Source organism: uncultured Cytophaga sp. (assembly GCF_937863595.1).
Classification (GTDB): Bacteria; Bacteroidota; Bacteroidia; order Cytophagales; family Cytophagaceae; genus Cytophaga.
Genome location: NZ_CALMGQ010000116.1, coordinates 1 through 41396, shown reverse-complemented (window position 1 = coordinate 41396; position 41396 = coordinate 1). Strand labels below are relative to the sequence as shown.

The window sequence follows — 41396 nt, the reverse complement described above, 5'->3', positions numbered from 1 at the left end:
TTCTTAAATTATCCCATAATGAAAAATTAAATAATTTAAGTATTCGTGGCTATCAGATGGCTGTACTTCCTATGGAAATAAGCCTATTGAAGAATCTGCAAAATTTGAATATGTACAACTTTGGAAATATTTCTGAAGCTGTTGGGTATTTGTCGAGCATGACTAATTTGACAAATTTAACATTGCCCTATTATGAGGCAACTTCCTTACCAAGTTCAATCGGAGCATTAGTAAATCTAAAAGTTTTGAAAATGGAGAATTGCCATCTTCAAACATTACCGTCAACTATTTCTCAACTTACATCTTTAGAAGAACTTTATTTAATTAAGTATTTCACCTCAGAGTCATTTATACTTCCAGAGGAGATTGGTATGCTTAAAAATTTGAAAATTATTAATCTTTCTGGGTGTAAAATTAAAATACTGCCAAATAGTTTTAGTGATTTAAATCAATTATTGAATCTTAATTTATCTGAAAATGATTTAACGGAGATTCCTGAACAGATAGGAAATCTGGTGAATTTGAAAAACATTAATCTTTCCAGAGGTAAAATTAAAATAATGTCTAGTAGTTTTAGGAATTTAAATCAATTAACCACTTTTGATTTGTCTCGGAATGAATTGACAGCTATTCCTGATGATATTTCATATTTTAAAATGTTGGAAGATCTTGATTTAGGCTCAAATAAAATTATCCATATACCAGTATGGATAAGTAATATGGATAATTTAATGAAATTGTATTTGGGGGGTAATGAAATTGAAAAGATTCCTGCAGAAGTATGGCAATTAAAATCACTTGAAGTATTGTTACTAAATGACAACAATATTTTTGAAATCGAAATTCCTCATTTTTATTATAAAGGTTTGAGAGAATTATCAATGTCTGATAATCTCAATTTGAAAATCTTGCCAGATTTCATTGGTCAACTACCCAATCTTACTTATGTCGGATTTGAATGTACCCAAATTGAAAACATACCAATTTCATTAATAGAAAATTCGAAAATAAAAAGTCTGAGATTAAGTTCTAATTTATTTTCCAATAAAGAAGAATTAGATATCATTCATAGAAATAACGTAATAATTGATAGTGAGTGTGAATCTTTGATCCGACTTACTGTTAACTATCATGATGTCTATGGTAAAATTTCAACAGGCATTAAAACTGTAGGTGATAGTATAATTCTTTATTACCATTACAATTATGACCAACCCGATAGAATGGAGGAGGAATACCAAGAAAATGTTTTTTTTAAATTAAAAAAGTCGGATATAAAATCAGGTATGACATATATACTGCCTTCTTCCTCAATACGTGTTTCTGTGTTACACTTAAGTGTTTGGGATATGATTTTACCCGAGTGGAAATTTAAATATGAAAATTTACAGGGAGAGATTACATTTATGACTATTGAAAAGAATAAAATTGAAACAGTTATTAATTTATATTGTCCAGATATAGATAATTCCATAAGAACGTTGATTGACAATAAAAAAATAATCTTTAAAAAGAAGAAGTAATAGTTGGGTTTATGTCTAGTCATATTATCCTTAATATCCGTATATTGCATGCTATTACAAACCTGATTTAAGGATAAAAACCTTACCCATGAGTAAACTAATTGAAATTGCGCTTCGCCCCGAAGACGCTGTTCTGGATGAACACATAAAACGAGCTATTAAAGCTCAAACTTCCTATCAATCCATCGATTCCTTTCATTTTAGAATTAAACGTCGTTCTATTGATGCACGTGGCCGTCAAGTATTGGTGCGTTTGGGTGTAGAGGTTTTTGATAAAGGAGAATTGCTGCCACCATTATTAGCACTGGATAAAGAAATATATAAACAAGCGAATGGGAAGCATCAAGTTGTGATCATTGGTGCCGGTCCTGCAGGGCTGTTTGCTGCGTTGCGCTTATTGGAATTTGGCATTAAACCTATTGTTATAGAGCGTGGTAAAGATGTACGTGCACGTAGAAGAGATTTAGCTGCAATTAATAAAGATCACATAGTAAATCCAGAATCCAATTATTGTTTTGGAGAAGGTGGTGCGGGTACCTATTCCGATGGAAAATTATATACCCGTTCTAAAAAACGTGGTGATATTCGAAAAGTATTAGAAGTGCTGGTTGCACATGGTGCTACCGAGGATATATTAGTAGATGCACATCCCCATATTGGTACTAACAAATTGCCTGTATTGGTTACAGATCTTAGAGAGACGATAAAAAGATACGGTGGCGAAGTTTTATTTGACACGCGCGTAGAAAAACTAATTATTCGCGATGGGGAATGCAAAGGTGTGGTTACAAATACCAACGAATCCATTGAAGGGATTGCAACCATACTTTGCACAGGACATTCGGCACGTGATATTTTTTATATGTTGCACGAACAAGGTATTCAAATAGACGCTAAGCCATTTGCCCTTGGTGTACGTATTGAACATCCTCAATCGCTTATAGATTCCAAACAATATCATTGTGCCGATCGGGGTGAATACCTCCCTGCGGCAGCGTATTCATTGGTGACACAAACACAATATCAGAAAGTAGAACGTGGCGTGTATTCGTTTTGTATGTGCCCAGGTGGATTTATCGTGCCAGCTGCTACGTCACCAGGAGAGTTGGTCGTAAATGGGATGTCGCCAAGTAGGAGAGACTCGAAGTTTGCAAACTCTGGAATGGTTGTAGCTGTTGAATTAGAAGACATAAAAGAGTTTGGAAAATATGGTGCATTTGCAGCGCTCGAATTCCAAAAAAGTGTGGAACAAAATGCTTGGGCAGTAGGTGGTAAAACACAAACTGCGCCTGCACAACGTGTAGCAGATTTTATTCAAAATAAATATTCTTCCATTCTTCCTGATTGTTCGTATCAACCAGGCTTGAAGAGCGCAAAGATGGATGATGTCTTGCCCGATATGATTGCACAACGTTTGCGACAAGGTTTAAAATCCTTTGAGTCTAAAATAAATGGTTATACAAGCAATGAAGGATTATTGATAGGAGTTGAAAGCAGAACATCTTCTCCGATATTTGTTCCCAGAGATAAAGAAACCTTACAGCATGTTACCTTGAAAGGTTTGTATCCGTGTGGAGAAGGTGCTGGTTATGCAGGAGGTATTATGTCTGCGGCAATGGACGGCGAAAGCTGCGCGTTGAGGATAGCGCAGGGATTGGGTTTAGCTGGAGAAAAAGCTTAAAGCCAAACGCTAAGGCATTAGGTGATTCTTAAAGTATAAAATGTAAGCTTGCCTATTTTTAATTGCGATTGTGATTTTTCATACTGAATATTTTATCCTTGGTTAGAAATAATAAACTTTATGTACGCCAAATTTACAGGACTCATTAAATTGTTAAATGAACTAAATTCAATGCCTGTTTTGTTAAAGATTTAAAGAAACATTAATCCGATATTGTTTCGTTTTGAAATTTCACTTTACACCCATTTATCTACACTTTACACCATTTACTATGAAAAAAACTGTCATACTTGGAGCAACACCTGAACCAACTCGTTACGCATATCTTGCTGCAGAACGCCTGCAACAACACGATCACGAGTTTATTCCCATAGGTAGAAAAAAAGGAGAGGTCTTAGGAAAAGCTATTATTAATGACCGTCCGATATTAGATAACGTTGATACGGTAACGCTTTATATTAATGCCCAAAATCAAATAGACGAATACAAATACATCCTTTCATTAAAACCTAAAAGAGTCATTTTCAATCCGGGTACAGAGAACCCAGAATTTGAAGAAATACTTCAAAAAAATGACATAGAAACAGTAGAAGGATGCACACTTGTAATGCTCTCAGTTGGAACATTTTAAGAAGCATTTTTTGTGGATAAATACTATTTTTTCGCTATCTAATGCGGGTAAAAAATTGTATTTTTACATTGTATCTACTTAAAGAAAATGAGCGAGATTGAAAACAACAAAGCTGACTACTCAGCGGATAATATTCAAGTTTTAGAAGGTTTAGAAGCTGTTCGTAAAAGACCTGCCATGTATATTGGCGATATTGGTATAAGAGGCTTGCATCACTTGGTTTGGGAAGTTGTAGATAACTCTATTGATGAAGCACTTGCTGGTCATTGTACCGATATTACGGTAGAGATTAATGAAGATAATTCTATTTCCGTAACAGATAATGGTCGTGGTATCCCAACAGGAGTGATTGCTAAATATGGTAAATCAGCGCTTGAAGTTGTATTGACCGTTTTGCATGCCGGTGGTAAATTTGATAAAGATACCTACAAAGTATCTGGTGGATTGCACGGTGTGGGTGTTTCTTGTGTGAATGCCTTATCTAAGGACATGAAAGTTACCGTTTACCGCGATGGTAAAGTACACCAGCAAGAATACAAAAAGGGGATTCCTCAATACGATGTGAAAGAAATTGGTACATCTGAGATTCATGGAACGAAAGTTCAATTTTTACCCGATGATTCTATTTTTACTAGTTCTGAATATAAATACGAAACCATCGCAAATCGTTTGCGTGAATTATCTTTCTTAAATAAAGGAATTAAAATTACCCTTCAAGATCATCGTGAAGTTGGTGAAGATGGAAAGTCTGCAATAGAATTATTTTATTCTGAAGGTGGTTTAAGAGAATTTGTTGAATATTTAGATTCAACAAGAGAAAATTTGATTCCGAAACCATTATATATGGAAACGGACAAGGGCCCAATACCTGTTGAAGTAGCGATGTTGTATAATACATCATACTCTGAAAACGTATTTTCTTATGTAAATAACATCAATACGGTTGAAGGTGGTACGCACGTTGCTGGTTTCAGAAGAGCATTGACTCGTACCTTGAAATCGTATGCTGACAAATCGGGTATGCTTGAGAAATTGAAAATGGAAGTAACCGGAGATGACTTTAGAGAAGGTCTGACAGCGGTAATTTCTGTTAAAGTTCAAGAACCTCAATTTGAAGGACAGACAAAAACAAAATTAGGGAACTCGGATGTAATGGGTGCAGTTGACCAAGCAGTTGGTGAAATGTTAAACATCTATCTAGAGGAAAATCCGAAAGAGGCAAAAATCATTGTTCAAAAAGTAATCTTAGCTGCTCAAGCGCGTAATGCTGCTCGTAAAGCAAGAGAAATGGTGCAGCGTAAAAGCGTTTTGTCTGGAACAGGTTTACCTGGTAAATTGGCCGATTGCTCTGAAAGCGATCCTGTTAAATGTGAAATCTATTTAGTCGAAGGGGATTCTGCTGGTGGTTCTGCAAAACAAGGTAGAGATCGTAAATACCATGCTATTTTACCTTTACGTGGTAAAATTTTAAATGTAGAAAAAGCACAAGAACATAGAATTTACGAAAACGAAGAGATTAAAAATATGATTACCGCCTTAGGTGTTTCTTTCGGAACAGAAGAAGGCGAAAAAGTATTAAATCTTACAAAACTTCGTTATCATAAAGTAATCATCATGACGGATGCGGACATCGATGGTTCACACATTCGCACCTTGATTTTGACATTCTTTTTCCGTTATATGCGTGCTCTTGTTGATGCCGGACACGTTTATATTGCTCAACCACCACTTTATTTGATTAAAAGAGGGAAAGAAGAGAAATATTGTTGGACGGAAGAACAGCGTGAACAAGCTGTCAAAGAACTTGCGAAAGATGGTAAGGAAGACTCTGTTGGTATTCAGCGCTATAAAGGTTTGGGTGAAATGAATCCAGAGCAATTGTGGTCAACAACAATGGATCCTGAAAAAAGAAGTTTAAAACAAGTAAGCGTTGAGTCTGCAGCAGAAGCGGATCACTTATTCTCTATGTTGATGGGAGATGAAGTTGCACCACGTAGAGAGTTTATTGAGAAAAATGCTCGTTATGCTAAAATTGATATTTAAAACAATAACATAAAAATAACGTAGAAGGGGATTGAGAAATCCCCTTTTTTTGTTTTATTTAGGAGTGTAATGTTATAGGTGGTATGATTATTAAAGATTCGTTGAATACAAAAGGAACACAAGTTTCTACAAATTATATAAGTCGCGATTTAAGTTGGATTAAATTCAATTATAGAGTCTTAGATCAAAGCAAAAATGATACTCGGAATATTTTTGACCGAATGAAATTTCTTGCGATTACATCCTCCAACTTAGATGAGTTTTTTCAAATACGTGTGGGTAGTTTGTATAACTATTTAGATTACGATAGAGAACGTACAGATTATTCTGGTTTACGTGAAAATGCATTCAAACGTGTCTTGTTTCAAGACTTGCAGGACTTCTGTAAAGAACAATTAACTGTATATAACGATTCTTTGAAGTCAGAATTTGAAAAAAGGAATTTTGATATTGTTTCAAAAGAAGGTGAGTTAACGAAAGCAGAGAATGATGTTGTGAAAACGTATTTCAAAAAAACGATTTTCCCAATGTTAACACCTATGACTTACGATAATCACCATTCATTTCCGATAATGATGAATAAGTTATTGGTTTTTGGTGTTGTAACCATCAATCGAACTATTATTGGGGAGCAACGAAGATTGACGTTGATTCAATTACCAACGAACATACCACGTTTTTTTGAGATCCGACGAGAGGATAAAATATTATTTATTCCCATACAAGAAATAGTACGTTGGAATATTTTTAAACTCTTTCGTAATGTAGAAATATTATCAACGAACTTATTTCGAATTACTCGAAATGGAGATTTTTCTGTAGAAGAGAGTGATGACGTGGATGAAGCATTCATTGATGAAATTAAAAAGAAAATTAAAACACGAAAAACTGCTCGTGTTGTTCGGATAGAAGTTGAAGAGAATTATTCAGCTTGGATGATGAAAATATTGCTAGAAAGATATCAAATTGACGACTGCAATATTTTTATAAATTCCAGTTTAATGGATTTTACGTGTTTGTGGCAAATTGTAAATCATCCTGAATTTAAAAGTTATTTACATAAACTTGCGCCTCCTGTTCAACCATTGGCTTTATTAAATCCGGCTGGAGGCGAATCGCTAAACTTGTTGAAATATTTGCAGAAGCATGATGTGTTGCTTCATCATCCGTTTAATGATTTTAAATATGTAGTAGAATTGTTAGAGCAGGCTGCTGAAGATCCTGGTGTATTAGCGATTAAAATAACCATTTATCGATTAGCTAAAAACTCGCGCATAACTACCGCTTTATTGAAAGCTGCTGAAAATGGAAAAAATGTTTCCGTATTGTTTGAGGTAACGGCTCGTTTTGATGAAGAAAATAATATTAAAGAAGCGCAACGTTTACAAAAGGCTGGTTGTTTTGTTATTTATGGCTTTAATAAATATAAAACACATACGAAGTTGATGTTGATTGTTCGGAAAAACTCGAATGATTCGATTACGCGTTATGTACATATGTCGAGCGGGAATTACAATGAGGATACGGCACGTTTATATACTGACATAAGCTTACTAAGTACGAATGAAATGTACGCTCAAGATATCAGTGAATTTTTCAATGTTATAACAGGGCATTCAGAGCCAGGCGATTATCAAAATATAATTACTGCACCCGGTGATATGCGCCGGAAATTGATTGAACTGATAGAAAACGAAGCTGTAAATGCTAGAGCAGGTAAACCGAGTGGAATTGTTATCAAAGTGAATTCATTACAAGATAAAGATGGTATTGATGCATTGTATGCCGCTTCACAAGCGGGCGTTCCCATAAAATTGATCGTGCGAGGGATGTGTTGTTTGAGGCCTGGAGTAGAAGGTTTAAGTGAAAACATTTCTGTTAAATCAATCGTTGGAGATTTGCTAGAACATAATCGCTTATATTATTTCCATAATGAAGGAAATCCTAAAGTGTATGGTGGAAGTGCAGATATGATGGTTCGAAGTTTTGATCGAAGAATTGAATCCTTGTTTTCAATTGAAGATGAATTATCTAAGCAAATTGCATTAGAAATATTAAATTTGAATTTATTGGATAATGTTAATTCATACAAATTAACTGCTGAAGATACCTATGTTAAAATCCATCTACAACAAGATGAAAATGTAGTAGATGTTCACAAAGATTTCTATCATTTAAATAAGAAAGAAGTAATGAAGGTGAAGTTATTTTAAATCAAATTGATGCAAATTATTTTATAAAACTCTATTTAAACCGTTTAAATAGAGTTTTTTTATTCTTTTTAAATGAATTATTTCTAGATTAAATATGTTTTTAAGGTGAAATGGTTAAATGTAGCCTATGAAAAAAATCAAAAATATTGTATTTCTACCTTTAATATTGATTTTAGCTTCTTTTAGTAAAAGAGCAGACAAACTCAATACTGCAACAAAATCAATTGTTAAAAAAACTGTTCAAGTTTCGGAGCAATTGAACATTATTGATCCTATTGTTTTGGCTTATGCATTAGAAGGTGTTAAGAATATTGAGGACTCGCTTCGAGTAAATTTTAAATACATTGCAATTGTAGATTTCTCTAAACCATCAACTGAACAACGTTTTTTCTTACTTGATTTAACAGACACATCTGTAGTTTGCACCGATTATGTATGCCACGGAAAATATTCAGGTGAAAATTATGCTACTAGCTTTTCAAATCAGATAGAATCGAACAAATCAAGTCTTGGATTTTATCGTTTGTCTGAGATGTATATGGGAGCACATGGACTTTCTATTCGCATGGATGGTTTGGATAATGGTTTTAATAATAATGCACGTAAAAGAGCAATCGTAATGCATACTGCAGATTATGCGAATGAATCTGTTATTAAAGAATTAGGTAGATTTGGCAGAAGCTTAGGCTGTCCCACACTACCCGAAAAAACATTTAACCAATTTGCGAGTCAACTTTCAAACAATGCAATTATTTTTCATTACTATCCCGATAAAAATTATTTAGATTCTTCCGTTTGGTTGCATAAATAAAGTTTCATAACTTATATAGATGTTAAAACCAGTACTAGTAATTTTATTATTGATAGGATTTTATTCCTGTTCCAGAAAAGTCCAACCATCAGCTTCACATAAGACAATAGACACAATTGCTAAAGAAAAATCGATTGTGCCTTTTTTGAAAAAAGATTTATTTGAACAAACCAATTTCTTTGTTGCAACTAGGATTGTAGATATAGATAAAAATAATGTCGGAAATAAATATTTCTCTGTTTTTGTATCTTCAAACGATAGTATTTTTAATCTATACAAAAAAAATGAGTATCAGCTCTTTTGGGGTGACGAAAAGAAGTTTCAACGGGCTTTAGATGTTTTAAAGGAATCTAAAAATGAAGGTCTGGATCCAGAAGATTACCATGTTAATCTTTTAACAAAAGAGTTTGAAAGTTACAAGTTAAAAGATTCTTTAGTAATTAACGATGCCGTATCCTTGGAATTGTTGATGTCTAAATCCATGTATACCTACATCAATCATTTGCATTTTGGTCGTGTTGATCCAATAACAATTTATCCTGAATGGAATTATAAAAGACCTTCTGAGGCAGCTGTGTCCGATTCAAATTTAGTAGATGTTTTTAATAATAATGTAACTAATATCGCGCCTGCTTTTAGACCAAAAATATTTTTTTACGAAAGTCTTAGGAAAGCATTAATCGAATCCGACTCCCTTGAAGTCTATGGATTTGGTGCTAAATCTATACCGTATATCGGCCGAAAACTTCAAAAGGGAGATACTTCATTTATAATCGTTGAAATAAAAAAACGTTTAAATGCAACTACTCAATATGATATCAATGCAATTGATAATGTTTTTAATGACGATTTAGTTTCTAATATTAAAATTTTTCAAGCACATGTTGGTTTAAAGCCTACTGGTATTATTGATAAAACTACTTTAAATAAAATAAATTATACCCCCAATGAAATTCGAAATACCATTCGTGCAAATATGGAACGCTGTAGATGGTTTAATGAAGATATTGATAGTGAAAAAGAGTTTGTTTTAATTAATATTCCAGATTATACCTTAAGCTATTTTAAGAATGGGAAAGTTGATTATTCAGAACGCATTATTGTAGGTAGAGTTATGAATCAAACGCCTGTTTTTGAATCTAAAATTGCTACAGTAGAATTTAATCCATATTGGACAGTACCTAAATCGATTGCTGTAAAAGAAATTTTACCATCCTTGAAAAAAGATCCTTCGTATCTTGAAAAACATAATATGGTTTTATATCAAGGTGCTGATATTGTAGAAACACCTGCATCTTTTGATTCGTATACGGAAAAGAATTTTCCATTTGTTATCAAAGAAAATCCAGGAGAGAAAAATTCATTGGGGCAAGTGAAATTTTTATTCCCAAATCCATATTCGATTTATATGCACGATACACCTGCAAAATATTTGTTTGATAATGACGTACGTTCTTTTAGTCATGGGTGCATCCGATTGCATGATCCGATAAAATTTGCAAATTATTTATTGTCTAAAGAAGGATTTAAGCCAAGTCAAATTCAAGATATTTTAAAGTCTGATAAAAACTATGCGATTGCTTTAAAAACTAAAATCCCAATCATGATAAGTTATTTTACCTGTTATATGAAAAAAGGTGATTCTAGATTGTATTTTTTTAGTGATATCTATGGAAGTGATAAAAAGATAATTAATGCATTGGACTAAAAATAGGCAAATAGACTAATAAACATCTATAAAAAAAATAGCATTAAATTAAAAAACACATAGGCCATCTAATTTCAATTGATGGCCTATGTGTTTTTTTAATTGCTTCTTTTAATATCTGGGCATGATGTATGTCGTAATAAATTCCGAATGTTTGATTCAAGCATTATTAAAATCATAACATCTGGTTTTTCATTTTCAACTATTGGCTCATTTAATTTATATTGCCAAGAATCAAATATTTTTGTTGTTTCTCTAAAATATTCAGAAGCTATTGGGTAAAATGCTCCACCAAAAGAATCTGAAATAATCAATAGCTTAGGTTTTGTACTATCACTAGGGTTCTTACTATGATTATGCATTTCGTATTCGAAACAATACGGAAAACCATCAATGCATGGATATTTTTGATTTGTATCTATGCTGTATTCAATACCTGCCTTTGGTACTAGACTATAGATAGTGTCTTGGAATTCTTCGTTATTTGAAAGCATTTCAACAATATTGCCCTTCTTTGTTGAGCTTTTAACGATATTATAGTCAGATAAGGGTTTGCTTTTTATGGTAGTAATATCTTTTTTTAAATGATTAATGAATTCTGAAACTGCATAATAAGCTCCAAGATTATTCCAATGGTTATCTAACTTTAAGTATAGTTGCGTTGTGTCTTTAATATCTTTAAATCTGTCAAATAAATTAATAGTATTTAAGTCAGTGTTTTTTTCTAGATAATTTATAAGTTGTTCTCCCCATGATTTTTCATATATACGAACAACGTTTTCAGGCATTTTGTCATAATAAATAGCTGCTTTATTAGGTGCAACCAATACGTAAAATTTACAATTCCTTTTTGCTAAGTATTTATTTCTATATTCTAACTCTTGTTTAATTTTAGAAAGTTCATCACTCGTTAATATGTTCTTACCTCGAAAAGAAGTTAATTCATCATCACCTAAAAAAATATAACCATCTTTTCCAAATACTATTTGATCAGGCATTGGTGACTTATGATACATTGACAATATAAATGTATTGTACATTTCGATTAGTCGAGCTCTTATAGAAAAATTATCATTAAAGTACAGATTGAATTTGCTTGGGTAAGCATCTAAATTTTCAATGTTTGGAATGGGAAATTCAGCCATTTTTCTATTTTCAGAACTCTTAATGTCTTTAACAATACCTAACTGAGTGTTAATTATTGGAAAGGATATAAGTGATATAAATACAACTACGAGTAAATAATATTGGTATTTATTTTGTAACATAATTAAAACCTGTAGTATATAAATGGATTGTAAGAACCTGCAATTAAATACATGGAACTCATGATTAATATGAATGCATAAAACAACACACTTACGGTATTGAATGAATAGGTAAAGGCAGTAGAAGAAGATAATTTCTGAATTGGATTTTTAAATAAATTGAAAAATCCAAGAGCACCAAGTATGCCAATGATTAATGTTAGTACCAACTCTCGATCCATGAAACTAAAGAATAAATTTGTTTCGTTTTGCGAAACGTTAAAATTAAATAAAGCTTTCCAATAGGATAGGGCATACGCTAATGTGTCTGCTCTGAATAATACCCAAGCAAACATTACGATTAAGAGTGTGTACAAATTTGCGATTGGTTGCCAAATACGTTCTAATATTTTATTGAATCCAAGTCGTTCTATGACCATAAATATGCCATAAAACAACCCCCATAAAATGAATGTCCAGCTAGCACCATGCCAGAATCCTGTTAAAAAGAATACGATTAATAAATTTGTATACGTTTTTCTTTCACTAATTCTATTTCCCCCTAAAGGAATGTATACATAATCTCTAAAGAATGAGGATAATGAAATGTGCCAACGTCTCCAAAAATCTGTTACGGATTTTGCTACGTATGGGAAATTGAAGTTTTCCATAAATTCAAATCCAAACATGCGCCCTAAGCCGATTGCCATATCCGAATACCCTGCAAAGTCGTAATAAATTTGTAATGTATAACATATTATCCCCAACCATGCAGTAGGTGCGTTTAGGTTGTCTACGTTGCCACCGAACAAGTCATCTGCTATACGCGCAAATGTATTTGCTAGTAAAACTTTTTTTCCTAAGCCAATCAAAAAACGTTGTGTTCCTGAAGCAAACTTTGACAAGGTGTGTACACGCTCAGTAAGTTGTCTCCATATGTCGCTATATCGAATGATTGGACCTGCTATTAATTGCGAAAACATGCATATATATAAGGATAAATCTAAAATATTCTTTTGAGCAGTAGATTTTTTCTTATATATGTCAACCAAATAGGATAATGAGTGAAACGTATAAAACGAAATGCCGATTGGAAGTGCGATTCTAGTTTGTTGTAAATTTGGCATTTCAAAAACGGAAAGAATTTGATTCAGATTTCCAACAAAAAAATTCGCATACTTAAATACTCCTAGAATGAGTAAATTTATTGTGACACCCCAAAAGAGAAACAGATACGACTTTTTTGTGTCTATGTATTTTTGAATAGCGATGCCAAAGTAATAATTGATTACAATAGATATAATTAAAATTACCGTTTCACTTACACCACCCCAGGCAAAAAAGATTAAACTGGTAAATAATAACCAGTAGTTTTTATATTTTTCAGGTATTAAATAATATCCGAGAAGTGTAAGAGGTAGAAATAAGAATAAGAAAATAATTGAACTAAATAACATATATTAAATGAATACAGTCAATGAAAATTGATTTTTTATAAGCAGTTTATTTGTCAATACTAAAATATACTGAAATTGTTATTTTTGATATTTATTCACGTTTCGAATGCTATCTAAATCGGTTACATGTAAGTGTTTGTTGCGCTCATACAACATCAACATCAAGCCATCTTTTAAACCAACTTCAGGTACAAGCATATTTTTTGCTTTTGCAAATTCCATAACACCTGTATAAATTTCAGATGCAGGGATAATAACATCCGCACGGTCACTATTTAACATCAACACATTAATACGATCTTCATAACTGTATTGAGAAATATTGTGATGGACTTCTTCAATTTTCTTAAGCGAAATCATACGCTTATCTTTCTTAGACTTATCTGTAGTACCCAATTCAAAAAGTTTTCCAATGTTGCCACCTGTTCCGATCGCTGTAACGGGTTTTGGTAATTTGTCAATATTGTCTTTTACCCAGTTCTCCATAGCTTTCCATTCTTCTGGAGAGTCTAAACCTTGAAGACGTCTTACAGAACCAATTTTAAAAGATCGCGCAGCTATTTTCTTTCTATTTACAAACAAATTTAATTCTGTACTACCACCACCTACATCAATGTGAATGTAACTGTTGTCATCTAATTCATTGTGTAAAACGGTATTAATAAGTTCTGCTTCTTTGTCGCCATCTATAATTTCAATGTCTACGCCAACCAACCCTTTTACTTTAAGAACAATATCTTTTCCGTTTGAAGATTCTCTCATAGCAGATGTAGCAGAAATCATGTAATCATCTACTTCATACAATTCAAATAAATTTTTAAACGTTTGTATCAGCTTAATAAATTTCATTTCTTTTTCTGCAGAGATCATTCCCAAACGGAAAACGTCTTCACCCAAACGAAGTGGAAAACGTACATATTCCATTTTTTTAAACATGATCATTCCATTGTATTCAATAATTTTACTTACTTGAAAACGAATGGCATTCGAACCAATATCAACAGCTGCTAATTTCACGATTTTCTATTAAATGAATAAGAATCCAAAAATACATAGATAAGTGCTCTTTTAAAAGCGGTTTTTGAGACTTTAAGTGGATTTAGAATTAAATAATCGTCCATATATGTATTTTTATGTGTATTCCTTGTTGGTATAAGGTGTATGTTTTTAAAGTGGATATAGATTTGAAATGATTTGATTACTTTATTTGTTACATTCTTTCATAGTGAAGTTTTATAAAAAGAGTTGTCTTTAAGCCCACAAGTATGTAGGTTTGTAATTCAGGCTCTTAGAAGAAAGGAACGAATATGTCAAAGGCAGATATTAGAAGCGAATTAGCCCAAAGAATTTTAATTTTGGACGGTGCTATGGGTACCATGATCCAACGATATAGTTTGGAAGAAGAAGATTTTAGAAATGAAAAATTAAAAGATCACGATCATCCATTAAAAGGGAATAATGATTTGTTGAGTTTTACTCGGCCAGATGTGATCAAAGCAATCCATACCGAATATTTAGCAGCAGGTGCTGATATTATTGAAACCAACACGTTTAGCGGTACAACCATTGCACAAGCCGATTATCGCTTGGAGCATATGGTGTATGATATCAATTATTATGGTGCAAAAATTGCTCGCGATGCTGCCGATGAATTCATGAAAAAAGATCCGTCTCGCCCTCGTTTTGTTGCAGGTGCGATGGGGCCGACGAATAGAACAGCATCTATTTCGCCCGATGTAAATGATCCAGGATATCGTGCTGTAACCTTCGATGAATTAGCCAAAGCCTACAAAGATCAAGCGATTGCATTGATAGAAGGTGGTGCAGATATTTTATTAATCGAAACGATTTTTGACACCTTAAATTCTAAGGCTGCAATTTATGCCATCATGGAATTGTTTGAAGAAACTGGGAACGAAATCCCTGTTATGGTTTCTGCAACCATTACCGATGCAAGTGGCAGAACATTATCTGGACAAACAACTGAAGCATTTTTAATTTCTGTTTCTCATGCTCCGTTATTGTCTGTTGGTTTAAATTGTGCGCTTGGTGCAAAAGAATTGAGACCTTATTTACAAGTCTTAGCAAAAGAAGCGCCCTTCTTTGTAAGTGCATATCCAAATGCCGGACTTCCAAATGAGTTTGGTCAATACGACGAAACACCTGCACAAATGGCCGAACAAATAACTGAATTTTTAGAAGAAGGTCTAGTAAACATTTTAGGCGGATGCTGTGGAAGTACACCTGATCACATTAAAGCAATGGCGGAAGTGGCAGCAAAATTTGCACCACGTAAATTAGAAGAAGTAGAAGCATAGTCTATTAGCATAATGAAATATAAAATAGGTAAGTTGAAATTAAGTGGTCTTGAGCCACTAATCGTAGATAAAGATTCCATTTTTGTAAATATTGGTGAAAGAACCAACGTTACAGGTTCTAAAATGTTTTTACGTTTAATTAAGGAGAATAAATACGAAGAAGCGATTGCTGTTGCATTGGATCAAGTTCGTGGAGGTGCGCAAGTGATTGACGTCAACATGGATGAAGGAATGTTGGATAGTGAGGCTGCAATGGTTCGCTATTTAAACTTACTCGCTTCTGAACCAGAAATTTCTCGTGTGCCTGTAATGGTGGATTCATCTAAATGGCATGTGATTGAAGCCGGACTTAAATGTATTCAAGGAAAAGGTATTGTAAACTCCATCAGTTTAAAAGCGGGCGAGGCTGAGTTCTTGGAACAGGCGAGCAAAATTAAAAAGTATGGTGCAGCTGTTGTTGTAATGGCTTTTGATGAAGATGGACAAGCTGACACATATGAAAGACGTATTCAAATTTGTGAGCGTTCATATCGTACATTGGTTGATAAACTTAATTTCAATCCGAACGATATTATTTTCGATCCCAATATTTTTCCTATTGCTACGGGTATTGATGAGCATAAAAATTATGCCGTTGATTTTTTTAAAGCAACTCGTTGGATTAGAGAAAACCTTCCGGGTGCCCATGTAAGCGGAGGTGTAAGTAATATGTCCTTTTCGTTTAGAGGGAATAATACCGTGCGTGAAGCGATGCACTCTGTGTTTTTATATTATGCAATAAAAGAAGGAATGGATATGGGTATTGTAAACCCAGCCATGCTTGAGGTATATCAAAACATTCCCAAAGATTTATTGGAACGTGTTGAAGATGTTGTGTTAAATAGGAGAGACGATGCCACAGAACGTTTGTTGGAATATGCCGATCGTGTTAAAGGAGTCGATAAAGTTCTGGTTAAAGATCTTGAATGGCGGAACGGGAGTGTTGAAGAACGCTTGACGCATGCACTTGTGAAAGGCGAAATTGAATTTATTGATGCCGATACGGAAGAAGCACGTATTAAATATGTGATTCCTCTAAAAGTAATTGAAGGTCCGTTGATGGCTGGGATGAATGTGGTTGGAGATCTTTTTGGCGAAGGGAAAATGTTTTTGCCACAAGTTGTAAAGAGTGCGCGTGTTATGAAAAAATCCGTAGCATATTTGATGCCTTTCTTAGAAGAAGAAAAAAAGAAGAACGGTGATCAACGTAATGCAGGTAAAATATTGATGGCTACAGTTAAAGGCGATGTACATGATATTGGAAAGAATATTGTAGGTGTCGTGTTGGCGTGTAACAATTATGACATAGTAGATTTAGGAGTAATGGTTCCAGCTGCTAAAATATTAGAACGAGCTATAGAAGAAAAAGTAGATATCATTGGACTGTCTGGTTTGATTACGCCATCTTTAGATGAGATGGTAACCGTTGCGAAAGAAATGGAACGTGCAGGTTTTAAATTGCCATTGATGATTGGTGGTGCAACCACTTCACGTATACATACAGCAGTAAAAATTGATCCGAATTATAGTGGTGCAGTGATACACGTATTGGATGCTTCAAAAGGAGTACCCGTTGCGAGTAAATTATTGAGCGATGAACATTGCGAAGCTTTCGTTAAAGAAATGAAAGCCGAGTATGCGCAACTTCGTGAAGATTATGCAAATAAACGCGAAGATAAAAATTATGTGACCTACGCAGAAGCGTGTGCAAACAAATTTGTAGCGGATTGGAATACGGTTCCCATTCATACCCCCAATCAATTGGGAAGTTATGCCTTAACCGATTTCTCTTTGGAAGAAATTCGTACATATATTGATTGGACACCGTTTTTTCAGACATGGATGTTGAAAGGGAAATATCCGAAAATATTTAAAGATCCGGTGATTGGTGTTGAAGCTGAAAAGCTATTTGTGGATGCCAATACGTTGTTAGATCAAGTTATTAAAGAAAAATGGCTTACCGCGAATGCTGTATATGGCATTTATCCTGCCTCAGTTGTTCAGGATGATACGGTTGAAGTATACGCTGATGAATCTAGAACGACCGTACTGAAACAATTCCATTTTTTAAGACAACAAGGGAAAAAAGGGAAAGGAGTACCCAATATTTCTTTAGCGGATTATATTGCGCCGAAAGAATCTGGTAAAAAGGATTACATTGGCATGTTTGCAGTAACGGCTGGTATGGGTATTGAACCTTATTTAGAGCGTTTTGAAAAAGATCATGATGATTATAATAGCATTATGTTGAAAGCTATAGCAGATCGATTGGCTGAAGCTTTTGCAGAATGTGTACATGCGAAAGTACGTAAAGAGTTTTGGGGGTATGCTCCGGAAGAAAATATAGATACGGAAGAGATGATTAAAGAGACCTATGTAGGTATTCGTCCAGCACCAGGTTATCCTGCTTGTCCTGATCATACAGAAAAGCCGGACTTATTTAAATTGTTGGATGCGACGAATAAAACAGGAATAATATTGACAGAAAGTATGGCGATGTACCCAGCATCTTCTGTTTCTGGATTTTATTTTGCCAGTCCAGATGCCAAGTATTTTGGTCTTGGTAAAGTTGCAAAAGACCAAGTGGAAGTCTATGCCAACCGCAAAAAGATGAATTTGTCGACCATGGAGAAGTGGTTGGCACCCAATTTAACATATGATGTTTAATATATATACAATATTTTGAATAAAATCCCTATATATGTAAATGTATAGGGATTTCTTTTTTTTATTAAACAAATGGATATCTATTTCTGTAAAATGAAGCATAAATAGAAGAATAATACAATTTTAACAATTGTTAAGAGTGTATATTTTAAGTTATAATTTATAAAAAATACATTTTCATAAGTGGTTGTATTATAAAAAGTTGTTTATTGAGATGAATCTATAAATTGTATTATTCCACTATTTAATTAAATACTAGTAAAATGCGGCTAATTTGACTAAAATATAAATAATAGCATATTATTGCAAAATGAGGCATTTTTACTTAATTTAGTTCTAATAAACCTCCACGAATTAATTATTTGCAAATAGTGGTTAATTCATTTTTGTAATTAAATAAATATATTTGCTTGACTAAAGTGAAAATTCTATCGTTGCCAAACGATAGAATTTTTTTTTTGATGTCTCTATCTAATAAAAAAAAACATGCATGTAAATATTTCTCAAGTGCAAATTGTTAATAAGATTTCTCTATGTTATCAACAATGAAAATATATAGATTTAATTTTTCATTTTAAATGAATCAATTAATAGTGGATACTTTTTATTCATACAATCATATTTTATTTATAATTCCATTCATTCAATGATTTAATTTCAGTGTAGTGGTTTCAAATTGATTTATGTATTTTTGTATACATACTAATACAACAACATGAAGGTTACAGAACATATTGCTGCGGCAAATGGTAAGACATTATTTTCAATAGAAATACTTCCGCCTCTTAAAGGACAAAATATACAATCTATTTTTGATGCAATTGATCCATTGATGGAATTTAAGCCTCCATTTATTGATGTTACCTATCACAGAGAAGATTTCCAAATAAAGGAACGTTCAGACGGAACAAAGGAGAAGATCACTGTTCGTAAGCGTCCTGGGACGGTTGGGATTTGTGCAGCTATCATGAATCGTTTTAAAGTAGATGCAGTTCCTCATTTAATTTGTGGTGGATTTAATAGACAAGAAACGGAAGACGCATTAATTGATTTGCAATTTTTAGGAATTGATAATGTGTTGGCACTAAGAGGTGATCCAATAAAATTTGAAGGAAATTTTATTCCGAAAGTTGGTGGCTACAGTTATGCTTCAGAATTGGTTTCACAAATCAAGGATATGAATAATGGCATTTATGTGGAAGAAGATTTATTGAATCCTGCACCAACAAATTTTTGTATTGGTGTTGCAGCATATCCAGAAATGCATATGGATGCTTCTTCATTAGAAGCAGATATGAAACAATTAAAACATAAAGTAGATTGTGGTAGTGACTACATTGTTACACAAATGTTTTTTGATAATAAAAAGTACTTGGACTTTGTTGCAAACTGCAGAGCAAATGGAATTCATATTCCAATCATTCCAGGAATTAAACCATTGACAACGAAGAAACAATTGCAAATTTTACCGAAAATATTCCATTTAGTTATTCCGGAAGACTTGGTAAAAGCAGTAGAAGCGTGTAAAGATGACGAACAAGTTCGTCAGGTTGGTATTGAGTGGGCTGTGCAACAATCGAAAGAACTTATGCAAGCTGGAACGCCCGTATTGCACTATTACTCAATGGGTAAGTCAGATACGGTTAAATCAATCGCTTCACAGGTATTTTAATGCAGTCCATTCCATCACATATAAAGCTTATTGAGTGTCCTAGAGACGCCATGCAGGGTATTTTGCCTTTTATTCCTACCGAATTAAAGGCAAAATATATCAATATCTTGTTGCGTTCTGGGTTTCATACGGTTGACTTTGGAAGTTTTGTCTCTTCGAAAGCCATACCACAGATGAAAGACACGGCAGATGTGCTGGATTTATTAAACTTAGATGGGGAGCGATCGGCCTTATTATCTATTATTGCCAATGAAAGAGGAGCAGAGCAGGCATTAAGCTATTCGGAAATTGACTATTTGGGTTTTCCATTATCCCTATCTGAAACCTTTCAACAAAAAAATACCAATAAAAGTATTGATGAAGCAATGCGAACAGTTGATGCCATTCAGCATTTGTGCATTCAACGACAAAAAAATCTAGTAGTATATTTATCTATGGGTTTTGGAAATCCATATGGTGAGTCTTATTCTGCTTCAACGGTTATTGATTTTGTCAAACAACTGGATCAATTAGAAATTACGACAATCTCATTGTCTGATACGATTGGAAGCTCTGAACCAGAATTGATTAAGCATGTATTTAATTCTGTACAATCTGCATTTCCACATATTGAATTTGGAGCACATTTTCACTCGCGACCAGATACAGCACGGATAAAAATACAAGCTGCTTTGGATGTTGGCTGCAAGCGTATCGATTCGACTATTATGGGAATTGGTGGTTGCCCTATGGCAAAAGATGAATTGGTTGGAAATATTAATACGGAAGTTTTGTTAGAAGAATTAAAAATCCGATCCATCCCTACGAATATTAATCCGATACAATTTAAGGAAGCATTAAAAATGGCTTCAGAAATATTTACGAGATAACGCAGTTTATCTGCACTTCCCATACGCACATGAAATCTAAAAAAATAATCGTTGATATTTTTATTCCTTGTTTTGTGGATCAAGTATATCCCGAAACGGGTTTTAATATGGTCAAAATATTAGAACATTTAGGATGTGAAGTGCATTACAATCCAAATCAAACATGTTGCGGTCAGCCAGCATTTAATGCAGGTTTTTTTGATGAAGCCAAAGATGTTGCCATTAAATTTTTAAAAGATTTTTCTACACCAAATCGATATATCGTTTCTCCATCTGCATCTTGTGTAGGTATGGTTTGCAATAGTTACAGTCGCTTGTTTGATTCTACATCTTTTATATTGGATTACAAACGCGTTAAACAAAATACGTATGAGTTTACAGAGTTTGTAACTAAAATATTGGGTGTTACTTCAATCCCAGGTGCTGCCTTTGATGCAAAGATTACCTACCACGATTCCTGCAGTGCATTGAGGGAATGTAAGATTAAAGAAGGTCCGAGAGCCTTATTGAAAAATGTAAAAGGCATTGAATTGGTTGAGTTGAAAGACAATGAAACGTGTTGTGGATTTGGCGGTACCTTTGCCGTAAAATTTGAACCCATTTCGGTTGGTATGGCCGAGCAAAAAGTGTTAAATGCCATGGATACGGGCGCATCCATTATTGTATCTACAGATGTTTCGTGTTTGATGCACCTAGATGGCTATATCAAACACAATAACTTGACTATTAAAACCATGCATATTTGTGATGTGTTAGCAAGTGGTTTGAAGTAAAAGATACGATCCGTTGTTAAACTAATGATTGTGTTCTGCGCACTCGTTATACATCATTTATACTATATTTCAGAGCATCGTTTGATATAAACATAAACTTGGTCTCTTGTAACACAAAGATCGAAAACTGTACTTTCGAATTCCACTAAACATTGATACTATCAATTCGGTGGTATTTGTTTTGCCACACATTCAAGGGCGTTATAATTCATCATTTATAATTCATAATTCAAAAAAACATGCCTACCTACCGTTCCTTAAGCCTAGAAGAACTTACAGATTTAGAAAAAGAATTTGTTGAATACCTTGTGTTGAATGGCTTTACAGCAGAAGATTGGGTGAAAATGAAAGAGCAAGACAGAGCAGGAGCAGACCAGTTGATTGATGTTTTTAGCGATGTAGTTTTTGAAGGCATCATGCGAAATATAAAGTATCTTGAATACCGTTCTGAAAAATTTGTTCATGCTTTTCAATGTCATTCAGAGGAATTAGTATTGGTTGCAATGGAATCGAAAGATGAAACGGGTGTTAATTTTTTAGATCCTGTTTTTATTCAAGAAGCTACAGTGAATCCGCCTGATAAATTATTTGTACAAACAAGTTCAAAGAAGTATTCTAAAAGAAGAGAATTGGAGTTGTTTGATATGATTCAAGCGGGCTGCGTAATATCAGATGGTGGTTTGTTTAAGGCTTTGTGTTTGAAATTGTAGGAAGGTGACTTTTACTAGTTACAACTACTAGGGGCGATGCCCCTAGCTATGGTTTTAAAGCCTTTCAGGCTTTGTGTTCTGTTTATTTTTAGTTCTAAATTGATAGAATACTTCTTTTTAAATTTATCTACTCTTGCTATGAAATGCAAACAGGCTGAAAGCCTGAAATGCCATAGCTAGGGGCATCGCCCCTAGTGTGTTTAATGTTTTTATTTTTATTTCTAAATTGATAAAATACTTTTTTAAAACTCTCACCAATACTTGTTATGAAATGCGAACAGGCTGAAAGCCTGAAATATCATAGCTAGGGGCATCGCCCCTAGTAAATAAAGTATTGCGTCCGCATCCATATATACTTTACACCCAGAAATATTCCGAATCATACTCAGAAATTTGATACTCCTTCATGAAGTTTTCAATTTCATTCTGAAATGATACGTTTTTATGATGTTCTTTTTGATTGATAATGTAAGATGTAACAATATCAATTTTAGAACTACTAACAGAGAAAGCGCCGTAACCAATTTGCCAAGTAAATCCATTAATGCCATTGCTTTTCATCCATTTAGAAGAATACTTTTTAACTTCTTCTATAATTTTAATTAAGGTGTATTTTTTTGAGAATCGAAAAAGAATATGAATATGATCCGGCATTGAATTTATTTTAATAACTGGGCTATCCAGGTTTTTTAATATGCCGGTTATGTATTTACGTAATGAAGGTTCTATTTCTTCAGTAATAAAGGGATGCCGATTTTTTGTTCCAAATATAAGATGTACATATATCTGTGAAAGTGATTGTCCCATAAAATTAAAAATTAGCTGGTTGAATATTGCATTTGTTATTCACTAGGGGCGACCCTAGAATTACTATGACTAGGGGCGATGCCCCTAGCTTTGATATTAAAGCCTTTCAGGCTTCGTGTTCTGTTTATTTTTAGTTCTAAATTGATAAAATACTTTTTTAAAACTCTCACCAATACTTGCTATGAAATGCGAACAGGCTGAAAGCCTGAAATGTCATAGCTAGGGGCATCGCCCCTAGCAAATAAAGTATTGCGTCCGCATCCATATATACAAAACTTTACACCCAGAAATATTTCGAATCATACTCAGAAATTTGATACTCCTTCATGAAGTTTTCAATTTCATTCTGAAATGATACGTTTTTATGATGAATCAAAGCTAGGGGCATCGCCCCTAGAAATTTCGTGTTAAGAGAAACCTAAAATGCTCTACTCACAGATAACACCCATCTAAAATCGGTATAGTTCTCACCAACAGCAGGTCTGTTAATCCATAAGGGGAAATCTGCACGAATGACTAAAGGTGTAATATCATACGGAGAAAATTTGATTGTCATTGCTGTACCCAAACCTGCATCCATCCGTACACCGCTCCAATAATTTTTAGTTGCTACTTTGTAGTTTAATATTCCCCCATCAAAAAAACCATACATATCAAAATGAATATTTTTTGTAAGACCTTTCGCTTTTAGTTTGATGAATTTATCAAACTCCAATTCAATGTTTACCGAACCTCCAGATTGTCCATTGTAGGCATAGACGATGGTATCACCACCACTTGGTTTAGCTATTTTTTCAGTACAAATATTTCCTGCATATCCACGGAGATTTAATCCGCCGCCATATTGAAAATGGTTGGTGCTGTTTTGATAATTCAACCAATCATTCGGTACAATCCCTACCGCGCGCGTATATTTATTGTCAATCATTTGTTCTTGATTTGCACCAGCAGCATATACGGAACTTTCTAGCGGTACATCATTCAAGCCCATTTGCGCAAATGCTCTTGTGCGCACATCTAATTTTTTTGTGAGTGCATAGCTATTTTTTGCTTCCCCAGTCACTTGAGAGTAATTATAACTGCTTGCAATGAATGGCGTACGTACACTTAGATTCAATGTTCCACTTCCTTTTGTATACACATAATTGCGCAAAACGGAAATATTGAACGAGGCATTTACCCATTGCGTAGATTGATTGCGAACGCCCCATTCATTTGCATACAATAAATAGGGTTGATAATTATATTCATTTACGAGGTACTTTGCAAATACGGAAATCTTGGTGTACCTCGCATTTTGTCGGTCTTGTCTGCGGAATGTTTTTTCAATTCCTAAAATTCCTTTCCAAATTCCTGCATTGAATGCCAATTGAGAATTTGCAACCAACTCTTTCGATACCTTACTCAGTTGTCGATTATACATTGCATTAAATGCAATGTATTGAGGATTTAAGTTGGTTGCTGTCTTAAGGTTTTGTCCTAAGGTTGTATTTCCCCAAACACTTACATGATAATTGTATTTATTGAAATATTTCCCTTCTGCATGTATACCTAATTGTAAGCCGTCAAAGCCATTGTACCAAACATCCGGACGCAGATAATTGCGACGGTATTTCCAATTTTTTGCAAGAGGAACGCGGTGGTCAAATTGCCAGGTATTATTTGTTTTCTTTCCCCATTCGTTGTTGGAGTTGTCAATATCAGCAAGCAACATTTCTGGATCAATAATAACGTTTTTAATTTTTGAAGTAGATTTTATGTTTGTGGTGTATGTTGGTTTCAATAAATCCCAACCATACCATTTTGCTAAAATACTGTCTTTTGTTGGTGGCTTAAACCACGTGTTTGGAATTAAGAAATTTTTGGATGTTCCATCTTCATACGATACGGTGAATTTAAGTGGCATCTGCATTCTACCAATACGTTCGAAGGTTACAGCGTATTCAATTGAATCGGTGTTTTTTGAAATGCGTTTTACAGATTTTACCTTGTAATCAATATTCTTAGTTGTTTCCAACCATTCATCAAAAAACCAATTTAAATCTGTTTGGGTATATTCAATGATGGCTTGCCTGAAGTCTTCAGGATAGGGATGCGCAAATTTCCACTTTTGTACATAGTGTTTCATTGCGCCTAAAAATAAAGAATCACCTAATACATACTTTAAATTATACAGCATGGTTCCAGATTTGTAATAGACCAAACCATAATTACCACTGTGTCTAATGGCTCCATTGAAAGCACAAGAATGGGTATTTAATTGCTCATCAAAATTTTCTGAAGCATGATTTAAATACGGTGCATATAAATAATCATTTCTATTATCTGCTGAATCAATATATTTATCGATGAATTTATTTGGGTGGATACGATCGCGTTTTTTACCTAAAATTTTATCCATCGACCACACTGTTAAGAACTGTGTAAAACCTTCATCCATAAAAGCGCGGTATGTTTCATTCGAACCAACCATTCCATAAAACCACATGTGACCAACTTCATGTGATAACAAATATTGATGCTGCGGATAGGTTCCATTATCTAAGGTTAACATAGAGTATTCCATACCATCTTTTGCATCGGCTACAATTATTTTGGGCCAGTTATACATGCCAAAATCGGTGGAATAAGTCTGAATGATTCTTGCTGTATAGCCACCTGATTGCTGCCACTTGGAAGCATTTTGTTCTTGCGCCAAGGTGATTACGCGCACACCATTCCAAGAGGTTTCTCCAATGCGATAAAGTGGATCAGCCGTGAATGCAAAATTGTGCACATTGTCTGCGTGGAAAATCCATGTTTTGGTTTTGCCTTTTACCTTCGGAATAATAATGGAAGGTTGTTCGCCAAACTTCTTATTTGCGAAATTCTTAATATCTAATTTTGCACGCAAGGTGTCGGGTAATACTTCTTTTTCATTCACCATAATACCGGTTGCGTCCAATACGTATTCTTGCGGCAAGGTCAAAGAAACATCAAAACTTCCATAGTCGTGATAAAATTCTTTATCTAAATGTTGGTCGGTTGTCCATCCAAATTTTTGATCGTACACACAAATAGAAGGATACCAAAATACACCATCAAAATGTTTGGTATTGAATGTTTCATAAAACTTCATTCTTCGACGAATGCTACCATTATCATAATAGGTTTTGAATTTCATTGTTACCACTAATGAATCGCCACTTTTTAAAGGTTGATTTAAAAATACTTTTAGAATGGTATTGTCGAGCTCGGTTTTTACTACTTGTCCATTTACTTGAATGTTTTCAGTGGTTGTACCTAAACCTTCTTTTTGATACGCACCAAACGTAACAGGCACCTTATTGTTCTTATTTAAGTCTTCGTAATAGGAGCCTGGCAACGCAATGTTTTGAAACAAATGAAAATAAAGTTCTTTTAATTCATACGGAGAATTGTTCCAGTAAACGAGTGTGTAAGAATCACCAGTAAGCGTATTTAAGGAATCGTTCAAAGTAGCTTCAATGATGTAATGTACATCTTGCTGCCAATAATCAGCGCGTGGCATTTTGTTTTTCCAATAGTGTGGATTGCTCGCAGATCGATACGTGTTTGTTGATTTATTTTGTGCTATGCAAAGTGTTGCAAGCATCATAAGGATACTTGTATAGAAATATTTCATAATTCAGTTTGGCAATATTTATATATAGCTGTTTTTGCAGCCAAAACATTTAATTGGTCTGCTATTTCAAATAGATTGCAGGCGGCAGTACTGTCTTGATTTCTGCGTGCAATTTCTCCTTTGAAATAATACGCTTCTCCTTTTGTAGGGAATTTTATAATCGCTTTGTCGAGTTGACTGATTGCAAAATCCTCGTTGTGTTCATTGTAATTACAAAGTGCAATTCGGATAAGCGCATCAGCGGAAGTAGGGTGCAGGGCATAAAAGCTTGTATAAGTCTTACGGGCTTCTTCATAATTTTTCATTAAGAAGTGAATTTCTGCTTGGTAATAAATTAAGCTATCATCTTTAGCCGCATCGGGCATTGTTTTCAATCGTTCCGAATCAGATAATGCTTTTGTAAAGTTGCCTATTTTTAAGTCTGTTCGAAGTAGTTTTAATCCAACACGGCGTTTATCTGCATCCAATTCATAGTTTTCAAAAGAACGATTGAAATACATGGCAGATAAGGAGTCGATGCCGCGTATATTGTTTAATAGTTGTGTGCTTTCAGTATTTAAACTTGCATCGATATTTTTCTTTTGTAATTCTAAATCAAAATAGAATAATTCAATGGTATTGTTATGGGCTAACTTGGAATAGATGTCTCCAATTTTTTCATTGGTTAGTGGATTTTCATAGTCTTTTTCTAAGGATGATAAGTAATATCCCATAGCTTTTACTTCATTTCCTTTTTGTTCTTCGTGCAATCCTTCTGCAAAATATTCTTTTGCAGCATAGTCATTCATGAAGTTATAGAACCAAGTGCTGGCAATAATGAAGAGGATAGCTCCAATAGCAATGTAAATGTAATACCTATTTAGTTTTTTTTGTGATTGAGTACTGCGATTGCCTTGTGGTTTTTTATATGCTTTTTGAGTGTATTGCTTTTCTGTATTTGGATTGGTATTTCTTGGTCTATTTGCTTGTGTATTTGTCGAATATTGCTGACTGGATTCCGCATAGTTGATTTTTAAATCGTAGCGATATCTAGATTGCTGATTGGATAGTGTTTGATAGGCTTCGTTTATTTTTTTGAAGTGTTCTTCATGAAATTTAGAACCTGGATGCTTATCGGGATGGTATTTTTTTGCAAGATTTTTAAATGATTTTTTAATGTCATCGGTTGATGCAAATTTGGAAACGCCTAATATCTCATAAAAAGTTGATGCCATACGTATATTCAATTCAGTAATAGCTATCAAGATATAAAAAGACCTGTAGTTCACAAAGTGAAAACGGTTTCATTTATCAACTATCCGTATAATTTTGTTTATCGTAGCGAGAATTTCTTGCCGGATAAGGCTTTTACAATTCCTTTGAATTCCATTTGTAATAATACCGAACTTATTTTATGCATGGGCAATTGCGCCTTCCAACTTAGTTCATCTATGTGTATGGCTTCATTGTCAATCAATACGGCATAAATCATCAATTCATCTTCTTCTAAATCGGATAAGATTATGTTCTTGTGCGTAATAATTCCTGGTTCAATATCCCAGTTTAATAATTCAATTAAGTCTGAAGCGCGTGTTAAGGTATGTGCTTTATTTTGCTTAATTAAATTGTTACATCCTTCAGAAGTAAGGTCTGTGATTCTTCCTGGAACGGCCATCACTTCACGGTTGTATCCATTCGCAATGTCTGCAGTAATCAATGCACCACCAGATTGTGTTGCTTCCACCACAATCGTAACATCTGCCATACCTGCAATAATTCTATTGCGAGCAGGGAAACGCATGGGTTCTGCAATGGATCCAAAGGTGTATTCACTCATCAAACCACCTTGCTCAATCATTTTTAGCGCTGTGTTTTTATGAACAGCAGGGTAGATGATGTCTGTTCCATTTGCCATTACACCAATGGTGTCCAAGCCTAATTCTAAGGCGTCTCGGTGTGCTTGTATATCGATACCATAAGCTAGTCCGCTTACCACAAGAGGTTTGTACGAAGCCAATCCTTCTAATAATTTTCGTACAATTGTTTTGCCATACTCTGTAGCTTTTCGTGTACCAACAATTGCGATGGATCTTTCAGGATTCACCTTTGTATTTCCTTTATAATAAAGTAAGGTAGGAGCGTCCGGAATTTGCTTGAGTCGTGTCGGATAATCAGAATCGGTATAAAATAATATCTGCGTATCAAGCTTTTCTGCTTTGCGCACAATGCTTTCGGCTTCGTTTAAAACAGATGTATTTTGAAGATTCTCGATGGTAACGGCACCAATACCGGGAATGTTTTTAAGTTTCCCTTTGGGTGTTTTAAAAATTTGTTCGGCACTTCCGCAATAACTAATCAACGTTTTAGTAGTCGCTGCGCCAATGCCAGGGATAAGCCCCACGGCAACTTGATAAATTTTTTCCTGCATAGCTGTGAAGGAGAACGTGTAATGTTTAACGTGTAAAAGTTTATATGTATTTAATTTTTCATTAAAATAAACGAATGGGTTGTGTTGTCCTAATATAAAATATTTAATTTATTGGTAGTGCTGAACGTAATAATCAAACACTTCTCAAGCTTTAGGCATTAGGCCTTCAGCATTAAGCCTTATTCCATCTGCTTCTTTAAATCAACCAAAAAGTCCCGAACCTTTTGAAGCGAATCCAACAAATCCATTTTGTCTTTAGACTTGTGGCGATCTACCTTTAGCATTTCTTTTGCTCCTTGTAGGGTATAGCCACGTTCTTTTACCAAGTTGTAGATCATTCTAAAATTCTCAATGTCTTCTTTAGTGAATTGTCTATTTCCGCGGCGGTTCTTTTGAGGTTTGAAGATATCAAATTCTGTTTCCCAAAAACGTATCAGGGAAGGAGCAACTTTAAACATGGCAGAAACTTCGCCAATGGTAAAATATTTTTTCTCTATATCTTTCTCTTTGTAAGGCAATTTGATAGCTGGATGTGTATAAATACGTGAACTGCTTAATTTCAAAATTACATAATCCAAGCGTTAGAATGTAGGTGTTCATGCAGTGGATGCATAATTCTTTTCCACATTTTAAGGTTCAATGTGGAAAAGCCTTCAATTTAAAGCCTATTCGAATACATATAATTATAAAAAATATAAATCTATTCCACAAAATCGGACTTTTAACGTGGTTTTTTCCTAAATTTGACGATTATAAAAACCTGTTGAAAACCCACATTTGAGTATGTCTTCGTATATGACCTCAGCTGAAATTCGTCAGCAATTTCTGGATTTCTTTGCCTCTAAAGGCCATCAAATAGTACCTTCTGCACCAATCGTTAATAAAAATGATCCGACGTTGATGTTTACCAACGCAGGAATGAATCAATTTAAAGATTTCTTTTTAGGAAATGAAACACCCAAATACCGTCGTGTTGCGGATACACAAAAATGTTTGCGCGTATCTGGAAAGCATAATGATTTGGAAGAAGTAGGTATTGATACCTATCATCATACCATGTTTGAAATGCTTGGTAACTGGTCGTTTGGAGATTATTTCAAAGAAGAAGCCATTGCTTGGTCGTGGGAATTGTTGACTTCGGTATACAAACTTCCAAAAGATCGGTTGTATGTAACCATTTTTGAAGGTGATGAAAAAGAAAAATTAGCGCGCGATTCAGAAGCATATAATTTTTGGAAACAATGGATTGCAGAAGATCGCATTCTATTAGGAAATAAAAAAGACAACTTCTGGGAAATGGGCGAGCAAGGCCCATGCGGGCCGTGTTCTGAGATTCACGTGGATCTTCGTACAGACGAAGAAATTGCAGCTGTTGATGGTAAAACATTGGTCAATAACGATCACCCTCAAGTGGTTGAAATTTGGAACAATGTATTCATTCAATTCAATCGTAAAGCGGATGGTTCGCTTGAAGAGCTTCCAGATAAGCACGTAGATACAGGTATGGGTTTTGAACGTCTGTGTATGGCCATTCAAAAGAAACGTTCCAACTACGATACAGATGTGTTTTCACCGATGATTGATTTCGTAGCCAATGCTTCTGGAATTAAATATGGTGCAGATGAAAAGACGGATATTGCAATGCGTGTTATGGCCGATCACATTCGTGCGATTTCATTTGTCATTGCTGATGGACAACTTCCATCAAACAACAAAGCAGGATACGTAATTCGTCGTATCCTTCGTCGTGCCGTGCGTTATGCGTATACCTTCTTAAATTTAAAAGAACCGTTCTTATATAAATTGGTTGCTGTATTGGCAGATCAATTGGCGCATGTATTCCCAGAATTAAAAGCGCAACAAGATTTTGTATCTAAAGTTGTACAAGAAGAAGAGATTTCTTTCTTACGTACATTGGATATTGGTTTAAGTAAATTAGATCAAATCAGAGAAGAATTAAAAACGAAGAAATCATCAATCATTGACGGTAAAACGGCATTTGAATTATACGATACCTTTGGTTTTCCGTTGGATTTGATTCAATTGATTGCGCGTGAAAATAACTTAACAGTTGACGAATCAGGCTTTGATGTTGAAATGGCTGCTCAAAAGCAACGTTCTAAAAAAGCAGCAAGTGTTGAAACAAGCGACTGGACAATCGTTACAGAAGACGATGAAGTGGAGTTTGTTGGTTACGACCATTTAATTTCTACTTCTAGAATCATTAAATACCGTCAGGTTAAAACGAAAGGAAAAGATCAATATCAATTGGTATTGGATACGACTCCCTTTTATGCAGAAAGCGGCGGACAAGCTGGCGATTCAGGTACCTTGGTGCAAGGAGTTCAGAAAATTAAGGTTCTGAATACCGTAAAAGAAAATAACTTAATTATACATCTTACAGAACAATTACCTGCTGATTTAAAAGCAACGGTTGAATGTAAAGTAAATGTATTGCAACGTTCCCTTACTGAAAACAATCACTCGGCAACGCACTTATTGCATGCTGCATTGAAGCAAGTATTGGGTGCCCACGTAAATCAAAAAGGTTCCTTGGTAAATGAATCGGTATTGCGATTTGACTTCTCGCACTTTTCTAAAGTAACAGAAGAAGAATTGAAACAAGTCGAATTGATTGTAAATCAAAAGGTGCGTGAAAATATTTCATTGAATGAAAGACGTAATGTGCCGATTGAAGAAGCAAAGAAACTTGGTGCAATGGCATTGTTTGGTGAAAAATACGGTGAATATGTACGTATGATTACCTTCGATGATTCATTCTCTCGAGAATTGTGCGGTGGTACACACGTTTCGTCTACAGGTAAAATTGGTTTCTTTAAAATTACGAGTGAAGCTTCTGTAGCAGCTGGTGTTCGAAGAATTGAGGCATTGACAGCAACTTCTGCGGAAGTATATGTAGACGAACAACAATCTACGCTATCAAAAATAAATGACTTGATGAAAAATCCGAAGGACATAGTTAAGTCGTTGGAGGATTTGTTGGAAGAACGTATTGCATTGCAAAAGCAATTGGATGAATACCAAGCAGAGAAATCAAAAGCAATTGCAAAGAGCTTAAAAGAAACGGTTGAAAACGTAGGGGATATTAATTTCATTCGTGCAAAACTAAGCTTACCATCTGTTGATGCAATGCGACAAGTAGCATTTGATTTGAAACAAACAGTAGACAATTTAGTATTGGTATTAGCTGTTGATGTAGATGGAAAACCAAACGTTGCTGTGATGATTTCAGATAATCTTGTTGCAGACAAAGGATTGAATGCATCGCTTATGATTCGTGAATTGTCGAAAGAAATACAAGGCGGTGGCGGCGGACAGCCATTCTACGCTACAGCAGGTGGAAAAGATATAAATGGCTTGGATAAAGTGATCGCGAAAGCAAAAGACCTTATTCAAGTGAGTGCTTAATATATTTAGAATAGAATTATGGATCAATCAATTATAGATAAATACCAACCAGTAATCGGTTTAGAAGTACACGCGCAGTTGTCTACACTGAGTAAAATATTTGCTTCTGATTCTGCCGAATTTGGTAGCATGCCCAATACAAACGTGAGTGTTATTACACTTGGTCACCCAGGCACCTTGCCACGTTTGAATAAGAAGGTTGTTGAATACGCCATTAAGATGGGTTTGGCTTGTGGTTCTGAAATCAATCGCTTTACATCTTTCGATCGTAAAAATTATTTTTATCCCGATCTTCCAAAAGGTTTTCAAACCACACAAGATAGCGCGCCTATTTGTATTGGTGGAAATGTAATTATAAAATTAAAGAACTCCGAAGCGCAAACTATTCGATTAAATCGTATTCACATGGAAGACGATGCAGGTAAAAACATGCACCTTGCTGGTGAGGTTGATACCTTGGTGGATTACAATCGTGCAGGTGTTCCCTTGATTGAGATTGTTACGGAGCCTGATATTCGTACGTCTGAAGAAGCGTATGCGGTAATGACAGAAATTAGAAAGCTGGTACGTTACCTCGAAATTTGTGATGGTAACATGGAAGAAGGCTCTATGCGTTGCGATGCTAACGTTTCTGTAATGTTGAAAGGCGCAACAGAATATGGTAAAAAAGTAGAAGTTAAAAACATGAACTCGGTACGTAACGTACAGCGAGCAATTGATTTTGAAATTCTCCGTCAGATTGCTATGGTTGAAAACGGAGAGGAGATTATTTCGGAATCCCGTCAGTTTGATGCAGAAGATGGTAGTACCCATGGTATGCGTACCAAAGAAGAATTAAACGATTACCGTTATTTCCCTGAGCCCGATTTACAACCCGTTTCTATTAGTGATGCGTGGTTGGCAGAAATCAAAGCAACCTTACCTGCACTTCCGCAAGAATTGTATGCCAAGTTTTCGAATGAATATAAATTGTCTGAATACGATGTACAAGTATTAACAGATACGAAGGAAATTGCTTTGTATTTTGACGAAGTGTGCAAACATACAAAGAACTATAAGTTAGCAGCCAACTGGGTTACAGGCGCTGTAAAGTCGTATTTGAATGAATTGGCTTTGCATGTTATTGATTTAAAAATCACCCCAGTGCAAATTGCGCAATTGGTTGATTTGATTGAGTCTGGTAAAGTAAATAATACCATCGCCAACCAATCGATCTTCCCAGAATTGATTAAAGGGACATCAAAAACGCCCTTACAATTAGCAGAAGAAATGAACTTGGTGCAGCAAAGCAATACCGATGAATTGATTCCGTTGATTGAAGCAATTATCGCAAAGTACCCAGCGAAGGTTGCCGAATACAAAGGAGGCAAGACAGGTATTTTGTCTATGTTTATGGGTGACTTGATGAAAGCAACCAAAGGGAAAGCAGACCCAAAAGTTGCAACCGAATTAATTAAAAAAGTGCTTGACGCATAATTGATATGAAAAGATTTTCTATTGTTTATTTAGTAGTTGCCTTGATAGCTGTTTTTTCTTGTACGGAAGAAAAAGAAAAAGTAAGTAAACTAGGAACCATCGACTATTCTATTAAAGCGACTGTTACCAATTCTAAAGGCGATGCCGTATATCTAGAAGAAATACGCGATAAGCAATGGATTGTAATCGATTCAACGAAATTAACGGATGGTACGTTTGAATTAAGCGGCAATATACCTGCTGTAGATATTTATCGTTTGCGTTTTGCAGAGAATGCTTTTGTTCCATTATTATTGAATGCAGATAAGATTGTTTTTACGGTAGATCTGAACCAGCCATTTGAAACGATTGTATTTTCTGGAAGTAAAGAAAATGAAACCTATGCTGACTTCAATAAGAAGATGCTGGGTTTTAATAAAAAACATGAAGCATTAGCTTCGATGTTGGATTCGTTGAAAAAAGGTGTAAACAATCCTATTTTAGCAACCAATTACATGAATGAAATTAAGGCTACAGAAGCAGAGATGAAAGTTTTTGTAGAGCAGTCTATTTCTGCGAATACTGGTTCGCCTATAGTATTTAGTATGTTGAGTTATGCAGATTGGGATAACGAATTTGCTTTTATTGAAACGGCTACTACTGCTATTAAACAAAAGCAACCAACCTATAAATATACAGAAAGTTTGGTAAGCAATGTTACGCAATACAAAGCATACTTAGAACAAATGGCAGCCAAAGCAAAAGGCAATCCTGCTGCTATTGGTAAAGAAGCTCCTGAATTTATGTTGCCAGACACAAAGGGTAAAATGGTAAGTTTGTCTTCTTTTAGAGGGAAGTACGTATTGTTAGATTTTTGGGCTTCATGGTGTGGACCCTGTCGACAAGAATCTTCAACAGTTGTAAAAGCGTATCAACGTTTTAAAGGAAAGAATTTTGATATTTTGAGTGTGTCTCTAGACGACAGTAAGGAGAAGTGGTTGAAGGCAATAGAGAAGGATCACTTAACATGGACACATGTGGGGGATATGAAAGCGTGGGAATCTTCTGTGGTACGTTTGTATCAAGTAGAAGGGATTCCTGCAACGTTTTTATTAGATCCCAATGGTGTTGTCATTGCGAGAGATTTGCGTGGCCCAGCTTTAGAAAATACATTAGAAAAATTATTGAAATAATACTATGTTAAAAATTGCTGAAGACTTAAAAGAAAAAATTTCATATTTTTTAATTGCCGGAATTTTAATCGTTGCAGTTTTACCTTTGATTGTTGAAATGCCGATGATGGTATTGTTCGTCATACGAACGATACTTGTTGGAGGCTTGGCGTCCTTATATTTACTTACTGCGGAAACAAAAGACCTGGTTTTTGTCGCTTTCGCAACGTTTATATTGTTGTGTCTCGTACAGCTTATTTTGCCGAATTTGGAAGAGCAAGTGGTTAAAATGTTATTTATATTAGCCTTCGTGACTTCGGCTTTGGCAATGGGAGTATTGGCTTACAAACACAGCAAAGAATTTAAATCCTTCGAAATACTGGAGTTTTTATTAGTGGTATTCTTACTTATTTCAGCAAGTCAATATATTATACAAACAGAATATTCCTTATACTATCCTTTTGCTGTATGTTTTATTATTGCAACATTGATGTATAACAATAATTTATGGATGCGTTACAAAGATTCAGAAAAAGAATTGTTGATTTTTTTACTTACGATTTCTTTTGTAGATGTGATTCAAGTAAGCGCGAAGTTTATACGGTTTTAAAATAATGTATAAGTGTTAGGTTTTAAGTAAGCGCTTGTTGCAATTGTATTGGTAGCGCGCTCTCACCTGAACTCAAATCAATCCGTTGTTGTGCCAGCGGCCAACAACTTAGAAATCTATGAAGGTTGGGCATGTTATAAAATTTGACATTTAATAACTATAAAGAATGGATTTTTTTTCGCAAAATTTTGATCAAAGGAGAATTGGTGGTTCTACATTGATTATTTTATCAATAATCATGGCATCTAATATTTATGATCATCAAAAAAAACAAGATTCTAATTCATATATCGCAATTACAGTATTTATTATAAATTTTATTACTTGTGTGAATAATGATTATGTAGCTTATTTACATACTCATAAATTAAAGAGTTTTTTACCAACGTTAATAATTGTTTTAATAAATATTGGATTAGTATTCATTTTTTTATTTGGTTAGTTATCGTATCTACCTAAACACCAATCCATATCCATGTTTGCGATAGGTATTCTTATTATTATGCTACTCAAACCGTCGTGTTTGTTGTTCGGTTTATGTAATTGTTTTTTGATAAAATGATCATAACTAACACCGATTTTGTACTCCTTACTTTCCTTATTTCACCACCACTTCATACTTCTTCCTAGCTTCCGCAACATTCACGCCCATTCCTTTGTATGACATGCGGCTTGCTGGGATGCCCGCTTTTACCAAATAATCATTAAGTATCTTTGCTTGGTCTTGAGTGTAATCATTGCTATACGTCATTGTTGAATCTTCAAGGTTGAGTATTTCTTTGTCTCTTGAATGATGACGAATAGTATCTATGTCTACTTTATCCGTGTAGGCAAGCAATTGGATATTCAATAATGGATTTACTTTAAGTAATAATTTAACACGATTTAATTCGAGTTCTGATTTTTTATCTAATTCCAAACTATCATTAAATGTAATTGTCGTTAATTCAATTTTACTTCCTTTTGCTAAGGGCTTTAATTCGTAATTGATATCTTTCAGCTCGTATTTTATAGTTGTAGTTGTCGGATTATAAAACGATTTGTATTCAAAGCCTGGGGCAGCAGGGAAGATGCTCACATCATAATCGCCGGATGCCAGTACGGGAACGGAGTAGCTGCCATCTGCAGTTGTTCTGTAAACGGTAGTGAAACCTGAATTGACATGCGTAACTGTTATTTGAGACGCTACTGGTTTCTTTGTTGTTGCATTTAATACTTTTCCTTGATATAATTTCACCATTTCTGGCTGCATATCTTCTGGAACTTTTGCAATAATGATATCGCGTTCGTCTTTTCCTTTTCCGGGAGCATCAGAATACAACATCGATCCACCTGCAGCAATGGATATGTATTTGTCATCGTTTGCTGTATTTACAAATGCAAAATTTACAGGCGTGCTAAAACTTCCGTTTTCTGAACGAATACTTTTGTAGAAGTCATAACCACCTTTACCACCCGCGCGCATGGAAGAGAATAAAAATGTTTTATTATCGGATAGAATTTTGCCGCCACATTCACAACCTGTGTTTATTGTTGATGGTAATTCAACAGGCTCTTTCCAAGAAGTAGAGCTTATGCGTTCGGTAACCATTATTTTACCACACGGTTTGCCTGATGGTGTTTTTTTGTCACTCAGTACCGTATAGTACATGTATTTTCCATCAGGTGAAAGGGAAGGATCCAATTCATTTCCGGTAGAGTTGATTGGTTTTCCAAAATTCACTGGCGCTGACCAGCCTCCAGCAGCATTTTTTTCTGAATAATAAATATCTGTTCCACCGATACCTCTAAAACGATTGGAATGAAATAAAATAATATCACCTGCATGATTGATGAAATATCCACCATTTGTGAGCGCTTCACTTTGTGTATTGACACCGGGCACAATAACAGGAACCGACCAAGAATTATTTACCTGGTATGAAATCATAACATCTGCTTTATTCGTATTCCAATAAACCATTTCGTACAACAATGTTTTTCCATCTCCGCTAACGCTTGGGTTAAAATCGTCCGACATAGACGTATTTATGGGGTTTTTCAAAAAGACAACTTGAGCAGATAGGTGCTGAGAAACGAATCCTACAACCATTAAAAAGAAAACATGTAATTTCATACGTGGGTTAATTTACGTCAGAATTAATTTATGATACGTGTTTAAGGTACGAAAATTCTTGCAACATGTATAGATGTAATTATAGAAAATAGTCGCTATTTATAGGTGATTGGTTATATAAGAGTATTTCTTGATTCTCTATTCTTTAGAAAGTTTGATTAAACGGTATTTTTTTAATCATCCAATAAAAATGAATGACAACGAAAGTTGAGTAGGTCTATAAATATCTTCTTGGCTTTCATTGCCTTTTGATTATGGAATTAAAAGAGGAAAAAAACAGTGATTTTATTAGTTAAATCTACCTAGTTTCATTTTTTTTCATTGAATTAGTTCGTGTAATTCCATGTTTCAGCACTAAAACATCTCTACTATTAGCCTGTAATTACATAGATATTACGTCTTATCATTAAATCCGCTATTTATTTTGTATTTTTGATATTCAATTCCATGTGGTTTTTAATCGTCTGGTTTAGAGGGAATCGAATAATTTATTCGGATTAAACAATTCAATACTGTGTCTTTAGAAGGATTAAAATTAAATAAGCAATTAAATACTGCTATGGCTGATCTGGGATTTACAAGTCCTAGAGAAGTTCAAGAAAAAACATTATCGCGTATCATCGGCGGACAAGATTTAGTAGTTATAGGCCCCGAAGGATGTGGTAAAACTACTGCTCTTGTATTGGGTGTATTGGGTAAATTAAAATACGCATTCGAACTTGCTCCTCGTGTAATCATTATGGTTCCTACCAGAGAAAATGGAGAAGACCTTGAAGAGCAATTTAGATTATTGGGTAGAAGTCTAGATATTCGTGTACTGGGCGTTTACGCAGGCATGGGCATGGAAGGTCAACGCGAACTCCTAGAAGAAGGAATCGATGTTGTAATAGGTACGCCAGATAGAATTGAAGCAATGTATATAAAGTCTGCAATCAATTTAACACAGGTGAAAGCATTCATATTAGATGATGCAGATTTGATTGTAAAACAAGGATTCCATACCGTTGTTAAAAATATTACAGAAAGTTTACCAAAATGTCAGCATGTTATTTTTACAGAAATAATGCATGATAAATTGCAAAAGCTTGCTGATTTTTTTATGAATTATTCTACTACGATTGAAGTAGACTTAGATTCGTTTGATGTAATTGATACCGTTCCGCTTCATTTATATAAATTGCCCAATTACAAAACGAAGTTGAATTTAATCAATTTGATGTTGCGTGATTACGATACGTATACAAAGGTTGTTGTATTTTCAAATACAAAAGTGACTTCTGAAAAGTTAATGAAAAGCCTTGAAAAGCGTATTGAGAAAGCAGTTGCACTTTTTAATCCGCCTTTTAATCAAAAAGGATTTACTTCATTTGAAGCATTCAAACAAGATGAAGAAGTGCGTGTATTGTTGCTTTCTAACGAAGAGGAAGTAACGGTAAATTTAGATGATATTCCATTCATTATACATTTTGATTTGCCTTTAGATTACAATCAGTTTATCAATCGTGTGGAGCGCAAGCAGGTAGATGAATTGCCAAATACCATTGCAATCACGTACGCAACAGATATTGAATTAAATATGGTGCGTAAAGTAGAGTTGGGTGTGGGGCATAACATGGAAATCATAGAGCTTCCTGCTGATTTAATTATCGAAGGGAATAGAAATGGCGAAACAGATGAAGCAGCTGCGTCTAAACATAAAAAACGTGTCAATACAGACGAAGAATACGTTCCAGGTGCGGCGTTTCATGCTAAAAAAGAAAGCAATCTAAAGGATTACAATTACAATTATAAGGATAAGCGTAAAATGGCTGGCAAGAAGAGTAAGAGAAGAGATAGCTAGTTTATGAATTATGAATTATGAATTATAAATTATGAATGATCCTGGCCTGAGAAGGCTGGGATTTTTTTATGGTATTGTGCGAGGATATTAAATTCGAAAAAATAGATGTTTATTTTCAAAATCTCTATAAAACGAAAAAGCCTTAGATTTCTCTAAGGCTGTTTGGGGAATGGTAATGATGAATGGAACATTTCAATAATATTCATTATTTTCAATGAAAACATCAGTCTATGTATGAGTTTTTTAAGAGTTAAAATATGATTGAAATTCGTTCTTTTTCAATTTTTGATACAATAATTAATATAATTATTGTATTTATTATTTTGTGGCTCCTTTTTAAAATGACAGCCATTTATTTTGATTATGAACAATTCTCTGACAATACTATTTTGACTTTCATTGCTATTGTTATATTACCAGGTTTATTACTTGTATATTCTACATTTAAAAACATCATTATTACAAAAGATTTAGTTGTAGTGAAACAATTCTGGAAGAAAGATATCATTTATAAAATTATGGATGTAGAAAAAATATCCATAAAGAAAGGTGTTGCAACGTCTTATATTAAAGCGGTAGGTTATATGGATACATTCTATGAAAATATCATTATTAGATTTAAAGGTGATGCAAAACTTGTGATTTCATCTGGAACGTATTCAAATTATTTGGAGATGAAAAAGTATTTTTTAGAGCTTAAAAGTTAAGTTATAAACTTCGAAAACGCAGTAAAATCCCTATAAAACGAAAAAGCCTTAGATTTCTCTAAGGCTTTTTGCGGAATTGACGGGACTCGATATTTGATTATAATATATTGTTTTTCAGTTACTTGAATTTTATTGGTAGAAAATGGGTAATGAAAAGGTATTTAGAGTATTAAATATGAATTATGATGACATTTGTATATGTTTTAACATAATTTTGTTACTTTTATGCAATAAATGTGTAATATATATGCAATATAAGTGTAATATATATGCAATAAATGTATTATATTTGCGTATAAATATCTGATAATTAAAGTATAAGTAAATGTTGGTATTATATAAATTCTTTAAATAATAATCAGCTTATATTAACTTGTATAATATGAAAAAGACAGCCACTAAATTCGAAATCAAATCTGTAAAAGATATAGTTGAGGTTAAAGCCTATATCAAAAAACAGATGCAGTCTGGAAAACCTATTGATGAATCTAAAATGAAAGGAATCAAATTTGCTTCGCCCTTATAGCTACAAATTTGATGGTGTTAATTCTTACGTTTTTTATACATCATCAAAGCAAAAATATTTTTTTCAATTTTTAGATATCACCGATTTATACTATCATCTAAATCCGGAACTTACAAGCAATGTATATGAGTTTTTCTTTTTTCCTGAAAAGACAAAAAAATCTAAAACTGATCCAAGAATAGCTAAAACAATTACTATTGCTATTACACGGCTTTTAAAGAAAAATCCTAATGCTATAATTTGTTTTACTTGTGATTCTGATGATAGGAAAGAAGATAGCAGAAAGAGATTGTTTCAAAAATGGTTTAGAGAATCTAATACT

The 41396-nt window shown here is 34.2% G+C and carries 29 protein-coding genes and 1 pseudogene; 21 read left to right on the top strand and 9 right to left on the bottom strand.

From position 1 onward, the window contains the following. The 7 genes and pseudogenes from Q0543_RS10310 to Q0543_RS10280 form a co-directional block, all read left to right on the top strand. Positions 1-1523: pseudogene (locus Q0543_RS10310) on the top strand (hypothetical protein); the annotation flags it as partial. An 88-nt stretch (positions 1524-1611) separates the two neighbouring features. Then, complete coding sequence (locus tag Q0543_RS10305; protein WP_299252288.1) at positions 1612-3204, top strand: FAD-dependent protein; 1593 nt, start codon at positions 1612-1614, stop codon at positions 3202-3204. Between the two features lie 271 nt (positions 3205-3475). Continuing rightward, on the top strand, positions 3476-3835 hold the full coding sequence (locus tag Q0543_RS10300; RefSeq protein ID WP_299252285.1) for a CoA-binding protein: 360 nt from the start codon (positions 3476-3478) through the stop codon (positions 3833-3835). Between the two features lie 87 nt (positions 3836-3922). Beyond that, positions 3923-5878, top strand: a complete 1956-nt coding sequence (gene gyrB, locus Q0543_RS10295; RefSeq protein WP_299252282.1) for a DNA topoisomerase (ATP-hydrolyzing) subunit B — start codon at positions 3923-3925, stop codon at positions 5876-5878. An 83-nt stretch (positions 5879-5961) separates the two neighbouring features. Further along, entirely contained in the window at positions 5962-8091 is a 2130-nt protein-coding gene (ppk1, locus tag Q0543_RS10290; protein WP_299252279.1) for a polyphosphate kinase 1, read from the top strand. 127 nt (positions 8092-8218) lie between these two features. Further along, a complete protein-coding gene (locus Q0543_RS10285; protein WP_299252276.1) occupies positions 8219-8902 on the top strand; it encodes a murein L,D-transpeptidase catalytic domain family protein in 684 nt (227 codons plus the stop codon). A gap of 19 nt (positions 8903-8921) precedes the next feature. After that, entirely contained in the window at positions 8922-10610 is a 1689-nt protein-coding gene (locus Q0543_RS10280; protein ID WP_299252273.1) for a L,D-transpeptidase family protein, read from the top strand. A 98-nt stretch (positions 10611-10708) separates the two neighbouring features. On the opposite strand, the gene Q0543_RS10275 is transcribed toward Q0543_RS10280, so the two are convergent. From Q0543_RS10275 to Q0543_RS10265, 3 genes are all read right to left on the bottom strand, one after another. Further along, positions 10709-11878, bottom strand: a complete 1170-nt coding sequence (locus tag Q0543_RS10275; RefSeq protein ID WP_299252270.1) for a hypothetical protein — start codon at positions 11876-11878, stop codon at positions 10709-10711. 2 nt (positions 11879-11880) lie between these two features. Next, a complete protein-coding gene (locus Q0543_RS10270) occupies positions 11881-13314 on the bottom strand; it encodes an MBOAT family O-acyltransferase (RefSeq protein ID WP_299252267.1) in 1434 nt (477 codons plus the stop codon). Positions 13315-13392: 78 nt separating this feature from the next. Next, positions 13393-14331, bottom strand: coding sequence for a phosphatase (locus Q0543_RS10265; protein WP_299252264.1), 939 nt, complete (start codon positions 14329-14331; stop codon positions 13393-13395). A 290-nt stretch (positions 14332-14621) separates the two neighbouring features. Here Q0543_RS10265 and Q0543_RS10260 point away from each other — a divergent pair, with 290 nt between their 5' ends. The 6 genes from Q0543_RS10260 (at position 14622) to Q0543_RS10235 (ending at position 22362) form a co-directional block, all read left to right on the top strand. Further along, a complete protein-coding gene (locus Q0543_RS10260) occupies positions 14622-15632 on the top strand; it encodes a homocysteine S-methyltransferase family protein (protein ID WP_299252261.1) in 1011 nt (336 codons plus the stop codon). Between the two features lie 12 nt (positions 15633-15644). After that, the gene (gene metH, locus Q0543_RS10255; protein ID WP_299252258.1) at positions 15645-18338 is read left to right on the top strand and encodes a methionine synthase; all 2694 of its coding nucleotides are present in this window, start codon (positions 15645-15647) and stop codon (positions 18336-18338) included. A 715-nt stretch (positions 18339-19053) separates the two neighbouring features. After that, the gene (metF, locus tag Q0543_RS10250; protein WP_299252255.1) at positions 19054-20010 is read left to right on the top strand and encodes a methylenetetrahydrofolate reductase [NAD(P)H]; all 957 of its coding nucleotides are present in this window, start codon (positions 19054-19056) and stop codon (positions 20008-20010) included. Next, complete coding sequence (locus Q0543_RS10245; protein WP_299252253.1) at positions 20010-20879, top strand: hydroxymethylglutaryl-CoA lyase; 870 nt, start codon at positions 20010-20012, stop codon at positions 20877-20879. The genes metF and Q0543_RS10245 overlap by 1 nt, the downstream gene beginning before the upstream one ends. A 29-nt stretch (positions 20880-20908) precedes the next feature. Beyond that, positions 20909-21652 (top strand): (Fe-S)-binding protein, encoded by a 744-nt coding sequence (locus Q0543_RS10240; protein ID WP_299252251.1) that lies wholly within the window; start codon positions 20909-20911, stop codon positions 21650-21652. Positions 21653-21891: 239 nt separating this feature from the next. Beyond that, positions 21892-22362 carry a DUF6495 family protein gene (locus tag Q0543_RS10235; protein ID WP_299252248.1) on the top strand — a complete coding sequence of 157 codons (471 nt, stop codon included), beginning with the start codon at positions 21892-21894 and terminating at the stop codon, positions 22360-22362. Positions 22363-22719: 357 nt separating this feature from the next. Here Q0543_RS10235 and tnpA read toward each other — a convergent pair whose 3' ends face one another. The 5 genes from tnpA to Q0543_RS10210 all read right to left on the bottom strand — a co-directional run bounded on the left by tnpA (position 22720) and on the right by Q0543_RS10210 (position 29737). Continuing rightward, a complete protein-coding gene (tnpA, locus tag Q0543_RS10230; protein WP_299252245.1) occupies positions 22720-23169 on the bottom strand; it encodes an IS200/IS605 family transposase in 450 nt (149 codons plus the stop codon). 418 nt (positions 23170-23587) lie between these two features. After that, the gene (locus Q0543_RS10225; protein ID WP_299252242.1) at positions 23588-26812 is read right to left on the bottom strand and encodes a M1 family metallopeptidase; all 3225 of its coding nucleotides are present in this window, start codon (positions 26810-26812) and stop codon (positions 23588-23590) included. Beyond that, a complete protein-coding gene (locus Q0543_RS10220; protein WP_299252239.1) occupies positions 26809-28026 on the bottom strand; it encodes a DnaJ domain-containing protein in 1218 nt (405 codons plus the stop codon). The genes Q0543_RS10225 and Q0543_RS10220 overlap by 4 nt, the downstream gene beginning before the upstream one ends. A gap of 98 nt (positions 28027-28124) precedes the next feature. Then, entirely contained in the window at positions 28125-29219 is a 1095-nt protein-coding gene (gene dprA / locus Q0543_RS10215) for a DNA-processing protein DprA (RefSeq protein ID WP_299252236.1), read from the bottom strand. Between the two features lie 179 nt (positions 29220-29398). Next, on the bottom strand, positions 29399-29737 hold the full coding sequence (locus tag Q0543_RS10210) for a MerR family transcriptional regulator (RefSeq protein WP_299252296.1): 339 nt from the start codon (positions 29735-29737) through the stop codon (positions 29399-29401). 277 nt (positions 29738-30014) lie between these two features. Between Q0543_RS10210 and alaS the strand changes: the two genes are divergently transcribed. From alaS to Q0543_RS10190, 4 genes are read left to right on the top strand one after another with little or no spacing between them, the layout of a single operon-like run. Then, a complete protein-coding gene (gene alaS, locus Q0543_RS10205) occupies positions 30015-32648 on the top strand; it encodes an alanine--tRNA ligase (RefSeq protein ID WP_299252293.1) in 2634 nt (877 codons plus the stop codon). 18 nt (positions 32649-32666) lie between these two features. Then, positions 32667-34124 carry an Asp-tRNA(Asn)/Glu-tRNA(Gln) amidotransferase subunit GatB gene (gene gatB, locus Q0543_RS10200; RefSeq protein WP_299252233.1) on the top strand — a complete coding sequence of 486 codons (1458 nt, stop codon included), beginning with the start codon at positions 32667-32669 and terminating at the stop codon, positions 34122-34124. A gap of 5 nt (positions 34125-34129) precedes the next feature. Next, a complete protein-coding gene (locus Q0543_RS10195) occupies positions 34130-35296 on the top strand; it encodes a TlpA disulfide reductase family protein (protein WP_299252231.1) in 1167 nt (388 codons plus the stop codon). Between the two features lie 4 nt (positions 35297-35300). Then, a complete protein-coding gene (locus Q0543_RS10190) occupies positions 35301-35885 on the top strand; it encodes a hypothetical protein (RefSeq protein ID WP_299252228.1) in 585 nt (194 codons plus the stop codon). Positions 35886-36483: 598 nt separating this feature from the next. Here Q0543_RS10190 and Q0543_RS10185 read toward each other — a convergent pair. Further along, on the bottom strand, positions 36484-38001 hold the full coding sequence (locus Q0543_RS10185) for a hypothetical protein (protein ID WP_299252225.1): 1518 nt from the start codon (positions 37999-38001) through the stop codon (positions 36484-36486). A gap of 514 nt (positions 38002-38515) precedes the next feature. Here Q0543_RS10185 and Q0543_RS10180 point away from each other — a divergent pair. The 4 genes from Q0543_RS10180 to Q0543_RS10165 all read left to right on the top strand — a co-directional run. Continuing rightward, the gene (locus tag Q0543_RS10180; RefSeq protein WP_299252223.1) at positions 38516-39841 is read left to right on the top strand and encodes a DEAD/DEAH box helicase; all 1326 of its coding nucleotides are present in this window, start codon (positions 38516-38518) and stop codon (positions 39839-39841) included. Positions 39842-40182: 341 nt separating this feature from the next. Beyond that, on the top strand, positions 40183-40548 hold the full coding sequence (locus Q0543_RS10175; protein ID WP_299252220.1) for a hypothetical protein: 366 nt from the start codon (positions 40183-40185) through the stop codon (positions 40546-40548). 382 nt (positions 40549-40930) lie between these two features. Beyond that, positions 40931-41074 (top strand): hypothetical protein, encoded by a 144-nt coding sequence (locus tag Q0543_RS10170; protein WP_299252217.1) that lies wholly within the window; start codon positions 40931-40933, stop codon positions 41072-41074. Next, positions 41058-41396 (top strand): DUF6169 family protein (locus tag Q0543_RS10165; RefSeq protein WP_299252215.1); only part of this gene is annotated, 339 nt, incomplete at its 3' end. The genes Q0543_RS10170 and Q0543_RS10165, both read left to right, overlap by 17 nt.

Coding starts and splice junctions, on each gene's coding strand:
- Q0543_RS10305 (WP_299252288.1), top strand. CDS start 1,612: ATGAGTAAACTAATTGAAATTGCGCTTCGCCCCGAAGACGCTGTTCTG.
- Q0543_RS10300 (WP_299252285.1), top strand. CDS start 3,476: ATGAAAAAAACTGTCATACTTGGAGCAACACCTGAACCAACTCGTTAC.
- gyrB (WP_299252282.1), top strand. CDS start 3,923: ATGAGCGAGATTGAAAACAACAAAGCTGACTACTCAGCGGATAATATT.
- ppk1 (WP_299252279.1), top strand. CDS start 5,962: ATGATTATTAAAGATTCGTTGAATACAAAAGGAACACAAGTTTCTACA.
- Q0543_RS10285 (WP_299252276.1), top strand. CDS start 8,219: ATGAAAAAAATCAAAAATATTGTATTTCTACCTTTAATATTGATTTTA.
- Q0543_RS10280 (WP_299252273.1), top strand. CDS start 8,922: ATGTTAAAACCAGTACTAGTAATTTTATTATTGATAGGATTTTATTCC.
- Q0543_RS10275 (WP_299252270.1), bottom strand. CDS start 11,878: ATGTTACAAAATAAATACCAATATTATTTACTCGTAGTTGTATTTATA.
- Q0543_RS10270 (WP_299252267.1), bottom strand. CDS start 13,314: ATGTTATTTAGTTCAATTATTTTCTTATTCTTATTTCTACCTCTTACA.
- Q0543_RS10260 (WP_299252261.1), top strand. CDS start 14,622: ATGTCAAAGGCAGATATTAGAAGCGAATTAGCCCAAAGAATTTTAATT.
- metH (WP_299252258.1), top strand. CDS start 15,645: ATGAAATATAAAATAGGTAAGTTGAAATTAAGTGGTCTTGAGCCACTA.
- metF (WP_299252255.1), top strand. CDS start 19,054: ATGAAGGTTACAGAACATATTGCTGCGGCAAATGGTAAGACATTATTT.
- Q0543_RS10245 (WP_299252253.1), top strand. CDS start 20,010: ATGCAGTCCATTCCATCACATATAAAGCTTATTGAGTGTCCTAGAGAC.
- Q0543_RS10240 (WP_299252251.1), top strand. CDS start 20,909: ATGAAATCTAAAAAAATAATCGTTGATATTTTTATTCCTTGTTTTGTG.
- Q0543_RS10235 (WP_299252248.1), top strand. CDS start 21,892: ATGCCTACCTACCGTTCCTTAAGCCTAGAAGAACTTACAGATTTAGAA.
- tnpA (WP_299252245.1), bottom strand. CDS start 23,169: ATGGGACAATCACTTTCACAGATATATGTACATCTTATATTTGGAACA.
- Q0543_RS10225 (WP_299252242.1), bottom strand. CDS start 26,812: ATGAAATATTTCTATACAAGTATCCTTATGATGCTTGCAACACTTTGC.
- Q0543_RS10220 (WP_299252239.1), bottom strand. CDS start 28,026: ATGGCATCAACTTTTTATGAGATATTAGGCGTTTCCAAATTTGCATCA.
- dprA (WP_299252236.1), bottom strand. CDS start 29,219: ATGCAGGAAAAAATTTATCAAGTTGCCGTGGGGCTTATCCCTGGCATT.
- alaS (WP_299252293.1), top strand. CDS start 30,015: ATGACCTCAGCTGAAATTCGTCAGCAATTTCTGGATTTCTTTGCCTCT.
- gatB (WP_299252233.1), top strand. CDS start 32,667: ATGGATCAATCAATTATAGATAAATACCAACCAGTAATCGGTTTAGAA.
- Q0543_RS10195 (WP_299252231.1), top strand. CDS start 34,130: ATGAAAAGATTTTCTATTGTTTATTTAGTAGTTGCCTTGATAGCTGTT.
- Q0543_RS10190 (WP_299252228.1), top strand. CDS start 35,301: ATGTTAAAAATTGCTGAAGACTTAAAAGAAAAAATTTCATATTTTTTA.
- Q0543_RS10185 (WP_299252225.1), bottom strand. CDS start 38,001: ATGAAATTACATGTTTTCTTTTTAATGGTTGTAGGATTCGTTTCTCAG.
- Q0543_RS10175 (WP_299252220.1), top strand. CDS start 40,183: ATGACAGCCATTTATTTTGATTATGAACAATTCTCTGACAATACTATT.
- Q0543_RS10170 (WP_299252217.1), top strand. CDS start 40,931: ATGAAAAAGACAGCCACTAAATTCGAAATCAAATCTGTAAAAGATATA.